The organism is Aquimarina sp. Aq107 (assembly GCF_943733665.1).
GTDB lineage: Bacteria > Bacteroidota > Bacteroidia > Flavobacteriales > Flavobacteriaceae > Aquimarina.
The window spans coordinates 3459898-3517568 of the sequence record NZ_OX030782.1; the positions used below are offsets into that span (position 1 = coordinate 3459898).

Below are 57671 nucleotides of genomic sequence, written 5' to 3' on the forward strand. Positions count from 1 at the left end.
TTGTATAATTCAGCTGCCATATTTTTTGGAAGACCACATTCGAATAATTTCAATTCTGGCCCTACAACAATTACGGAACGAGCAGAATAATCCACACGTTTACCTAACAAGTTCTGACGGAAACGTCCTTGTTTTCCTTTTAAAGAATCTGAAAGCGATTTTAAAGGTCTGTTAGAGTCAGTCTTAACCGCAGAAGCTTTACGAGTATTATCAAACAAAGAATCTACAGATTCTTGTAACATACGTTTTTCATTACGTAAAATTACTTCTGGAGCTTTGATTTCCATCAAACGCTTCAAACGATTGTTACGAATAATTACACGACGATATAAATCATTTAAATCAGATGTAGCAAAACGACCACCATCTAACGGTACTAATGGACGTAATTCTGGTGGAATCACCGGAACCACTTTAAGAATCATCCACTCTGGACGATTTTCTCTATTCTTATTAGCATCACGTAAAGATTCTACAACCTGAAGACGTTTTAAGGCCTCAGTTTTACGCTGCTTAGAAGTTTCATTATTTGCCTTATGTCTTAACTCGTAAGATAACTCATCAAGATCAATTCTTTTTAGAATTTCGATAAGACATTCCGCACCCATCTTAGCGATAAATTTATTAGGATCTGTATCATCTAGATATAAATTCTCTTGAGGAAGACTATCTAAGATATTAAGATACTCTTCTTCTGTAAGAAAGTCCATTTTCTGAACTGGCTCACCTTCTTCATTCTTTGCGATACCTGGTTGTATTACTACATAACGTTCGTAGTAAATTATCATATCCAACTTCTTAGAAGGAAGACCCAATAAATATCCTATTTTATTAGGTAGCGAACGGAAATACCAAATATGTGCAACTGGTACAACTAAATTAATATGACCAACACGATCTCTACGAACTTTCTTTTCAGTTACTTCTACACCACATCGATCACACACGATCCCTTTGTAACGAATTCTTTTATATTTACCACAAGCACACTCAAAGTCCTTAACAGGTCCAAAAATACGCTCACAGAACAAACCATCACGTTCTGGTTTGTGAGTACGATAATTAATAGTTTCAGGCTTAAGAACCTCTCCCTGTGATGCTGCTAAAACAGACTCAGGAGATGCTAAACCTATAGAGATCTTATTAAATCTCTTTACTGCATTCTTATCATTATTTCTTGCCATAATATATGGTTACTTAAGAATTATTGTAATTTAATTTTGAATAACAAATAGTGTAAACGTACCCTTTGATTACTCTCGGGGTACGATTTCCTAATCTATATTATTCTTCTAATCTGATATCTAGACCAAGACCTTTCAATTCGTGCATAAGTACGTTGAATGATTCTGGTAATCCAGGTTCTGGCATAGGCTCACCTTTAACAATACTTTCGTATGTTTTAGCTCTTCCTATAACATCATCAGATTTAACAGTCAATATCTCACGAAGGGTAGCAGAAGCACCATATGCCTCTAATGCCCAAACTTCCATCTCTCCAAAACGCTGACCTCCAAACTGAGCTTTACCACCAAGTGGTTGCTGAGTAATCAATGAATAAGGACCAATAGAACGTGCGTGCATTTTGTCATCAACCATATGACCTAACTTAAGCATGTAAATCACACCTACAGTTGCCGGTTGATCAAAACGATCTCCTGTACCACCATCATATAAATATGTATGACCAAATCTTGGAATACCAGCTTCATCTGTAAATTCATTAATCTGATCTAAAGAAGCTCCATCAAAAATTGGAGTAGCATATTTTCTACCTAATTTCTGACCAGCCCAACCTAGTACAGTTTCATAGATCTGACCAATATTCATACGAGAAGGTACCCCTAGTGGATTCAATACAATATCTACTGGTGTTCCATCTTCTAAGAATGGCATATCTTCTTCTCTTACGATACGGGCAACAATACCTTTGTTACCGTGACGACCTGCCATCTTATCACCTACTTTTAGTTTACGTTTTTTAGCAATGTAAACTTTAGCAAGTTTTATAATTCCAGAAGGTAATTCATCTCCCACAGAGATCGTAAATTTCTCTCTACGCAAGTTACCTTGTAAATCATTTTCTTTAATCTTAAAGTTATGGATAAGATCCGCAACCATCTTATTAAGACTATCATCAGTAGTCCAAGTCCCTTTAGTAAGATGAGCATAATCATCAACACTATTAAGCATTTTTTGAGTAAACTTCTTACCTTTTGGAAGTACTTCTTCTCCTAAATCGTTAATAACTCCTTGCGAAGTTTTACCTCCAACGATTACGAATAATTTATCTACTAACTCTGCCTTTAATAATGCAAATTTAGCGTCATACGATCGCTCTAAGATTGAAATATCTTCTTTATCCTGAGAACGCTTACGCTTATCCTTTATCGCACGAGCAAATAATTTCTTATCTATAACAACACCATGTAAAGATGGTGAAGCTTTTAAAGAAGCATCTTTAACATCTCCAGCTTTATCACCAAAGATAGCTCTTAATAATTTCTCTTCTGGTGTAGGATCACTTTCTCCTTTTGGCGTAATCTTACCGATAAGAATATCTCCTGGCTTAATCTCAGCACCAACACGGATCATTCCGTTTTCATCAAGATCCTTAGTCGCTTCTTCAGAAACATTAGGAATATCGTTAGTTAATTCTTCATTCCCTAACTTAGTATCTCTTACTTCTAAAGAGTACTCATCGATATGAATAGAAGTAAAGATATCATCTCTAACAACCTTCTCAGAAATTACGATTGCATCCTCAAAGTTATATCCTTTCCAAGGCATGAAGGCAACCTTCATATTTCTTCCTAAAGCAAGTTCTCCATTTTCAGTTGCATAACCTTGACATAGAACCTGTCCTTTATTTACTCTATCACCAACTCTTACGATCGGTTTAAGATTAATAGAAGTACCTTGATTCGTTTTACGGAATTTAATAAGATTATAAGTTTTAGAATCACTATCAAAACTTACCATTCTTTGTTCTTCCGTTCTATCATACTTAATAGTTATCTTTTGTGCATCTACATACTCAACAACTCCTGCTCCTTCTGAGTTAATTAATACACGAGAATCTGAAGCTACTTGACGCTCTAGTCCTGTACCAACAATTGGTGCATCAACTCTTAATAATGGTACTGCCTGACGCATCATATTCGATCCCATCAATGCACGGTTCGCATCATCATGTTCTAAGAAAGGAATTAAAGATGCAGAAATAGAGGCAATTTGATTAGGAGCAACATCAGCATAATTTACAGATGCTGGTTCTATCACCGGGAAGTCACCTTCCATACGAGCAATTACCTTATCACTTTGAATCTTACCATCTTCTTCTAACGGCAAGTTCGCTTGCATTATTAATTTTTCTTCCTCTTCCTCCGCACTTAAGTATCTAAACTCACTTAAATCTACTTTTCCATCTTCAACTTTACGGTAAGGAGTTTCTAAGAACCCCATTGAATTCACTTTGGCAAAAACTGCTAGTGAAGATATTAATCCAATATTCGGTCCTTCTGGAGTTTCAATTGGACATAAACGACCATAGTGTGTATAATGTACATCTCGAACCTCGAAACCAGCACGCTCTCTTGATAAACCACCTGGTCCTAAAGCAGAAAGTCGACGCTTGTGCGTAATCTCTGCTAATGGATTCGTTTGATCCATAAACTGAGATAACTGATTCGTCCCGAAGAAAGAATTAATTACAGAAGACAATGTCTTTGCATTAATCAAATCAATAGGTGTAAATACTTCATTATCTCTAACATTCATACGTTCACGAATTGTACGTGCCATACGTGCTAGACCAACTCCAAACTGTTGTGATAATTGTTCTCCTACAGTTCTTACACGACGGTTAGAAAGGTGATCAATATCATCAATCTCAGCTTTTGAATTGATTAACTCAATTAAGTATTTTATAATAGTAATAATATCTTCTTTAGTAAGCACTTGCTTATCCATTTCAATATTAAGACCTAGTTTTTTATTCATTCTATAACGACCTACTTCACCAAGGTTGTAACGTTGATCAGAGAAGAATAACTTGTCAATAATACCCCTTGCAGTCTCCTCATCAGGCGGTTCTGCATTACGTAATTGACGGTATATATGTTCTACGGCTTCCTTTTCAGAATTCGTAGGATCTTTTTGTAATGTATTATGGATTATCGCATAATCACCTTTCTGATTATCTTCTTTATGAAGCAAAATAGTTTTAGCTCCAGAATCCACGATCTCATCTAAGTGATCTTTATCAAGAACAGTATCACGATCTAATACAATTTCGTTACGCTCTATAGAAACAACCTCTCCTGTATCCTCATCTACGAAATCCTCATGCCATGTATTTAATACACGTGCCGCTAACTTACGCCCTAGTACTTTTTTCAATCCAGATTTAGAAACTTTTACTTCTTCTGCAAGATCAAAAATTTCTAAAATATCCTTATCTCTTTCAAACCCTATAGCACGGAAAAGAGTAGTTACTGGTAATTTTTTCTTTCTATCAATATATGCGTACATAACGCTATTGATATCTGTTGCAAATTCTATCCAAGATCCTTTAAAAGGAATTACTCTTGCAGAATATAGCTTAGTTCCATTTGCATGGAATGATTGTCCAAAGAAAACACCTGGTGAACGGTGTAATTGAGATACAACAACACGTTCTGCTCCATTAATACAGAATGTACCACTAGGAGTCATATAAGGAATTGTTCCTAAATATACGTCCTGTACAATCGTCTCAAAATCTTCGTGTTCAGGATCGGTACAGAAAAGTTTTAGACGCGCCTTAAGCGGAACACTATATGTAAGACCTCTCTCTATACATTCTTGCAAATCATATCTTGGTGGGTCTACAAAGTAGTCTAAAAATTCAAGTACAAATTGATTACGTGTGTCCGTAATCGGGAAATTTTCCATGAAGGTATTATAAAGACCTTCATTTCCTCTTTCTTCTGACTTTGTTTCTAATTGAAAAAAGTCTTGAAAGGATTTGATCTGTATATCCAAGAAATCAGGATAATCAGGTCTATTCTTTACGGAAGAAAAATTCAATCTTTCAGTTTGCGTTGCTAACATCAATGGACGGAATTAAATTAAAATTTAAAAAACAGCGTATTTTAATACATCATATTTATATACGCAAAATGGTTTAGACCTTAGAGAAAATTCTCCAGGTCTAAACCTCTATGTCAATATTTGGTAAGCTTACTTAAGCTCAACCTCTGCTCCAGCCTCTTCTAATTGAGCTTTAAGAGCTTCTGCTTCATCTTTTGCTACTCCTTCTTTGATTGCACTTGGAGCACCATCAACTAATCCTTTAGCGTCTTTAAGACCTAGACCAGTTAATTCTTTTACTAATTTTACAACTGCTAACTTAGCACCTCCTGGAGCTTTAAGAATTACATCAAATTCTGATTTTTCTTCTGCAGCTTCACCACCACCAGCACCACCAGCAGCAACAGCTACTGCAGCAGCAGCAGGCTCAATACCATACTCTTCTTTTAGTATATCTGCTAATTCATTAACTTCTTTTACAGTTAAGTTAACTAATTGTTCTGCGAAATCTTTTAAATCTGCCATTTTCTATCGTTTTAAATAATTTTTTTAATTGAAATATAATTTGTTAAAAAGTGCGTACACGCTTAGATTATCCTTCTTTCTCGGATAATGTTTTAAGAATACCAGCTATAGTACCACCACTTGACTTTAATGCCGAAATAACATTCTTAGCAGGTGATTGTAACAAGCCAATAATATCTCCGATAACTTCTTCCTTAGACTTGATATTAACAAGTGCCTCTAAGTTTTCATCACCTACAAAAATAGCTGACTCTACAAAAGCTCCCTTTAATAAAGGTTTTTCAGATTTCTTACGAAATTCCTTAATAACCTTCGCTGGAGCATTTCCTGTTTCAGAAAACATAATAGAAGTATTACCTTTTAATACCTCAGGCAATTCTCCAAACTCCTTATCTGATTTCTCCATTGCCTTAGCAAGGAGCGTATTCTTAATTACTTTTAATGATACGTTAGCTTTAAAACAAGCTCTACGTAAATTTGAAGTTGCTCCTGCATCTAATCCTGAAATATCAGCTAAATAAATATTAGAGTTTTCAGCTAACTGAGCAGTTAAGTCTTCAATTACTTGTGATTTTTCTTCTCTTGTCATAATCGTATATCTTAATTACCCAGCAAAGTGCTTAGAATCAATTTCTAAACTAGGGCTCATAGTAGAAGACATATAAATAGATTTTATATATACACCTTTAGCAGCCACAGGTTTTAACTTCACCAATGTTGTTAATAATTCTTTTGCATTTCCCGCTATCTTATCAGCAGAAAAAGATGACTTCCCAATTGCAGCGTGAACGATTCCTGTCTTATCAACTTTGAAATCTATCTTACCAGCTTTAACATCAGAAACAGCCTTAGCTATATCCATAGTTACAGTACCAGTCTTTGGGTTAGGCATTAAACCACGAGGTCCTAAAACTCGACCTAATGGACCTAATTTACCCATCACACTTGGCATAGTGATAATCACATCTACATCAGTCCATCCACCTTTGATTTTATCAAGATACTCATCAAGACCTACAAAATCAGCACCAGCTTCTTTAGCTTCAGCTTCTTTATCTGGTGTTACCAATGCAAGAACTTTAACATCCTTTCCTGTTCCGTGAGGTAAAGTTACCACACCACGTACCATTTGATTAGCTTTACGAGGATCTACGTTCAAACGAACTGCTAAATCTACAGATGCATCAAAATTTACGTTTGTTATTTCTTTTACTAAAGCAGAAGCTTCGTCTACTGAATATGATTTATTCTTTTCAACTTTAGCTCTAACTTCTTTTTGCTTTTTAGTTACTTTTGCCATTTTCTACACGTTTTTGGATTAAAAAGGAGCTTGTCCTTTTACAGTTACACCCATTGAACGAGCGGTACCGGCTATCATTTTCATAGCAGATTCAACAGTAAATGCATTCAAATCTTGCATTTTATCTTCTGCTATTGCACGAACTTGATCCCAAGTAACACTAGCTACTTTCTTACGATTTGGCTCTCCTGAACCCTTTTTCGTTTTTGCTGCTTCCAGTATTTGAACTGCTGCAGGTGGAGTTTTAATTACAAAATCAAAAGATTTGTCTTTGTAAACATTGATAACAACCGGTAATACTTTACCAGCCTTATCTTGTGTTCTACCATTGAATTGCTTACAGAATTCCATGATATTCACTCCGGCAGCACCTAAAGCAGGTCCAACTGGTGGGGACGGATTAGCCGCTCCTCCACGTACTTGAAGTTTTACAACCTTACTTATCTCTTTAGCCATTTTTCTAATTTTAAATTAGAATTGTTCTATAAAGTGGAAGCAATAAGAACAATTCAGGATATATAATGTAACAATTATTATACTTTTTCAACTTGCATATAGCTTAACTCCAATGGTGTCTTTCTTCCAAAAATCTTTACCATTACTTCCAGCTTACGCTTTTCTTCATTTACTTTCTCTACTGTACCATTGAAACCATTAAATGGGCCATCAATTACTTTAACTGTTTCTCCAACAGTATAAGGAATAGCCACATTATCAGTTTTCACAGCAAGTTCATCTACCTTACCTAACATTCTATTAATTTCTGCTTTTCTTAAAGGAACAGGATCTCCACCCTTTACTTCTCCAAGAAAACCAATAACTCCATTAATAGACTTTATTATATGAGGAATTTCTCCAGACAGGTTAGCTTCTATCATAACATATCCAGGAAAATACACTCTTTCCTTATTTATTTTCTTTCCGTTACGAATCTGTACTACCTTTTCAGTCGGCACCAAGATCTGAGAAACATAATCCTCCATACCCATATGAGCGATTTCTCTCTCAATATAGTCCTTGACCTTATTTTCTTGCCCACTTACAGCACGTACAACGTACCATTTTTTTGTATTACTAACTTCAGCCATAATAATTATGATTTAACTAAAGTGAAATAATACTCTATCAAATTACTAAACACAGTATCCACTCCCCAGATAGCTAGCGAAAAAATAACAGAAAATACAATAGTAACTAAAGTCAATCTTTGTGCTTCTGCCCAAGGAGTCCAAGTAACGTGATTTTTCAACTCGCTATATGATTCCGAAATATAATTTATTAATCCAGCCATCTTTTTATTCTTTTTAACGACAAACCTGTCACTTGAAACTTATCTTAAAATCATTATGCTTTTAAACATATATAATTCCAACTTTCTAAGCACGGGTTGAGAGGCTCGAACTCCCGACACCTGGTTTTGGAGACCAGTGCTCTACCAACTGAGCTAAACCCGTATACATAAGTCAAGGTATTCGTCGTAACGAATACCTTTCCTTATATCATCTATATTATTAGTCTAAAATTTCAGTTACCTGACCGGCACCTACTGTTCTACCACCTTCACGGATCGCAAAACGAAGACCTACATTCATTGCAATTGGCTGAATAAGCTCAACAGTAATAGTTAAGTTATCTCCAGGCATTACCATTTCAACACCATCAGGAAGCGCAATGTTTCCAGTTACATCAGTTGTACGAACGTAGAACTGAGGACGGTAGTTATTATGGAATGGAGTGTGACGTCCACCTTCTTCTTTCTTAAGGATATAAACCTCAGCTTTGAATTTAGCGTGTGGAGTTACAGATCCCGGCTTAGTAATTACCATACCACGAGAAATCTGAGTTTTCTCAATACCTCTTAATAAGATACCTGCGTTATCTCCAGCTTCTCCTCTATCAAGGATCTGACGGAACATCTCGATACCTGTTATAGTAGAGGTTAATTTTTCAGCACCCATACCGATGATCTCAACAGGATCTCCAGTGTTAGCAATACCTGTTTCTATACGTCCAGTTGCTACAGTACCACGACCAGTAATAGAAAATACATCTTCAATCGGCATTAAGAAATCTTTATCGATTTCACGTAATGGCTCCTCGATCCAAGCATCTACTTCTTTCATTAATTCTAAAACCGTATCAACCCACTTCTGTTCTCCATTAAGAGCTCCAAGTGCAGATCCAGCAACTACAGGTCCATTATCTCCATCATACTCATAGAAAGAAAGAAGATCTCTAACCTCCATCTCTACTAATTCTAAAAGCTCCTCATCATCAACCATATCCACTTTATTAAGGAATACAACGATTCTTGGAATACCTACCTGACGTCCTAAAAGGATGTGCTCACGAGTTTGTGGCATAGGTCCATCAGTAGCAGCTACCACTAATATAGCACCATCCATCTGAGCAGCACCAGTTACCATGTTCTTTACATAATCGGCGTGACCTGGACAGTCAACGTGTGCATAGTGACGATTAGCTGTTTGGTATTCTACGTGAGATGTATTAATTGTAATACCTCTTTCTTTTTCTTCTGGAGCGTTATCGATAGTATCGAAATCTCTAGCCTCAGAAAGACCAGCATCTGCCAATACCTTAGTAATAGCAGCCGTTAAAGTTGTTTTACCGTGATCAACGTGTCCAATAGTACCAATATTTAAGTGCGGTTTGGAACGATCAAAAGTTTCCTTTGCCATAATTAATTTATTTAATCTTAGTTATATATTAGTGTTCAATTAATGCTTCTGAACCAAGAGCCAATGACGAGATTTGAACTCGTGACCTCTTCCTTACCAAGGAAACGCTCTACCCCTGAGCTACACCGGCTTTTTAAAGTACACAATGATAAACCAGAGTCCTTTATTTAACATAAAAAGAAAACCGATTCATCACATTCTATTTTAAAAATCCAATGCTAATAATGCATCAAGATTAGCTCTGTATTTTTTAAGAGCGGGAGACCAGGTTCGAACTGGCGACATTCAGCTTGGAAGGCTGACGCTCTACCAACTGAGCTACTCCCGCGATTTACAATTTTGAAATCAAAATTGAAGGTTGTGGGGAGAGCAGGATTCGAACCTGCGAAGTTAAAAAACAACAGATTTACAGTCTGTCCTCGTTGGCCGCTTGAGTATCTCCCCAATTTAAATCATTATTTTAGAATGAACTTCTAAATTTCGAAGCGCAAAAGTAATCAAATATTTTACAATTCAAAATTTTACAAAAAAAAGGTTTATTTTTTTTAAATCTTAACCTTTTTTTGAGCCGATGGAGGGACTCGAACCCACGACCTGCTGATTACAAATCAGCTGCTCTAGCCAGCTGAGCTACATCGGCTTTTGGTTACTTTTTTAAGCATAAAAAAGTCCGCTATTTCTAACGGACTGCAAATGTATAGAATTTATTTCTTACACAAAACATTTTTTAAAAAAAAATCATCAAACATGTGTATTTAATTTTTCCTTACGTTTCCTTAACTGTCTCTCCAACGAACTAACGCACTCATCCACACCTTCTTCGAAACTTTTATTTATTTTTTTGATTATAAACTCATCTCCTGGAACACTCAGCAAAATTTCTGTGATTTTATTTTCCTTACCACTCGTATTCATAACTTTTAGAAAAACATCAGCATAAATAATACGACTAAAATGATTTTCTAACTTATCCAATTTTGCTTGAGTAAAATCTATCAACTTCTGATCTACATTAAAATTTACGGATTGCAAGTTCACTTTCATAGGTGTTATATTAATTGGTTAAACAAATACTTAAAACCTAAAAGAAATTAACAAAGCAGCTTATAGTTTATTTTTTATTCCTTGGATGGGATTGCTTATATACTTTTGCCAACTGTGCTATACTTTGATGCGTATACACCTGAGTAGCTGCTAAACTAGAATGACCTAGTAATTCTTTTACAGCATTTAAGTTCGCGCCTTCATTAAGTAGATGTGTCGCAAATGAATGTCTCAATATATGCGGACTTCTTTTAACTTTTGAAGATACATTACTAAAATAGCCATTTATGACTCGATAAACAAGTGTTTCATATATTTTAACTCCTTTTTCTGTAAGTAGTAATGAAGAATCTCCTAACTCCTTAACTACATCTTTACGCAACTCCATATATTGCTCAATAGTTTTAATAACCGATGGGATTAATGGGACATATCGCTCTTTATTTCGCTTACCCAAGACTTTGATTTGTTTAGACGAGACATCAACATCTTTAATCTTAAGATTCACCAATTCGATCCTACGCATTCCAGTTGCATAAAATAACTCCACGATTAACCTATTTCTAACACTTTTAAAATCCACACCACTAGACAGCTCTTCTAAAACAAGATCAACCTCTACATCAGAAAATGGTATTTGAAGCTTATTAGAAGCTTTTAACGCCTTATGCTTAGCCAATGGATTCTTATCTATCTGTTCTGACTTAAGCAAGAATTTAAAATAAGTCTTAAGAGAAGATACTTTTCTATTAATTGTTCTATTAGAAACTTCTTTATCAACCAAACTAACTATCCAAGAACGGATTTGAGTATAATTCGATTTTGAAATATCTTTTATATCATATTCATCTTCATAAAACTTAACAAAAGACAGCAAATCCGCTTTATACGCAGAAACAGTATGTGTAGAGTATTTTTTCTCTAAAAGTAAATAATCTACAAACTCTTTAATAAACATAAAAAAACCATTAGAAAGCAAAAGTATAAAACTTTTACATCTAATGGTTCAATTTATATATACTGAAAAACGAAGTTTAATTTCTATATAAGAAATCAAAACATACAACGTTTCAACATTTTTTAAATTTCCTCTTGATCTCTTAAGTGCTGAATGTACTGCGCTTTTTGAACTTGAGCTCTGCGCTCTACAGAAGGCTTTGTGAACGCCTGACGCTTACGCAGCTGACGCATAGTTCCTGTTCTGTCGAATTTACGCTTAAAACGTTTTAACGCTCTATCTATATTTTCTCCGTCTTTAACTGGTATAATTAACATAGTGTTACCTCCTTTCTTTAAAAATTAGGGTGCAAAGATAACACAAAAGTATTATCTACAAAGCTTTTTCTTCACGAAGTTAATTATTCTTCGTTTTTTATTTTACACACACAAATATTAATACAAAAAAACAGCTCTTATATCTACAAAATTATTTGTAATCGACACAAGAGCTGTCTCTGATTTATATCGTATATTTTTCACATAAGTGAGAATATATCAAGTTGTTACTTAAGAGACCATACGGTATATCCTTTTGGTGGAGCTTGTATTTTAACCCATTTCCCTCCTTGAGTTACCGGTTCCCAACTCGAATTACCAGTATAATCTTTTATTCTTCGGCTGGACCAGTTTGTTTGAATCCATCTTTCTTTCCAAGAATCGGAATTATTGATATACACAATTAAACCATTTTTTCCTCCACCACCATTTCTTCTGGCAATATACTCATCATTATCCGTCCATAGATTTGAAGTATTACCTCCAGCCAAGTTATTGTGAATCCATATAAGATTGTTCAACTTATTTTTATCCAACCAGTCTTCGTAATCTCTATAAAAAAGTGCAGGATATCCTTCGTGAGTTAAAATGTAAGCGTATGCTAATAACTTATTTGTATAAATCTCATCAGTATCATGATTAGCAACAAAAGTCACAGCCCTACTAGCATTTCTTTTCCAGAGCATATCTCCACTAAGTGCATTAAGATTATTCCCTACAAATGCATCTCTCATTTTGTAGTAACAAGCAAAATCGAATGCTGACATTTCTGCTTGATCTGTCCACCATTTTAATGTATTTACATTTCCATCCCAATACTCTCCTACTCCAAACGCACCTGTAGACTTTCTAAATTCTTTTGCTACCCAAGGAGCAAATCCTTTTACATAGTCAAATCGGTATCCATCAAACCCCATCGTATTCTTATAGTACTTAGCTACAGAATTACTTCTTTTCCAGAGCCAATCTTGCACATAAGCTTTGTTATGACTAAGATCAGGAAATCCACCAAAAATGCCACTATCAGAATTATATGCCTCATTAGGGTGAAAATCATATTTAGTCCTATTAAACTTATTAGACATTGGTTCAAATTTGGTGTAGGTATTTTTACCAGCAAATTCATTCCATTCTAAATCTCCACCACTATTATGATTTATTACGATATCCGCTATCACATTTAATCCTTTATTATGAGCATTAGAGATTAAAGATTCTAATTCTGATTTAGATCCAAATCTTGTCTCTGTACTACCCATTTGATTGTACTGGCCAAAATCATAATAATCAAATGGATCATATCCCATAGAGAATGTTCCATTTTGTGCTTTGCTTACAGGAGGCAACCAAATAGCATCAACACCTGCATTACTCCAAGCATTAACTTTTCCTTTTACAACATTCCACCAAGTACCACCTGCAGGAACATCCCAATAAAAAGCTTGCATCATTACCCCAGATCCAATAGTTTTAAGACCTGCTCTAGTAGAAATTGATTCTTCTGGTTTAATCGATTCAGGCTCTACTGAATCTAAAACCTCGTCTTTACCGCATGAAACGATAAAAAATACCGTCAACAGAAAATAAACGAATTTAATAGTTTTCATAAAAAGTGTTTTTTGTGTTAAATTTCCCACAATGTAATATTTTTACATACACGAAAACGTTTGAAGAATTACTCAAACGTTTTCGTGTTAATAAAATTTTATCATGTATTTAAAAATGAGCTCCGAAAAGTAGCAATTCATCATTTTTTAAGCTCAATAAAAAGAAAATTCTCAGTTCGGACTTAATTTTCATCTCTAGATCAAGGATTTTAAACAGTATAAATAAAAATATTTCGGCGATAATCTCTCTTAAGATTACGGAAGTGCTTCCGTCTATTATTTCATTTTAGTCTTAGGTTATACAATCCAAATCCTATGTTTTACCGTACTATTTATTTTAAAAAGAAAATTCAAACTTTTAAAATAGAAATATATCAGAAACCCCGAGGCAAAGCCATCGGGGAATCATGAAAAGTAAACTTGGGGAAGGGTTTCAGGGCAATTACTATAAATAAGCAGGTAAAGTTTGCAGAGGTATAATACTCACAAAATATTATTGCAGCACTCTAATTCCAGAATAGTTTGCTCTAAAATTACGGTCTGTAATTATTCTAAACACAGAATTACTAGATGAAGTTGTTGCTATTTCGTCTAGATACATCATTAGATCTCCGTCTTTATTAATAAGCAGAAGTTGTTCAGATCCAGCACCAAAACGTACAATAGCAGCCGCATTTATTCTATCAAACATAGGATTTTCTTGCGTACCTAATGCCGTTATATTCTGTACATCAGCATTGTCCATTCTTCCTGCATTATCAAATAGACTTTGCATAAATATCGAAGACCCACTTGCAAAAACCAGTGATGAAGTTCTATTGTTAACACCCATAGATAATGGCAAACCAGCTCCTGCTACAATTCCATCTCCAGGAAAACCGAATGGAGAGTTAGCGTCACTTAAGATGTCTTGAATAAGTTCAGTACTAGAAAAATAAACGCCTATTGGGTTTGTATCATTAATTTCAAAATTACCATTTATAAAGAATCGTTGCGAAACAAGGCCTCCTAAATCTGTCAGCACTACTGTGGTATTGTCAAAGTTTCTTGATTCTTCTGCAATTTTAAAACCAGCACCCACATTATCTAAACCACTCACTCCTAGAGGTCCATTAGGGTCATTGTGATCAAACACACCTAGTACTGTTCCTGATCCTACATCGTAAATAGCATATTTAACACCAGTTCCATTGTATACAGCAATAACAGTATCCTTTATATTAAAAGCAGCTCCTATTTTGTCGTCTTGTCCAAAAATATCTACTAAATTTTGGTATCCTGATAGTGGCAATTGGCCTTTTAATTCACAAGTAGTTCTACCAAACTCTGTTGCTAGATTTACTCCCACGATTTGATCAGGGCGCTCGACACTTCTTACTACATATGAAATAGGTAATGCAAAGCGCAAGTCAGAAGTTTCTCCTAATGCTGAAGCAATATTTTGAATATTGGTTTCGCCAATCAACTCAAAAGCACCACTAGAAGGCCCTCCATATGCAATGACTTTTATTTTTAAGTCATTTAAGCTTTCCACTGAGGAAACATCCAAGCCAGCAGAAGCATTAACTGCCAGACCGCTAAAACTTGCATTAATACTTGCATCCATTTCCTGACGAGAAGAAGTTGATTCTATCAACATATAAAAAACACGTCCAAAAGTCACAGAGGAAATAAAAGTTGCCGGATTATCGGGTTGTACAAATGGTGCTAAATCCTCAGGAGTAACACTTTCGTCAAAAATCTGTCCAATATCTGTAGGCAAATCAAAACTCATAGTATACATACTTTGATCCAATTTAACCAGTGTACGATTGAATTCTTTTTCTGTACTAAAACTAAAATTGCTAGAAACATTTACTCTGAACGCACGTATGCTAACACCTAACTCAATAGCCAGTTGTTCTTCAGACTCTACCTGTTCGATATCTACTGTAAAATTTGCTGGAGCCTCTTCACCAGATGTGCTTATAATTTGGTTAATAGCATCTTGTATAGTACTTCGTTTTACCTCATCTACTTCTGCAGAAGATTGTAGATTTCCGTTATTAATATTTACAGAAATAGTTCCTCCTGCTCGTTCAACCACAATAGGAGAAGGTGTGGGCTCGGACAAGGTTTTTCCTTGTAATAAATTACCAGGAAATATGACTTCTGCATTTGTGTCAAATAAATTGAATTCCCCAGTACCATCCTTTAAATCTATGGTTTCGGTCACACAAACAAATCTCGAAGTAGTTCCGTCTCCATTATCTTCATCTACTGCAGTTTCTTCTACAGATACAATATTCTCTACTCTTTCATCATCAAACGGAGGAATCTCTTCTCCAATAGCAAACACACCCTCATATGTTAAGGGTTGTTCTCCAACAATTGGGTCTTCTTGACCTGATGAATCATCATTACTACATCCAAAAGTGATACACAAAAAAAACAATGTATTGAGTTTAATAAAAAGTGTTATTAGCTTTTTCATAATTGATTAAAATATTTTTAAATAAATGATTTGTGATGCAATACTACAACCACAGTACGCTGAAGAAAAAAGAAGTAAGATGAAGACGAAAAAAAAGTGTTTAGAAGGAAAAAAAACAGTTGAAAGGAACCCTATAACACCTCTACTGATTTGAGATTATCGTATCTATATCAGGGATAAAGTTTACAAGTTGGTGTACATTAATCGAATTTACATTTGGAAGTAAAAAAAATTATCAATCCTTCTTTTGATTAAAAAAGTTGTACTATTTCATATAAACACTAGCTAGACAATAAGAAGAAAAAAGGCTTTTTATATGTCTATAAACTTAAGACATATAAAAAGCCTTTTAAAATTTTATAAGCAAGCGAAACGTCTTCTTATAATTACCTCTGGCAAATTGAAAACAATTTTCGCCAAAAAAGCAACCTATAATTATGCTTTCACAGCTGGTTTGTATTCTTTCTTGTCGATTACCATTTTGGCGAATTGAAAACAATTTTCGCCAAAAAAGCAACCTATAATTATGCTTTCACAGCTGGTTTGTATTCTTTCTTGTCGATTACCATTTTGGCGATAATCTCTCTTAAAATTTCAGAAGTACCTCCTCCTATTGGACCCAATCTACTATCTCTAAAAAGTCTTGCTAAAGGATATTCTTCCATATAGCCATATCCTCCTAATAATTGTAGACATTTATAAATAACCTCATCAGCTATTTTTGTAGACATTAACTTAGACATACTTGCTTCTTTTACTACATACTGTCCATCATTTAATCTTTTAGCTATAGAATAATTAAACTCTTTACACATTTCTAATTCACTAGCCATATCAGCAACTGAGTGACGAAGCGCTTGAAACTTGTCGATTGTTTTTCCAAAAGCTTCTCTCTCACTCATATATTTAATTGCATAATCCAAAGCATATTCTGCTCTAGCATGAGCGTTGATACCCATTATCAATCTTTCCAATGCAAAATGCTGCATAATATAGGAGAAACCTTTATTTTCTTCTCCCATCAAATTATTAGCAGGAATTCGAACATTATCAAAAGCTATCTCACCCGTATCAGACGCTCTCCAACCTAATTTATCTAATTTAGTTGCAGAAATACCAGGAGTTTCTCTATCCATAATAAAAATACTAATCCCTTTATTACCCAGTTCTGGAGTAGTCTTGGCAGCTACTATAAGATAATCGCTATAAACTCCATTGGTAATAAATGTTTTAGAGCCATTAATAACATAAAAATCTCCATCCTTTACCGCAGTAGTTCTCATACCTGCCACATCAGAACCACCAAATGGTTCGGAAATACATAGACATCCTATTTTTTCTCCAGAAATACTCGATCTAAGATATTCTTCTTTAATTCTATGATCGCCCTCTTTATTTACATGAGTCATTGCCAAATAAACATGTGCCCACATAGCTGCAGCAAAACCACCAGAATTTATCTTCTGTAATTCTTCTAAAAATATTACGGTATAAAAAAGATCTAGTCCTAATCCTCCATATTCCTCTGGATAAGCTATCCCGAAATAGCCCATTTCTCCAAACTTTTCCCAAATGAAACGTTCAATATCACCAGTTTTTTCCCACTTCTCTATATGTGGAACTACTTCTTTTTGTAAAAAATCTTTTAGACTTTCTCTAAATAATTCGTGCTCTTCTGTAAAATACATGTTGTTTAAATGATAACTTTGATTTATATAGCTAACATATTACCATAAATAAAAACATAAAAAACTCTTTAAAGAATTTACATATTATCAATAATCACGGTAATTTTTTCCGATTTTTAATTTAATTCCAAATATAATGCTATTCTATCTATTTTTTCTAAAGAAAAACCCTCAATTTTTCCTAATTCTTCAAAATTAGACACCCCTTGATGTGTATCTATAAAATCTTTAATTTCTAACGCAGTCTCAAAATCAAAATAAGGAACTTCCATTAACTCCTTTACTGAAGCATTATTAATATTAATTTTTTCAAAGCTTCTAATTTCTTTAACGGTGTACATAGATAGGATTTTTTCTCGCTGATTATCATATAAACCTTCAACATCTTTAAGTTGTATATCACTTATAAAGCCACCTAATCTATCTCTACATTTTATAATCCTATCTGCAATGAAATCAGGCACACCAATAATCTCTTGAAATTCCTTAGAAGTAACACTATTAAGATCTTCTTTCTGAGCAAAAGATTTTACAGGATATCGTACTTTTTTATAAGGTTTTGACTTTTTAGAATTTTGTACCCAATCCGGAAATTTAAATAAAGGCGAAATTACTGCTAATAATGAATCAGAAACCCCTGTAACTTTTTTAAAATCAGATACAGAATTTATCCACTTCTCTTTTTTTCTATATGCATAAAGTCTATCTAATTCATCCGTTGTCATCCCTAAAACGTACCCTTTATAATCCGTTATGAAGTTTGGATTAAACTGCTTTAATTTATACTCCTTTTTCTTTTTAAGCGCTTCATTTTTCAATGAATCTATCTGTACCTGATATTCTGTATAAGCTACAAAGTTGTCCTCACTACTTATAGTGTTAGGAAAAAAATACAACACTCCTATTAAAAAGAACATTAATAGTACTAAAAGAAGAATCCCATTTCGGAAACGTCTGTGTATCTCGAAATGGGATTCAGTATTTTTCATGTTAAGACGATAAATAAATCTTAATTTTTAGAAGCTTTTATAGCATCTCTATACTTTTTCAATTCTTCTCTTACTCTAGGCAATAATAAAGAAACTCCTATTAAGTTAGGGACAGCCATTGCAAAAATCATTGCGTCAGAAAAATCTGTAACTGCACCAAGACTTATAGAAGCGCCAAGAACTGTAAACAAACAAAATACTATTTTATAAGTCATTATATTTCTTTTTGTTTTTCCAAATAAGAACAACCAAGATTGTAATCCATAATAAGACCAAGAAATCATAGTGGAAAAAGCAAACAATACAACAGCAATAGTTAATACATAAGGAAACCAAGGAATGGCACTTGCAAAGGCATTAGAAGTAAGTTGAACTCCTGAAGCTGCACCTGGATCTAAATAATTACCTGTTATAACAATTACTAATGCAGTAATAGTACAAACAACTACAGTATCAATAAATGGTTCTAACAAAGCTACTATACCTTCACTAGCGGCATAATTTGTTTTTACTGCGCTATGAGCTATTGCTGCACTTCCGACTCCTGCTTCATTAGAAAAAGCCGCTCTTCTAAATCCTTGAATCAAAACTCCAACAAAACCTCCAACAACTCCTTCTGGAGCAAATGCTCCATTAAAAATAGCAGCAAATGCACTACCAATTTCACTGAAGTTCATCCCAATTACTACAAACGCAGCTAACAGATAGATTCCAACCATAAAAGGAACCACTTTTTCTGTAACCGAAGCAATTCTTTTCAACCCTCCAATAATCACTATACCAACAAATATAGCCATTACAATTCCGAATATTAATCCTGAACTACTTCCGTCAAAACCAGCAATCTCATTAAAAATTTGTGCAGCCTGATTACTTTGGAACATATTTCCTCCACCAAAAGAACCACCAATACAAAATATAGCAAAAAGTACTGCCAAAACTTTTCCTAATCCAGCGGCACCTTTTTCTGACAAACCTTTTTTAAGATAGTACATTGGACCACCATATACCGTTCCATCTTCTCCAACGTCTCTATACTTAACCCCTAATGTACATTCTGCAAATTTAGAAGTCATTCCTAATAAACCAGCCACAATCATCCAAAACGTAGCACCTGGTCCACCTATCGTAATAGCTATTGCTACACCTGCTATATTCCCTAAACCAACTGTACCAGACAATGCAGCTGTTAGCGCTTGAAAATGAGAAACTTCTCCTTCTTGACTTTCATCTTTAATAGTATCCACTATATCACCATCAACAACATTAACATTAGTATCTTCTGGTTTACCGTGATCATCAATTTCATCGTACTTACCTCTTACCACATTAATCGCTGTTGCAAATCCTCCAATATTAATAAACTTAAAATAGAATGTAAAAAAAGTTGCAAACCCTAGTAACATTATTACTACCCATGGAATACCAACACCTTCATTTATTGGTATTTGATAAAAAATAGCGTTAACAAACCAACCTGTATAATCCGCAAATACCTCATTTATTGTTTCATCTAAACCTTTTTCTGCAGTCTCCTGCGCAAATGTTAAAAATGGGATTGTGAGTGCTAAAATTGAAAGAAGAATTCTCTTCATAATGTGTGAGTTAATTGAATTTAGTTTTTTAGAAGTGAGCAAGATGCTAAAAAAAACCATTGTTTACAATAATTTAACGATTAAATCTTTTACGCTAATCTAAATATTAAACTCTTTATTCAATTGATTTACCTGCTCAGGTCTTCCTAGGACAACAACTTTAGAACCTGGCTTTAAAATGGTATCAGCTTCTGGGTTTACAATATATTCACCTTCTGCGGACTTATAGCCTATGATAGTACATCCTGTTCTTGATCGCATGGCAATCTCACGAATAGTTCTTTCTTTTTTATCATCAAACAAATCCTCGAAAGAAACCTCTTCTATATTTATGGATCGTTTACCTACTATTGATAAATTATCTAAAAATTCGATTAAATCTGGTACCACTACTAAAGAAGCCATATGATCCCCTCCGATTCTATCCGGCATAATCACATTATCTGCTCCTGCCAATCTTATTTTCTTATAAGAAGCATCTTGTGATGCTCTACTTATAATTTTAAGGTCTCTGTTAATTTGTCTTGCGGATAACACTATAAAAAGATTATCAGCATCTTCTGGCAAGGTGCAGATTAAACAAAAGGCATCTTTAATTTTTGCATCTATTAATACATTATCTTCTGTAGCATTACCTTCTAGAAAAAAAAGTTCATCACTTTGATATTTTTCGATTACTGCCTTATCATTTTCTATAATAATAAAAGGCTTATTATATGCCAACAGTTTATCTGCAGCTTGTTTCCCATTTCGGCCATAGCCGACAATAATGATATGATTTTCTAGTTTGTTCATCATTTTTTGCAGTTTTCGATGTTGTACTCTTTGAGGATCACTTTTACCTACAATATATTCTGTAATTACGGATAAAGAATACCCTAAAATTATTGCACTTGTTGTTATTAAAAAAACCGTAAATAACTTTGCCGTATCATCTAAAGGCTCTACTTCTCCAAACCCTACAGTAGACATTGTAATAACTGTCATATACAAGGCATCGACCCAAGAATAATCGGAAAAAAAACGAAAACCTATTACTCCTACCGCAACTACAGTAATTAGTAAAGCTAAGGCTATATATATTTTAGACCCAAATCGCTTTAACATACTTATAAATCAAAAACTGAAGTTCTTTTAGTATACACCAAATCCTTTAATTTTAACCAAAAGGCCATATTAAGATAAATCACAAAGCCTAATCCAGCTGTAGCAAAGGTTAAATAAATAAAAAACAAGCGTACATTTTTAGCACGCATTCCTAATCTATCTGCAAGCCTACTGGAAACATAAAATCCATTGCGTTCCAAAAAATGTCTTAAATTATAAAGCATAATGCAAAATAATTATATTATCCTAAATTACCTTCTCTATTCAATAAATAATTACCTATAGAACATTTTAAACAAGCTTTTTTATCACAATAATTGTTTTTAAGTTCAATCATAGATTGCGAATGTAATGCATCATCCATACGCACTCCTAAATCAATAAAATGATTCGTAATATTATTCTTTTCACAAGGTAATTGTGACATTAGTCCAAAGATCTCCTCCTCTACATCTTTCCCAATATTCCTAGCATACAAAAATTTCAAAGGAATAATCGTGTTTATTAAAATCAGGTTTGTAAAAGACTTTGTTATTTTTTTACCTCTAGAACTAGATTCTTTATCAAAAGTATAATGTGTTTCCCAGAACTCACTTGCACTTACATCGAATAGTTCATAAAATGCATCCAAATTATTTATTCTCATAACCTCACTAAAGAGTTGGTTGTTTTTAAAATAAAGACTTGCTAATTGAGATATTCGAATTGTTGGAAAATTAGAAGGTCTCAATCTAAAAAATCGAAAAGGGATTACTCCTTTATTTTGTAGTTTAAATTTATTTTTCAAAAAAGTATACCTTTTTAAAAGCTTCTGTACATATGGAACATTAGAGTTTTTATCTAGTAAATTAGCTTGTCCATAAAATAGAGCTTCTAACTGCTCTACATTTGTACTACATTTTCTTAAACAAGAGAATCCAAATGAATTAGCTAGACTTAAAAATGCATCATCATTAACTTTTAATCCAAAATTTTTGGCTAACAACTTAAAAAGTACTTCTTCCCAATCGTTCGATGATTTTTTCAATAATTCTCTAATTTGAGATGATTTATGCTCTAAACGTTCTATATACAATCTTTCTTGCCAATTAGAAATTGTAAAACTAGACACTTCTGGAAGTTGTTTTTCGCACTGAATCCAGTTGGTAGTTTTACTTTGAAAAATTTGTTGATACTTAATAAGTAAAGATGTATCTACATAATCTTTAAGTTGTAAAGTAGCTAGGCGAGAATTATCATTTCTAAAAACTTCCATATCATCTTCCCATACGACATGCAATATAACATTATCGTATGCCGAATCTATCTCATGATGATGTACATACCAATCGCTAGACTTTATATGAATCTCTAAATTTCCCGCCCATTTCTGATCATTAATTATTAATTGTGCATTAAAAAAATCCGGACCAGAATTCAACTGATTATGATCTCCAATCCTAAGAAGCACTAAAGATTGCTCATCAGTGGTTTTTAAATTTGAAAAATTAATTTTTTTGTATTTCCAGATATAATGTAAAAAATCTTCACTCATAAATAAATCATCTATTTTAAAAAATTATCACAGTTGATAAACATTTTAACTTGTTCGTATACTTTTGATGTGTCTTAAAAAGATGAAATGTTACCCCGCTTGGAATTATTTATAAAAAATATTACAAAATTTATTCTTTTATTGTAAGTGAACTAACACTACTAAGACTACATACAAAACAATCTCATGAACGGTATATTAAAATCTATTTTCATTACATTCTTACCTTTATCAGGTCTTTACTTTACCATTCTAAGTGCGATACATATTATTAAACATGGAGTGTCTGTTCCTCAATACTTCGGACAAATTATAATAGCATCAACTATTACGTTATTTTTTGTTTTTCTTTTTCTAAAACCTGTAGCTAGAACCGACAAGAATTTAAAAACTCATACTACATTAATTATTATTGGTCTTTTAATTAATATCGGGTTTGGTATATTTAAAGGAATAAATCTGGATGAAGTATTACCCAGTATAATTTTATTTTTAAGCTGGATTTTATATTTAAAATGGTATTCGGTTTTTAATAATCGTTCTGAAAATCTCATATTACAGAAAGGCGCACAATTTCCAGAACTTAATTTTTTAGATATTAATAAAAATACAATCACTACAAGTACATTTTCAGGAAACCCAACTATATATCTGTTTTATCGCGGTAATTGGTGTCCTCTTTGCATGATGCAGATTAAAGAAATTGCATTACAATATAAAGAACTGGAAAAAAGGAATGTAAACGTTGTATTAATTAGTCCACAGCCCCATACTCATTCTAAATCTTTGGCAGAAAAGTATGGACTAAACTTTCATTTCTTACAAGATTACAAAAACGAAGCCTCCAAAAAACTAAATATTTTAGCAAAAAATGGATTACCAATGGGGCTTCAGGTGTTAGGGTATGATAATGATACAGTTTTACCAACGGTTATTATTACAGACTCTAACCACAAAATCATCTTCGCAGATTTAACCGATAACTATAGAGTACGGCCAGAACCGAATACTTTTATAAATATTATTGATACTATTAGCTAAATAGTGTACTAAAAATAACAAAGAACCTAACACTAATAAACAAAATTATTTCATGAACGTTTCTTGAAATCACTTAAACACTCTTAAGCTCTGATTAAAAACATATTACGGGATATTTCAAACTAAAAAATTGAAGAAATTTCAAAAAAATCACACTATTCACTTATTTATAGTATGGTTTTACCTTTGTTTTTCTTAAAAAAATCATAAAAATAACAAAAATGTACTATTGGTAAGATTTTATGTATTAATGGAAATTATTACAACCTTATCATTTCTTTTCTTTGTTAACGAAATAGGGAAGATAATTTCAAAAAATTATATATAAAGATTTCAAAATCCTAAGCTTAGTTGAGTTTGTGTTAGGTTATAGATGGTTGTCATTTTTTGACGACCATCTTTATTTTATATACTTTTTTTTTCAAAAAAACTTATCGAATTTGTATATCTGGATAAACATCAAATTTATTGAAGAACGCCTTTTTAAATTTTGATGAATTGGAATAATTAAGATTATCCATAACTTCTTTGATAGATAACCCTTCTGTAAATATCATATTATAAGAACTCTCTAATTTTTTATTATTAAAAAATTCCAAAGGTGTTTGATCATGAATCTCTTTAAACATATTAAAGAAATTTGTGCGACTCATATGAGCCATAGAAGCCAAATAATCTACCCCTACAAAAGGTTCATGGAGACTATGTTCTAAATAATTACTTACTTTATAAATATTACCAACCTGAGCACTATTTATATTAAAAGGATTACTTTCCGTCTCCCACATCAGAACATCTTTCCAGAATGTTTCTAGTAGGCGAATTCCTCTTGCAATAAAAAACAGGTAATTTTCAACTTTCTTTATATCAGGGGATACTATCTGGTCAAATAAAAGAGATTGTTTATACGAAAGGTAAAACTTATTAATATGCTGATGAGAGTATCTAATATATTGATCTACTTTATCAGCCATATTACTATTCTTGAGAAAATAAGGTTTTGTATACTTACTTTTCAATACGATCATAATTGATTTCACCTCCGCTCCTTTAGTTATATAAACTCTCTCTCCTTGTTGCGCATCCATACATCTCATATTTCCGGGAGTATATCCATCAGAATATGAGCTTATTATTTCGTTTTGCTCAATCTGATGATCTAATGAGTATTTCCTGAAATGTAAGATAATATCTTTTTCTCCGATAGGTTCTCTTACATATTCTATATCTACATGTGCTTTATAATTATTGATAAAAAGAAAAACCTCTGGAGATATTTTATAATAGCTAAGATATCCTTCTCCAATTTCTGAAGGAAAATAAATTCTATCAGTAGTACCATTAGGATCCAATTGGGATCTAAAATAGCTCCTTAATACATCTATATCAGAAAAGTCAAATGAATATTTTTGCATAAACCCTGGATTTTATACGAATCTTTTCTTTATAGATTGTTTTTTTTCGCATAACGTTGCGCAAAAAAATAAAGAAGTTCAGATTTTAGTATAAAAACAACCCCTAAATCAGTTTAAATACTAATAAAGGGGATACCTTATATGATATAAATATAAATAATTTATTTTATATGACTTATAACATCATATTTTGTAATGATATGATGCTTTCCATCCTCAAGTGCAACTAGAACAGCAGGATTACCATTTTTGATTAAACTTGATATCTCATCAAGTGATGTATTTGCCTCTACAATCGGGAAAGGATCATTCATAATTTCTCTGATTGGAGTATCCGCAGTGTTTTTGTCATCTAAAAATGCAGAAAACAAAGCACTTTCATCTACCGAACCTACAAAACCTTCACTATCTAAAACAGGTATCTGCGAAATTTGAAATTTACGCATACGCTCTATTGCATGAGAAACCAACTCTTCAGTTTTTACTGTAACCAAAGGTTTCTCCTGATGATTTTTTACCAAATCTACTGCCGTCGACACTTCTTCTTCAAGAAAACCACGTTCTCTCATCCAATCATCATTAAACATCTTACCTACATATCTACTACCATGATCATGGAATAATACAACTACTACATCATCCTTTTTAAAATGATCTTTTAATTGTAATAGTCCTTTAATAGCAGCTCCAGCACTATTTCCAAGGAACATTCCTTCTTCTTTTGCAAGACGTTGTGTATATACTGCAGCATCTTTATCAGTCACTTTCGTAAAACCGTCTATAATAGAAAAATTAACGTTTTCTGGTAAAATATCTTCTCCAATACCTTCTGTAATATAGGAGTACACCTCGTTCTCATCAAATATTCCGGTTTCGTGATATTTCTTAAATACTGAACCATATGTATCAATACCCCAAACTTTAACATCTGGATTTTTTTCTTTTAAATATTTACCAACACCAGAAATTGTTCCTCCCGTGCCAACTCCAACAATAAAATGAGTTATTTTTCCTTCTGTCTGCTCCCATATTTCCGGCCCCGTACTTTCGTAATGAGCCTTGGCATTAGATGGATTGTCATATTGATTAACATACCAAGAATTAGGGGTTTCTTCTGCCAACCTTTTAGAAACAGAATAATAAGATCTAGGATCATCTGGTTCTACATTAGTTGGACATACCATCACCTTAGCTCCTACAGCTCTAAGGATATCCATTTTTTCTTTGGACTGTTTATCTGCCATAACGCAAATCAACTTATACCCTTTTACGATTGCAACAAGAGCAAGTCCCATCCCAGTATTTCCAGAGGTTCCCTCAATAATTGTTCCTCCAGGTTTTAATCTTCCATCCGCTTCAGCATCCTCGATCATTTTTAAAGCCATTCGGTCTTTTACAGAATTCCCAGGATTAAATGTCTCGTATTTAGCTAACACTAAGGCATCAACATCTTTTACCAGAGCATTCATTTTTACCATAGGTGTATCCCCAATGGTTTCCAAAATATTATTTGCGTACTTCACAAGCTTACTAATTTATTAGAGTCTCTTTAATTGTTTTTTATGCGGTGCAAAGATACAAATACAAAGCCATTAAGTTAGAGGAAGATGTACTAATTCATGCTACTGGAATCGAATAGCCTTAGAAGGCGATATTTTAGCAATTACATATGATGGAATAAGAAGCATGATTAGGCATAAAACCATGGTCCCCAAATTAAGCAAAATTATATAACCAATATCTATATAAATAGGAGCTGTACTCACATAATATGTAGCAGGATTCAATCCAATTACACCATAATATTTCTGTAGAAACAACAATCCTACACCTATAAGATTACCCCAAAGCAATCCTATCAATATTAAATATCCTGCGTTATATAAAAATACTTTTCGAATACTCCAGTCATTTGTTCCTAGCGATTTTAAGATGCCAATCATAGGAGTTCTTTCTAAAATAAGAACCAATAATGCCGTAATCATATTAATTCCAGCAACTAATATAATTATACTAATAATACCGATGATATTAAGATCAAAGAGTTTTAACCATTCGAAAATACTACCATATTTTAAAGTAATCGTTACGGCTTCTAAGTCCGAAGGAATATTTTCATAAATCTGTCTCCCTTTTTTATCAATATCATCGAAGTCATCAATAAACACCTCAAAACCTCCGACTTGATTCTCTTTCCATTTATTCATTTTCTGAATATGCCGGATATCTGCAAAAATAAATTTCTCATCAAACTCTAGAAAACCAGAATCATAAATACCAACAATCTTAAAAGCTCTAATATTAGCTGGGATATTTGAACTAGAGTTTTTCTTCAAAAAAACAGTATTTGCATTATCTCCAATCCCCAATCCTAATCTAGAGGCTGTATATGCAGATACTAATATTTGATTATTTCTAGGGTCTGTAAAATCTGGTAAGGTACCTTCTATCAAATATTCTTCAAAATATGACCAATTATAATCTTCTCCTACTCCCTTAACTACAATTCCTTCAAAGTCATTCTCTGTTCTAATAAGTCCGCCCTTAGTAGCAAAACCTTGAACATGTTTAATTCCAGATACGTCTGTAAAATTAGGATAGAAATGCTGATCTTTTTTAATAGGGATCATAGATTCTAAGCTGTTATTATTATCATAACTGGTAATAATAACATGACCATTAAATGCCGCAACTTTTTCTCTAATTTTACGTTGTAACCCTATACCAGTAGCTACAGTTATCAACATCATAACCATACCAATGGCTATAGCTAAAATGGCAATTTTTATGATTGCTGATGATATGCTACTTTTATGTTCCTTACCTTTGATAAGGCGTTTGGCAATAAAATATTCGAAATTCAAAGTTACTTATGGTTTTTATAAGAAATGCATTCAAAAATACGTTTTTATTCTTTTTCACACTGCTTATTTCTTGCGGAAGCGGAACAAAAACATCATCACAGACCACTTCTGATCAAGAAAAGCCTGAAATAAATAAGAAAAGTGTTATTTCAGAAAACCAACAACAAGACTCATTAAACGTTTTAGAACCAATTATAGTTGGAGCAAATCAAACTGAATTATACTTACCATTACTGGAAAATAAAAAAATAGCAATTGTAGGGAATCAGACTTCTGTAATTTTCAAATTCCCTAATATTGGTCCATTATTACAAACAGAAAAAGTTGCTACGAACACTTTAGATCAATATACACATCTTGTAGATTCTTTATTATCTAAAAATATTGACATTAAAAAGGTGTTTGCTCCTGAACACGGTTTTAGAGGAAAAGCAGATGCTGGAGAGCTCGTTGCTGATGAAAAAGATATCAAAACAGGATTACCGATCGTATCTTTACATGGTAAGAGCAAAAAACCATCTGCTGCATCCCTTTCTAATATTGATTTGGTTGTTTTTGACATTCAGGACGTGGGTGCTAGATTTTACACCTATATTTCTACACTTCATTATGTGATGCAGGCCTGCGCAGAAAACAAAATTCCTTTATTAATTTTGGATAGACCAAATCCTAACGGGCATTATATAGATGGACCTACCTTAGAAATAGAACACAGCAGTTTTGTTGGGGTACATCCAATTCCATTAGTTCATGGGATGACAATAGGAGAATACGCAAAAATGATAAATGGTGAAGGCTGGTTAGGAAATGATCTAAAATGCGAAATCCAGATTATTCCTGTTAAAAACTACACCCATCAAAGTTATTATAGTTTAGCAATACGACCTTCGCCTAATCTACCAAATGATAGATCGATAAACCTATATCCCAGTTTAGGTTTTTTCGAAGGTACTACAATTAATGCTGGTCGAGGAACAGAAATGCAATTTCAGATTTTCGGATCTCCAGATTTTCCAATAGATCAATACGATTTTGCTTACACTCCACAACCTAATTTTGGTGCTAAATACCCTAAACATAAAGGAGAAGTCTGTTACGGTAAAGATCTTAGAAAAACCAAAAGACTTAACACTATTAATATACAATGGCTCCTTAACACATATAACAATTCTAAAAATAAAGAAGGTTTTTTTAACGACAAATCATTCACAATACATGCTGGAACAAAAAAACTACAACAACAAATAGAACAAGGATATACTGCTCGCGAAATAAAAAAGACATGGAAAAAAGATCTAGAAAAGTTTAAAAAAATAAGAGCCCAATATCTTCTGTATAAATAGCCTTAAAATAGAGATACAAAGTTCCCTGTTTTCAGGGATATTGGTGATTTTTGAAATTAATACCTTTGACTATATAAAATTATAAAACATTGTAAAATAGATATTTCAATATAATTTTAACTTTAAAAGTTATTTGTTATACTGAAACAGAAAAAATATTCTCCCCAGAATAATTAAAGCAAAAATGAAATTAGTCAATTACAATATATTATCTTATCTAAAAAATAGTACTGCATTAATCACGTTACTATTTTCTTTAAATATTCAAGGGCAAATTGACGCTAAAAAAACATTCCCTTATCCTTATAAGGGTGAAAGGGAAATAATAAATGAACTAAAAACTATATCTAATATACCAGATAGACGAAAAGAAAGTTATGTTATAGCTAAAAAACAACTACAGAAAAAGGCTGTTAAGAGTGATCGATTTAAAGCTGACTTGAGTTTAATTATAAGTTCTTATTTTAGAAGTATATCCCAGATTGATTCGGTAAAATATTATGCGCAAAAAATACTTGAACTAAATAATTTTAAAAACGACACTCTTAAAAATAATATTTATGGTCTTGCATATTTCACTTTAGGCCAAGCTAATAGTTTTATTGGCCTGAACGAAAAATCCAAAAAATGGTATTTTAAAGGAATTAATATTTCACAAAAACATAATGATGAACGTATTTATTATGTAAACTCTTTTGGTTTAGCTAATGTCTATATTGCTACCAGTGAGTATGATCTCGCTTTAGAGATCTTAGAAAAATGCCAAGAGTATAAGAAAAATCCAGAAATGGTATTTGGTTCTATTGTAAATATTGCTAACATATATGGGTATAAGGAAGAATTTGATAAAGCAATTGAATATTTCGAAAAGGCCAGAGAAATTTGTATAAAAGCTAATAGAACAAGCTGCATTGGAACAATTTCTGTAAATATGGGTATTACGTATAAAAAACTCGGAGCATTAGATAAATCATTGGTTTCTTTCGACAAGGCCTTAGAAATTGCGAAAGCCAATAATTTTGAACGAATGCAGATTATTGGTAGTGTAGAAAAAGGCCGACTTTTAAATGAACTAAAGAGATACCAAGAAGCAGAAGAAATTACACTTTCTGCGTTAGATATCGCGACAAAAATAGGTTTCTTAAACGAGCAAGAAAAAATCTATTTCCGCTTAAAAGAAATTGCAGTTTCTCAAAATGATTATAAAAAAGCATTAAGCTATTACGAACATTACGATCAAATTTCTGATTCTACCCGAACACTAGATAAAGATAAAGAGATTAACGAACTAGAAGTAAAATACAAAACATTACAAAAAGAAAAAGAAATAAAGTTTTTGCAAATTGAAAACACAAATAAACAACTGGAATTAGCAAATCAACAAGAAGCTATAAGTAATCTTAAACTTTTACAAGAGATAGAAAATAAAGAGTATGAAATTCTTAGAAAAGAGAATGAAAACAAGTTATTGACTTTTCAAAACACTACAGAAAAAGCGTTAAAGGATAATATTATTTTAAAGAAAAATCAAGAACTTAAGGACGCCCAACTAAAAATTCAACAAGACGAAACTGCCAAACAAAAGGTTTTTAAAAATATCATACTATATTCTTTTTTAATATTACTAATTCCAGTTATTGGTTTATTAGTGACTTACTATCAAAAAATTAAAGTACAAAGTGAACTTAATCAAAAACAGAAAGAAATAAACGAAACAAAAATTTCATCCTTATTAAAAGATCAAGAATTAAAAGTAATCAAAGCTTCCGTAGAAGGACAAGACAAAGAAAGAAAACGAATAGCTCAAGAATTGCATGATAGTATCGGTGGAAATCTTGCTGCTATTAAACTTCAATTGAACAACTCTGATCAAAAAAACCAAAGTACATTAAAAGCGGTCAACACTCAAATTGATGACACTTATGAATTAGTTCGTGATCTTTCTCATAACTTAATTCCTAAAAAGTTTAGTAAAAACAATTTTTCTGATGTACTCGAAGAATATTTTAGTAATATTGGAGGAGCAAGCAAGCTAAAAACTGGATTTAGTGTCTACCCAAGAAGAAGGGTTGATCTCCTGGAAGAAACATTACAAGTAGAAACTTTTAAGATCATACAAGAATTAGTTACTAATAGTATAAAGCACGCAAAAGCATCCTCTATTGCGCTTCAAATTAATTTATTAGATAATGAATTGAATATTCTTTTTGAAGATGATGGAGTAGGATTTGATGTAAATAAAAATACCGAGGGTATTGGATTCAGAAATATAAGAAGTAGATTAGATGAAATTGATGGAACGATAGATATCGATTCTAGAATAAAAAGAGGGACAATTATTAATATAGCAATAACCAGCTTAACAACAACCACAGATGAAATACAACCTAATTATAGCTGATGACCATAAAATGTTTTTAGATGGATTATTAAGCATCTTAAATTCTGAAAACGATTATAATATTCTTTTAACAGCTAAAAACGGCAAGCATATTGCTAAATACCTAGAAATCAATCCTGATGAAAAAATAGATTTAATCATCACTGATATTACTATGCCAGAAATGGATGGTATTGCTCTAAACAAGATCGTAAAAGAACGAAGTTCTACTATAAAAACACTTGTCGTAAGTATGCATAACAATCCAGATATGATTGATAACCTAATAGAACATGATGTGGATGGTTATGTTCCTAAAAACGCTGAAAAAGAAGAACTTCTAAAAGCAATACAAACTATATTGAGTGGAGAAAAATATTTTTCTCGTGAGATAAAGGATATTTATATGGAAAATAAGTTTTCCAAAAAGAAAGATGAAGAAATAAAACTTACTCAAAGAGAAATAGATGTTATTACATTAATTGCTCAAGAATTCACTACTCAGGAAATCGCGGATAAATTATTCTTAAGTAAACATACCATAGAAAGCTATAGAAAGAACTTAATCGCTAAGCTTAATGTGAGAAACCTAGCAGGTCTTACCAAATATGCTATAAAAATGAATTACGTAGAGCATTAAAATTCTTAAGAAAAAAAGTTAAGTTACTCTCTTACCAATCTCTATTTATTTAAATATTTCTTCCCCATTAGTACGCTCATGTTATTATTGGTGATACTAGGTGTGTTCCCAAAACTGTACACACTTCTCTTCTATTTTCATACTTAAAAAAGCAATGCATCCCTGTTTTCAGGGTACTCATTTTCACCAGAAACTGTGTTTCTAACTGCTTATATAAATCACATCTTTGTACTGTAGTTATTGATAAAAAAAATATCAAAACGTACAGCATTAAACTAATTACTAACCCTATAAAACCATAAAGACATGATCTGGGGAATCTCATTAATTTTATTAAGCATTTTAGCAGTACCATCATTATTGCTTTCAAAAAAACCAAACGCAAAAGAACTTTTAGAAAAAATAGAGCCTTACCAAGGATGGATTGGTCTTGTATTCTGTTTCTGGGGTGTTTGGGGAATTATTTCTGCAATCTTAAATCTAGGATGGCTTACTACCTATCCTATCTGGTGGGTTACTTTATTAGCTGGTAATATCATCTCTGCAGTACTTGGATTTATGCTAGGTTTCGGACTTATCAATAAATTTTTCTTATCCAAAAATGAAGCAGCAAAGGAAAAAGCAAACGAATTAAGAGCAAAACTTGCTCCTAAACAAGGTAAACTAGGAGTATTTGGATTAATCGTTGGTGGATGGATGATCGTAGCATCATTCCTTTTCTTTACATAAAATGTTAGTTAGTTGAAGAATGGGGAGAGAACATCGTGTTTAGAGATATCATTCTCTCCTCAATTCTGAACAACCTGAAATTCATAAAATAAATATCAAACCTATACTCGTACCATGATAATCTTCGGAACAAGTTCTTCTACAATTCATCCAGCAAAGCTTGATGGAGGTTGTTGTCCTTTTTGCAAAACAGAAAATCAAATGTGGATTCAAGGATATAGAAAATACTTTCACGTATTCTGGATTCCGTTCTTCCCACTATGGAAAAAAGTGTACTCTGTATGTAGTCACTGCAAAGGTGCTTTCGAAAAACAAGAATTCGACAACGAAAAACTAATTAATAGCTTCGAGCATTTTGAAAAAAATCGAATCAAAATTCCGTGGTATCATTTTACAGGTATAATCATCTTTTTATTACTAATTACACTAATAACAGTGTTACCATTATTTACTAATTAAACAAATTTAAATTACACAAATTATTACATTATGAAAACAAAAGTTTTATTTCTATTAAGCCTTATTGTTCTTGGAACTACAACCACTTTACAAGCTCAAAAGTTAAAAAAATTCGGAAGCTCTATTGAGAAAAAAATAGGTCCAAAAACAATTAAAGTACCTTATACAGATGTTGTATCATATCTTGGATATGCTGCTCCAGGAAATGAGGATGAAGTAAAAGATGGAAAAAAGTTCTATTATATTTATGTATGGGTTCCTGCAGTTGCTCCAGAACTTGGAGTAAGAATGATGTCTCCTGTAGGTAAAGCAAAAGTAAAAAAAGCAATCAAATCCGAAGCATATACTAAAAATGCAAAATCCGAAGATTATTTTGACACATACATTACATTAGAAAGATCTGATATCATTAGCACAGCCAATATCAGTCAAGATGCTGTAGATGGTGCCAACTGGACAATTTTAGAAAGAAATGATGATAGCGGTGAAATGCCAAAGCAACCAAGTGGTAGCTCTTACAACTCATTATTGAGATATAAAAGTGACGTTAATGATCCTTTAAAAGCATTAACTGTTGGTTTATACCGTATCGGTTTCACTACATATAAAACTGGAGAAGTAAAAGGTACTTTCTTAGCAGAAGTTGCTGCACCAGTAAAACTACCAGGTGTAGTAATGGCTAAAACCATTAAAGATTTAAAAGCTGGATTAAGCAAATAACATATTGCTATCAGATGATATAAGGAGCAGTTATTCCTACATGGATTTATAACAACCATGTAGGGATAACATCCTGAATTTAATCGCTTACCTATATGGAAGAAGACAACAATAAAGATGAAAAAAAGAAAAAAAATATTCTAGATGACATCTTAGGGAATGCTATTTCTTCTACAAAAAAATATGAAGAAACGAATGCAGGCTTAGAAACAAAAAAATGCATAAGCTGTGGTGCTGCAAGACCAAGTGACACCGATCTCAAATATTGCGATTTCTGCGGAAATCAATTCTATTAAAACCTAACAAATTCAGATAATGTCTTTTATTTCTACGCAAAACAGATGGGATACTTTTCTTTTAAGAATAAAAGATAGATTTCACGAAGTACTTAGTAAAACAGAAGAAGCATTACCATTACTATTTGAAGCTACAGATTTTGAAACTATCACATTTCAAAATGCTTGGCAAGGAATATACTCGCAGGCATCTGATTTGATATCAAAAATAGATAATACCTGGTTTGATAAAGTAGAACAAACATTTTTAGATTCAGATTTAGAATATGGTTCAACTAAATTTATCAATGAACGAAATAAAGGATTTCAACTACAGCACGATTTAAATCAAGAGCTAAAATCATATGAAGTACGAATTTTTGAAAAAGCTGCAAAAAAACTATTGTCATCTGTAAAAGAAACATTATCAGAAGATTTTTCGTGTACTCAATGTCAGGCGAAACTTCCTGTAAAAAGCAATTTTTTCAGATCTTATTATAGCACTTGTGATTATTGTCAAACTGTAAACACCTTCGAACCAGGAACCAAAGCAAGAAACATAGAACATTTTGCTGTTGATGCATTAGGACAATCAGCAGCGCTTAAACATCACCTAACTTACGAAGATCTTAAGTTTCAAAACTACCTAAGCGATCGAGATATAATTAGTAAAGACGAATTAATCACTCAATATCGAAAATACATCGAAACTTTTCTAAAAAAAAGGATAGAAATCATTCCTGATTATCAAGATAGGTATGAAAAAGATCTCACGGCAAAAATGTCATTTCTAATCGATTATATATAATTCAAAAACAAAAAACATGTCAAACTCTTTTAGCAATCAACTACGCTCAGTTATTGAATGGAATAATCCAAAATCTGATATACTTTTTGAAAAGTGGACACAAAGCGGAGATGAGATTAAAAATGCTTCAAAACTTATTGTCGGACCAGGGCAAGGATGTCTTTTTGTATACGAAGGTAAAGTCGAAGGCTTTTTTGAAAAAGAGGGGCTTTATGATCTTAAAACAGGTAATATCCCATTTTGGACTACCATAAAAAATCTTATGTATAAATTTGAATCTGCGCATAAAGTAGGTATCTATTTTTACCGAAAAGCAGAAATGCAAAATATACGTTGGGGTACACCTTCTCCAATAACCTATAAAGATCCTGTATATAATTTCCCTGTTGGTTTGGGCGCATTTGGAAATTTCTCATTTAGAATAACTAAAGCTGTTGATTTTTTCACCAATGTAATAGCAGGTGATGACTACTATCCGGTGAGATCCATACAAAAAGTAATTTTATCAAGGATTACACAACCAATTAGTGATTTTCTTGCCAAAGCATCTTTTAGCTATATCGATATTGATAAACATCGCAACGAGATTGCAGAATTTTCCAAAACAACCAGTAAAGAAATTTTTAATGCATTAGGATTCGAACTACTTGATTTTAGAATTGAGGGAACCAGTTTTGATCAAGAAACAAAAACTAGAATCGGTAGAATTTCGGACATGAGTGCCGAAGCACAAGCAATGAAAGAACTTGGTGTAAGTTATCAAGATTATCAACAGCTAGAGGCTCTTAAAAACATGGCAAAGAACGAAGGTGGTGGAAATTTAGGCATGCAAATGGGAGCTGGACTAGGAATGGGACAAATGATGGGGAATATGATGAACGGTCAAAATCATCATCAACAGTCTTTACAACAGCAACAAAATACTACTCCCGCGCAACCAAACCCAAATGATCCAATGGAAAAACTTGAAAAACTAAAAAAGATGTTTGACGCTGGGTTTATTGACGAACAAGAATACAAGCAAAAAAAACAGGAAATCCTGTCTCAATTTTAATAAAAACCAATCACAAAATTTAATAAAATGAGTAACATACACAAATTCACAGATCACGATAAAACAGAGCAAGGCCAAAAAGCGATCGCCTTAGGAATAAAAAACAAACAATCTTCATCAGAGATTTATTATGATTATACTTCTCAAGAAGCTGCAGATTTTAGCTGGCCTGATATCAATCCAGATCTCATTGGGCATATAGAACCTTGGTTATGTTATGACAAAAAAAATGATGGAACTACCGGAGGATGGATAGATCTCAATCAATTTGCCAATGGACAAGAAAGAAAACTTAACGCTTGTCTACAAACATTAGGTTTTCCAGAGGCTCTAAATACAGATTCTGATAGTGCTAGAAATATATTAACTGAAATTAACAACAGTGAACATTTTGAAACCATCGCGCAGCAATATGGGTTCAAAAACAATCAACACTTTTCGTTAAAAGATCATTTAGCATCTGCTTTTATAAAAATAGAAAAAGCCGAAGGAAGAGCTTTTGACGCTGCTGATGATTTTCTAAAAGAACAAAAGTCAAAACTTGATGCGCAAATGGATGCTCATATAGAAGCTGCTACAGAAGGAGGTTTACTTGATCCAATTAATGGGATCGATATGGAAACTTGGGCAGCCGCAAATGCCAAAATCGCAGGAGGTATGGATCTAGAAGAAATGCTAAAAGTAGTTGGAACCGAAAAACCTATTTGGGATGAAGTTTCCGCAGAATGGACTGCTAGAATGTCTCAAGATACTACATTTGCCATCTCAAAAGTATATGGAGATGCCTTTTTAAATTCTGATATCGGTAAGTTCGCATCGACAGCAACAAATGAAACTACTGAAGTAAACACCTCCAATGGTGGAAGTGCACTTGAAAAAGTTACCGAAGATTTTGAGCTTTATATAAAAATAATGTGCCATCAAAATATGGGAGCTGCACAAGGAAAAGATGCTGCTTCTATATTAAGTGAATACGGACTTAGTGTAACCGATTGGAGTTCAGTTGGAGCGCAATGGAGTACAAAAATGGCAACTGATACGCGTATGGCCTTAAAAATGGGTGAATTAATGGAAAAATACAATGCTGAGTTTGCCACGGCAGGTGCAGGAGATGATATAGATTTCTAAGAATATTGATTTAAACAATGGCCTGGTAACTACCAAGAGGGTTTCTTGACATTAGATATAGTTTATACTTGGTAAAAATCAGGTCATTTGTTTTATGAATTAGCAGTATATTTCTAATCCTTCTAATTAGCATTAGATTTTTTTTTTTAAAACGATCAATACAACAAATTCAAAAAATGAAATCAGTTCTTTTATTAACTTTACTATCTATTCAAATGACATATTCTCAAAATGCTAAACCAAACAAGGAAGTCAAGCGACTAGTTAAGTTAGGAAGAGAATATATTATTGAATCTGCATTGAAGGAAATAAATGAATCAGAAACATCCAAAATTAAAAAAGATGATTTTCATTTTATTACCGTAAAAGCAAGTGATCAAAGAATACTTGTAGAATTTGGATATAACGTACTATACCTACCAAAAAACACCAGCTATTACTCAGACATTATTGTTGAACTACCTTCAAAAAATGTTTCCAAAAGCTCTGAAAGTAACGGAAGTCAAAATACTACATTTTATAATCCAACGACAGAACATCTTAGAGTAATTAATCTTATACTAAATCCGAACGGAAACAATTCTAATATTTTCCATAAAGGAGCACCATATTCTCCAACAATTATTTATGAAGAAGAAAAACATTATAGAGTAGATTTCTCTTCCAGAGACCCTTATCTAGGTGGAAGTTTTTCTACAGAAGAAATAGATAAAGAAACTGGAGAAATACTTTCTACATTAAGTGGGCATTATGCTCCTGCACCGGATATACCAGGAGTAATCGAAGATGAAGAAGTTTTTATTGAAATTCTAAACTAACTAAAAAAGAATCATAGAAATATAAATTATAGGGTAATTCCCTTATTATCAAATTATATAATATTTCAAGAAATGAAAGCAAAAATTCTTACTTATTTAAAAATCAACATACCTTTTCTATGTCTACTCTGTTGTCTTGCTACTCTAGCTTCTTTTAAAACTATGACACAAAATGACAAAATAATGCAGCAAGAAGAACCAGAAAAATTTTTATGTATTGAAATATATGGGAAAAAAGGAAGTAATGTCAAAGTACGGTTAAATGATATTCCTGTTTCTGAACTACTAATTGAAAATGAAAAAGGTTATGGCAACTCTCTAACACTTGTTAATTATTATGCTATTCCTGGTATTAATACACTATCAGTATATCCCTTATCACAAAAAGGAACAGCAACTATACGTCTAGTCAGATATAATAAAGGTGAAATTACAGGAGAAAACAATGGAGAAACACTTCTGAAAATCGAAATTGAAAACGATGATACTCCAATTCATAAAAAGATAGAATTATCTGCAAATAGAAAAAGATGGTCTTGGATAGATACAGATATCATAAATGGCAAAAAAAGCAAAGAAGAAGCTATAACTTTCTCTAAGTCATTTTATAAAATAATGGAACAGAACGATATATCTAAAATGATTGCTGCAGCTGATCCTATACTCAATTATGAAATCCTATCTAAGCCCAAAACTTCAAAAGAAAAACTAATTAAAGAATGGACAAAAGGTCTAAACATGGTATTTACAGAGAAAGAAATATACGATGATATTAATTCAATCTCTATCAAATTGAACCCGATAGCCAATGGGAAATTGTTTGAAGTAACTAGAGAAGATGGAAGTTTTTTATTTCGTACATCTGACAAAAATGAATTTCCTGTAGGTTTTAAAAGTATCATTGGACGTAAAAATGGAGTTTGGAAATTTTATCATTAATACTAATTATCAATAATTATTAAAATAATTAATTACATCAAAACCTAATATTTATGTGGGAACATCTTACCGGCGGACAAGAAAATAAAGACGTAATTCGTGAGCATCTAAGTTTTTTGACAAAAACGGAAGAGGATCATAAGATTCTGGAACGTGTTGTACAACAATTTATAAAAGCTGAAATCAAGAATAACCAATTACTACTTACTTTTCAGCATGCAGAATATGAAGATGAAGAAATTATACTAGAGTGCCAACCGCCATATATTGCAGAAAAAGGTCCTACATCTTGGGTAAACTTTGCGAAAGTACATAATGGAATCATTTGGGAATCTCTTGGTGGAGGATATATCGGATTTAATGGAATACAGAAAAATGGTTGTGCGATAGAACAAAGTTGGGATTATTCTTACCTTGAAGAAGCAGAAGAAGAAAATGAAAAATTCATAAACTCTTTAAAAGAAACTGGTTTTACGCCTGCGGATACAGAAGGAATCATTGATTACGGCCAAAACTGGGTAATTGCTCATCCTGGACATCTGAATATTTTAGGAGAGTCTACACTATACTTTGTGTCACATGGGGATTGTGAAGCAGTCTTAATTGAAGAAGCACAAAACCTAGAAATACAGCAAGTAGTATTAAGAATCTTAGCAGAATACCTGTTGAGTGTAGAATATTTTTCTGAAATCTCTGATTAAAATCATGAATCATGTTTCAAAAAATTTTCGCCATTCATATACTATTCCTTAGCGGTTTTTCGTACACACAGAATCAACCAATGGATACCAAATTAACAAAAATCAAATACGGATCTATTATCGTAATAAAACGCGGAGAGAAAATAATTTTAGAAGATGACCTATCAATAGCTTTAGGGTTTTTCTCCCATAAAAATTCGGTAGATGGTACGCTCACAAAAGCATCTGCATATCTTCTTTTATCCATTCATAATGAAGAAACAGAACAAATTCTATCCGTATACAGTAATGATTATACAAAACCAGAGGAAGAACTAAATTCATTTAAGTATTCTAAAACTGTTAAAGGAGAAGATGGTTTTGAATATAAAGTAACTACCAGAAATCACGATCGGTTTATATTCTGGAAATCATATGAAATCCAACTTAAAGCCTTTGAATATGATGAATTTATTAAAATTTTAGTTAGTAAGAAACATCCATAACCCTTGAAGAAGAATAAGAACTATGAACGTCTGTTAGTTTTATGCTCTAAAGGCATTACTTCTTTCATCTTTTCTACAATATTATACGCTGCTGGGCAAACAGCAATATTTTGCATCGTTAAATCAGAAATTTGATGAAACTTTTTTCGATCTGTATGTGGGAACTCTTTACAAGCTTTAGGCCTTACATCATAAATCAAGCAATAATTATCAGAAGCTAAAAAAGCACAAGGCACTTCTTTAAGAACAAAATCACCATCTTCATCTTTTTTCAGATATTGATCTTCAAACTGAATAGATTTCATTTTTAAATGCTTGGCAATTCGGTCTACATCTATATCTGTAAATAATGGCCCAGTAGTTTTACAACAATTTGCACACTCTAGACAATCGGTTTTCTGAAACTCTTTAGTATGCAAATCTTGCATAAACCTATCCAAATTCTTTGGCGGTTTCTTTTTTAGCTTCGCAAAATACTTTTTATTCTCGTTCTGTGTATCTTTGGCCAGTTTCGGTAATTGATCTATGAATTCTTGCATAGCGCAAAATTACGAATTATGAATCACGAATTTCGAATTGAGAACTATAATGATAAACAAAGATATTTTTGGAGAAGCTATTAAAGATTTTTACAACAAAAAACATCAAGAAGATATTGTAGTCCAAGCTCCAGATTTTGATGATGACATCATACCCGTTTCTTATTTATTTAGAAATTATTCTGAAATGCCTAAAATCGAACAAAAAGCATTGGAACTTGCTTTTGGAGAGGTGTTAGATGTAGGCTGTGGTGCTGGAAGTCATAGCTTATTTTTAATAGAAGAGAAAAAATTAAAAGTACACGCAATTGACATTTCTGAAGGAGCCATAGAGATTTGTAAAAAAAGAGGAATCATAAATGCTAATGTTCAGGATATTTTTGATTTAATAAAGGTACAATATGATACCCTTTTGTTTTTAATGAATGGAAGTGGAATCATAGGAAAATTAGGAAGTATTGATCGTTTTTTTCTACACATTAAAAAATTATTAAAACCAAATGGTCAAATACTTATTGATTCTTCTGACATCTCTTACTTATTTGCAGAAGATGACGGGAGTTTTTGGGTAGATGCTTCTGCAGCATATTACGGAGAAATGCAGTACAAACTAAAATATAAAAATCTAGAATCTGATTGGTTCGATTGGTTATATATCGATTACAATACTTTACAAAATGCTGCTAACTCCAATGGATTTATTTGCGAACTTTTACTAGAAGGAGAAAATAATGATTTTTTGGCTAAATTAACTATGGCATCTGATACCCTTTAGTCTTTAACTGCTTAATAGTTTCGGTATATAAATCTCTACTCCATAGCTCACTAACCTCAGCAACCATTGTTCTTAAAGAATCACCTTGATTCTGAACTTTTTGACCAACTTCGGAACTAAAAAAATCCGATAACGCTACTTTTTGACTATCGCTAAGCTGTGCTCTATCCTTAACCATCTGCTGTCCTGTTTCTGATTCATAAAAAACGATAAGCTCTTTTATATCTTCATGAGAAAAATTACTACGATATGCAGACACTAATAATGATTTGATATTTCTTAATGGCTCCTTTTTATCACCCTTTAATTCTTCCCAAATACTATCAGGAACATTCTGGGAACTATATTGTTGTTTTAACAATGTAAACATTTGATCAATCGCTTGATCATATTGTTGTTCTGTTCCGTTTAAAGAAAAGTATCGCATTGCATCTTCATGGTACGATCTTTGTGCAAAATTTGCAGTAACTGTTAAAAATAACGTTAAAACAAAAACTAAGTTTCTCATAAATTCGTTTATTTACTAACCAACACCCCTGGAAAATCAAATTTTATGCAAATTACAAAATTCTTAAGTATTCTTTTATTCGCTTCTTTCATACTTGTTGGATGTTCTGATGATGATGACAACACACTTATTACAGATGGCGAATCACCTAATACACAACCTTTAGGAACATCTGCAAATGATTTATTAAGTGATACTAATTTTAGAGGATTAACAGTAGAGATTGTTTCTGTAGAGGGATTTGCTCCAACAACTACTGCTGTAAATACTTTTAGAACTTTTTTAGAAGAGCGTCTTTTTAAGCCAGATGGGATTACAATAAACCAACGTACTGTTTCTTCTTCTGGATTATCTCCATTTAATATTGATAAAATAAAAGAAATTGAAACTAATACAAGAACCGAATTTAATGAAGGTGATGAAATTACGGTTTATATCTATTTTGCAGATGGTACTAATGATAATGATGATGGTTCTAGAGTTACCTTGGGTACCGCTTATTTAAATACTTCTATTGTTATTTATGAAAGCACACTTCGTAATCTAAGCAGTAATCCTAACGCTCCTATGTTATCTACTATAGAAGCCGCTACACTAAATCATGAATTTGCACATTTACTAGGGCTTGTTAATATTGGAACACCGTTACAATCTCAACACGAAAACACCGTATCTAGAGGGCATTGTAATGTACAAAACTGCCTTATGGAAGCTGCTATAGAATTTGAAAGTGGTATGATGGATATGATGGGTAATGGAGTACCTGAACTTGATGCACAATGCATAGCAGACCTCCAAGCAAATGGAGGTCGTTAAAAGCTACACTAATTTTATTAATATACTTTTTCACCTCCTACATAGGTCGCATTTACCTTAATATTAGGGATTTTATCCTCATTGATTTCCATAATATTCTCTTCTAGGATCACAAAATCGGCAAATTTACCAGTTGTAATGCTTCCTTTTTCAGATTCTTCAAAATTACTATATGCAGCCCAGATAGTCATTCCTTTTAGGGTTTCTTCTCTAGTCAAAGCGTCTTCTTTTTGAAAACCATCTGCAGGATATTGTTTTAGATCTTTACGAGCTACAGCTGCATAAAATGTATAAAATGGACTTACATTCTCTACAGGATAATCAGTCCCTAATGCTAATTTACCTGTTTTATTAAGTAATTGTTTATACGCATATGCTCCTTTAATACGTTCCTCACCTAATCGTTCATCTGCCCAATACATATCGCTCGTAGCGTGTGTTGGCTGCACACTCATTACTAAATTATCGTTTAAAATTTTAAATTCTTCTGGAGCTACTACCTGTGCATGTTCCACACGCCATCTTCTATCGGACTTATCTTTTAATACATCATAATAGGTATTCATCACTACAGCATTGGCAGAATCTCCAATGGCATGTGTATTCATCTGGAAAGGAGAAGCCGCCAATTTTATTGCTAATTCCTTAAATTCTTTTGTCCCAATAACCATTGCACCATAATGATCATGTTTATCTGAGTATGGTTTCTTCAATACTGCTCCTCGAGATCCCAATGCTCCATCTGCATATACTTTAAAAGAAGACACATTAAGCTTATCTGTTTTGTGCACTCCTTGCTTTAAATAATAATCTACATATGCAGGTACATTACTAACCATAGCATACATCCTTATTTTTAATTCTTCAGCTTTTTGTAAACTGTCAATAACCTTAATAACATCTGGACTTAAACCAGCATCATCTACAGTTGTTAATCCATAACTAAAATTAATTTTTTCGGCATCTTTTAACGCTGCTACTTGTTCTGCCACTGTAGGTTGTGGAAAAATTGCTTCTACCAATTCCATTGGATTATCAATCAATACCCCTGTTAATTTCCCTTCTTTCTGGATAATTTCGCCACCAGCAATTTTTGTATCAATAGTGATTTTTGCTAAATCTAATGCAGCTTGATTAGCGAGCATTGCATGACCATCTACCCTAGTCACTGCCACAGGGATTTCTGGAAATAAACTATCTAGTTTTTCTTTGGTTGGAAATTCTTTAACTTCCCAATCATTTTGATCCCAACCGCGCCCGGTAATAAAAGACACTTTCTTCTTATCCTGAAAATCTATAATACGAGCTAAAACATCATCATAGCTAGTAGTACCTACTAAGTTTACTTTTTGCTGTTGCAGTCCTAACCCGTAAAAATGACAGTGAGCATCTATTAAACCGGGAACCACTGTCTTGCCTTTTGCATCTATAGAATCTGTAAAGGAATATGTTTTACTTACTTCTTCTAGACTCCCTACTGCTATAAATTTATCGTCTTTAATTACAAAGGCTTCTGCTTTAGGTTTTGATTCATCCACCGTATATACATTGGCATTAAAAACGAGTAAATCTGCTGTTTCTTTAGGTTGTTGACAAGAAATAAAAACAAGTGCACTAAGCGTACCTAAAAGTACTTTTTTCATGATATGTTGAGTTTGAAATGTGTTATCGGATAAAAATAAAGATAAAAAAGATGATATTCCTTTTTTTTCAAATTCTTAACTTTTGTAGAGCTATGGAAGTCATTGTTTAGTTAGTAGTACTGTTTATAAATTAACCACTCTTTTATAGATAATCCCTTCTGATCTATACACTATCATCAGAACATTAGTTCCTTGTCTATTATATAGTTCGGGACTACTCGTTGTTTTCCATTCTATTTTTCTTTTCTCAATTATATCATTCATCCAAACTTTATCATCTTTATTAGATAGAATCTTCTCCATTCCATCTGTCCATTTATTAACATCAGATGGATTTATCTTAATTACAAACTTATAATCCCACGAGGATGCTCCTGGCAGTGCAATTCTACTGTCTAAAAATCCATTTACATTAAATAGTTCGAATTCTGCGTCTTCAAAATCACTAAAATATTTAATTTCATTTTTTAGAATTTCTACGCGTTCAATCTTAGATTCATAATCATCGCTATCTAACATAGTAGTATTAGATTTTGAATTTGATGAATCAAAACAACTATTAAATATGAAAGTTATTAGTAAAAGTAGATACGTTATTTTATTCATTTTAATTGACAATAAAATTAATTATGAGTAATCAATTCTTATTAAAAACTATTATTTATGTTCTATATTATTTACTTTTTTCTAATGTAGAAAAAGCACTAGCTTTGGTACCATCGCTATTAACTACATCATTATAAAAATAACTATATAGAACCCGATTTTGATCGATTTTAGAAAGAATAACAACCCCTTTTTCTATACAAACGTCAATGTTATTCTCAATTACTTCGTTAAATGTCGCTTGGTCTTCTGAGTACTTTATCAATTCCCACTTTCCGGTACAATTCAAGCTAGGATATGAGATACTATATGTTTCTCTTTTTGTGTCAATTTTCACTTCAACTGTCCATTGATTGTCCTCACTAAGGTCAATTTGGAATGCAGTTCCAGTCCATGTGCCCTCAAGCCAATTTTTATTTTTGGAAAAAGATGTATTATTGATACCACAACCAGCTATTATAAAGAAGCTAAACACAACTATTAATCTAAATTTTGTCATATGCAAATAATGCTCTTTAGGAAACATTGTGTAATTAACGATATTAAAATCAGCTATGCGTTATATAAGTAACAAAGATATATGCGTATCATTAGTGTTTCAAAATATCGTTACGAAGCGAACGTATTTGAACTTTATCATCCGCAAGATTTAAGAATTGAGTTTTATTCATAATAACTAAATTAATATCTGTTAATCCATTTGGACCATAATTATTTTCTGTAATAAACTTCCCATTGTCTAATTCTAATATTGCACTAGAATCCATTACTTGTTCATTATCTAAGAATCTAAAGTGTATATCTTTTATCTGTTTATTTCTAAACATTAGCCTAGATGTTAAACCATACCTTTGAGCTTTCTCAAAACTAATACGTTTATTGTTTGAATAATCTTCTACTAAATCAATATCATCATTAAGATGCTTAGGCAATAAAACAACTTGACCATTAGATAATCTAATCTGAGACTGAAACTCTTGCATTCCTTGTTCATTTTCGACTGTATAATTAAATCGAATTTTTGAGATTTTTTCATCAATTAAATCAGATAGTTTCATGGCTTAGTGCAGTATTAGTTAATGATTTGTGTTTTAACATAGTAAGCTTAAATATAATAAATTTTCGAGTCAACGCATAACTCAATACTGTGCACCTCTATTTTTATATATTATTCTAAAACATCAAATTAGAAATACTTCTCTAAATAATAGTTACAGATCTAGTAAATACAATCTTATTTTAATCAATTCAGCTTTAACTTCTTGATTTTCATCGTTCTAAATTTCCTTTTTAAAATATACTACCGCTTCATCCTTATCTTTTTCTGTTACATAGAATTTTCCTAATGCCAGATGATTATTCGAATTATCAGGATGAAAATCTAAATTCATTTCATAAGATGTTAAAGCTTTTTTAGGAAGATTATGACCTTCTAACATATAAGAACCTATATCATTTACGAGAGCCCATTCTGGCTTTACTTCACGGTTCATATGCACGCTTATTTTTTTATTATTATGGAAGATGGATTATTAATATTCGTAATATTTGATATATCAAATATTATAAAATTTTAATTGTACTGCTAACACGGGGTAATAGAATCAATTAATGATTCTAGCCTAAACCCTGAACCATTCATAAAACTTCCTTGAACCTAATACTACATTTTTTGAACCATACACAATATCGCGCTACTTGAGTTTCGAGATACTTTTGTAAAAACAAATGATAACATAAATCATTCTTAAGATTTCAATCACATAATTCGGTAATACATAAAAAATTATACCATGAAAAATCAAATAAATAAAGTAAGAATAATCCTAGCATTTGGACTTACATCATTTTACATCGCTTGTAGTGATGATGATAACATATCCCAAGTAGTAGCAATTCCAGATTCAATAACAGTTAAAGAATCAGATTTTTATCCCGAAGGAATTGTTTACAACGAATCCGAAAAAGTTTTTTACACAGGATCAATTCGAAAAGGCAAAATAATCAGTATTGATTTAAACGGGAATCAAGAGGTCTTTGCCGACGATGAAACTTTGACATCAGTTTTAGGCCTTATTATTGACAAAACAAATAATAGATTAATAGTCTGTAATACTGATCCTGGAGTAGGAATCAAAACTGATCCCTCGACAGTAGGACAACTAGCTCAAGTTATTATCTATGATCTATCAAATAGAAGTAAGATTTCTACTATCGACTTAGCAAGTTTACTACCAGGAGGTCATTTAGCAAATGATGTAACTATTGATCCCGACGGTAACATATATGTAACAGATAGTTTTTCGCCTGTAATTTATAAAGTAGATCTTTTAGGTAATCCTTCTATTTTAGTAAACAACCCCTTGTTTAGTGCTCCTGCGGGTGCTTTCGGACTAAACGGTATCGTTTATCATCCAGATGATTACCTTATTGTAGGCAAATACGACGAAGGAAAACTGTATAAAATTTCGCTCTCAGACACAAATAATATAACCGAAATAACGCTGAACGGAGCTGTTAACTCTGTAGATGGTTTATTATTAACAGATAATAACACATTAATATTAGCTAGTAATAATATAACTGGAGCTAATTTTGATGAAGCCATATACCAGATAGTAACCACAGATGATTGGGATACAGGAACTATTGTTAATACGTTTATAACTCCCTTAGGAACTTTTCCCACAACACTAGATGTAATTGAAAATGAACTATACGTTATTTATTCTTCGTTAAGTGCATTATTCGGTGGCGTAACACCACCAGTTGAAGAGTTTCCCATCCAAAAAATATCATTCTAAATTATTTATATCAAAACAAACAGTTATGTCAGAAAAATCAATAATGATTGTGAATGCAGTTTTAAATCCAAATGAAAAAGAAGCATTTACATACTATTCGGAACAATCAGTTCCATTATTTAAAGAAGCTGGCGCTATACCAATAGGAAAGTACAAAATTGCTAAAACTATTATCGGTTCTAAAAAACCACAAGTAGTTGTAATTATGGAATTCCCAAATAGCGAATCCATTATCAATGTTTTTGAGTCAGAAATTTATAAAGAATTACTGCCTTTTAGGGAAAAAGCGTTCCTTGAATTAGATGTTTTTATAGGAAAATAATCGAACAAAAATTATAATAAAATTAAACAATTATAGTATGAATACATCAACTTCAAATTTCGTAATAATATTTTTTGCAATCGCATTCATGTCTCCTTCGGTAGTAAATGCGCAAGAAACAGATTCTAAAGCTAAACAATTATTAAAAGCTATGACCAATGTAAATGGAGGTTGGGAAAAAATAGCTTCTAAAAAAGATGTCGAATTCACCTATATCTATCATGATTTAAAAAAAGGGAAAGACATTTCTACAGAACGCTATATTTTTGATAATGAAGTTTCTTGGGGAGAATACGAACAACACGAAGTTAACATATTACCTGGTCAAGCAGGAGTAGTTAAGCAGAATAAAATAAATGGGATACCTAAAGTTACTTTAAGTGGTAAAAAAATAACTTCCCAAGAAGCCGTAAATGGTACAAATTTCTTTAGATCGGTAAATTATTATTGGTTTACTATGATGTACAAGCTAGAAGATCCAGGTACAATACATAAATATTTAGGTCAAGAGACTGTTAATGGTGTAAAATATGATAAAGTACGTCTTACGTATGATGTTAAACTTGTAGGGAAAAAAGTAAATGATGAGTTCATTCTATTCTTTAATCCTAAAACACATTTAGTAGACAGGTTTATGTTTTCTTTGCCTGCTTGGGGAATAAAAAAACCGATATTAATTATGGTACTTGATTATGAGAAAATTGAAGACATACATATTGCTACTAAGAGAAAAGCTTTCGCTCCAAATGATTCTGGTGAATATTTTACGCTCGTTGAATTTACCACTAAGAATATTAAATTTAATAATGGGTTTACTATAGCAGATTTTAAATTATAAAATGAAACAAAGTAATATTAACTATTTTCATTTATCTAACGGAAGATTAACCTTTGGGATAGTCTTCCGTATATGACTACCTATTGGTTAAGAGTTATTACTAACTTCGGAATAATCATTTCTTATCCCAGAATCGTAAAATAGAAAACAACACAGGATATTTTTTTAATTTAGAAAACCAAATTTGAAAAACAATGACATTAACAATTCCCAGTGATTTTCATAAATCTTCTCAAGAAAATGATATCGTTCATACTCTAAATGAAAATACAGTTGTTTTATTAAACAGAAAAAATGAAACAAGTAGATCTAAAATAAACCTCACACAGCATTTAATTGCTTTTGGAATTGAAGGGAAAAAGTATTTTCATTCCCTTGATGATGATACAGCTCTTTATAAAAACGAAGCTATTTTTCTTAAAAAAGGATTGTTTTTAACAACAGAAAAAATAATGGAAAGTAATAATTATAAGAGTATATTATTTTTTGTTGATGATAATTTGCTGTTAGATTTTTTTAAAAAAAACGGGAAATACTTTCCATATACAAATAACTCAAAAGAAGAGTCACAAACTTATTTTAAATTTGATAACAGTCCTAATTTAGAAGCATATATAAAATCCATACTTATTTATTTTGAAAATAAAAGCCAACTTACTGAACCTCTTTTTAAGGTAAAATTTGAAGAGCTTTTATTAAATCTAGTAATAAATGATAAACAACATGTTTTCAAAGATTTTCTAACCAATTTAAATAAGAAAAACACGTACAATTTAAGTGAATTCATGAAAAATAATTTTACTCGTAATTTACGGATAGAAGACTTTGCATACTTAAATGGAATGAGTACTTCTTCATTTAAAAGAAATTTTGAAAAAACTTTTTATTTATCGCCCGCAAAATGGTTAAAAGAAAAACGAATAGAAAAAGCCGAATTTCTTTTACAGACCTCAGAAAAAAACGTTAACGAGGTCGCTATGGAAGTTGGTTTTGAAAATCCATCTCATTTTATTCAAGTTTTTAAATCACATCACGGACTTACTCCTAAAAAATTTCAACAGAAATTTTTTAGTTAGATCTCATTAAAAATTCTTTTGGACGCTATTAATTGGTTCAATTCTTTATAAAAATCAGATTTATTAATGAAATCCCCATGGTTGCTATAAATTCCTGTCATTGAATTTAATTCCTCCATTTCTTCATTGTAAACATCTATATTATCCACAAAATTAAGATCTTCTTTTACAATTCTTTTAGAAGCAATAGCTATATGAATTCTTTTGTTACACCTACATTTATTAGTAGTATTATAAACACCACAATTAGAATTTAAAAAACTACCAATTAGTTTCCTAGATTTTTGGAGTCGTTTCCTGAAATTTTCAGGAGAAATTTCGATTATCTCACAGGCAACATTACTTTTTATTTTAAGAATACTGCCTAGTATAAAAACTATTCTCAATTCTCTGGATAAACATTGAAGCATCGCTAAAGTGCACCCTGTTTTCATCTCCTTTTCTAACAAATCACTATCAGGCAAGTCATAACTCACAGGGTCATTAATCGAGTTTAATTCTTCTGAGAACTGACTAAATGAGATAGGTCTTTTTTCGAACGAAGTTTTCTTTTGATTAATTAAATAGTTTGTTGCAATTCTATAAACCCAAGTATTAAACTTACTTTTCCCTTGATATTTACTCAAATTAGTAATTACTTTTAATAAAATTTCCTGAGTAGCATCTTCAGCATCAGCCTTATTCCATAAAAACCGTATTGATAGATTATATACTAATTGATCAATGGACTTAATAAGTTTTTCAAGACTCCTTTTATCACCTTCTAAGCAAGATTTTATAAGTTGTTCTTCCATAATATATAATAAAAAGGCTAAGGCTTACCTTAGCCTTTTTTTGTTTTTCTTTAATCCGCTAAAATAGTCTGTAACAATAGTAATTCTTCTTTTAACTGACCAATTTGTGCACTTAATGTACCTTCCACTTCCTCTAATGGGACTGGAGGAGCAATTAATACGAAAGAGTAAATTGCATTATTGTCTGGTCCAGCTGTCACTCTAGAATACGCAACTCCTATACTATTGTCAGGCATTGTCATATACCAATCAATAGTCCCCAACTCTTTATTTATCTTTGTTTCTAAACCAATTTTAAGTTCACCATTAGGGGTTACTAATAATGCTGATTCTTGATCAGCTTCTTTAAATGCGCCAGTCCATTTAGAAAGGTTTAAAGGGTTTGCTATATAATCAAACGCCTTTTCTGTTGATGTTGTTAAATTAATGCTCTGAACATCATGATTCTTTATTACCATCATTCTTATATTTTTTAATAACCAATTTATTTTGGCTACATTATATTAGACAATCAAGAATGCGCACTGTGAAAATTTTTTACGTTTTTTTTCTACAGGTAACAAACTATAGTAAGAATGACTGTATTTTTAAACTAAATCAAGATAATTATGATCTTCTTTAAGCTGAGGTATCTATTATTTTTCAGAAAAGTAGTTCTTCGAATTTTCTTCTATTAGTTTTTTTAGATTTTCTAAATTTTCGTCTTCTTGCGTTTTCATAGAACTTGGCATAAAAGAAAGTAATGATTTTGCCCACATACTATTTCCCTTAATGTTGGATTTAGAAGTAATTATTGTCTTTCCACCTGCTTCTTTAAAAAACATTTCGTAATCTATATCCATAAAATCCATCGTAAAAGTCATTGCCATATGTTCATGAAGTTTCATGGCAGTTATAGTCTCTTCCATAACCATTTCTTCTCCACTATTATCTACATATACATTAGAAACTGCTCCAACCGTATTAGGAGTACCACTAACTAATTCTGTTCTTTTAAATCCCTTAATCCATTTAGGTAAATTAGAAACATCAGACATCACTTCCCAGGATTCATTAGCTGGTTTATTAACTGTTATCTCGTTTTCATAAGAAACGGATGGTGTAAAAAATCCAATCCCAAAAAACACTAATGTTAATACAATAATTAGATACAATAAATATTTTAAATACTTCATAATATGCGTTTTGTGTTCACCATAAATTTATCAAATTAAATTTAAACAGCTTACTCATAAAACCTGTAAATCAACACATTACTTTAATTCGAATAATCACAGGCTTCTGGCACTGAAATGTATTTATTTTCAATTTTATTCACTTCGACAAATTTATATATCCATTCCTTCTTATTATCTTTTATCGAGTATTGCTCTTTAATGATATCGAAATTAAAATTTTCTTTATCTACCAACTGTTCCCAAGATATATGTATGTAATGATTCGCGATAAAAGGCATATCGAATTTTTTATCCTTATAAGTAATAAAATGGAGATCTAGTTTTTTTCTCCGGCTTAGTCGTTTATTTTTTTTAGCTCTTTTTTTCATTACTATATGATTAAAAGCAGTATCATTGATAATAGTATCTTTTAAATTTTCAAAAAAATATTTCCCTGCATATTTCCGATTCCATTTTGGTGTTCTTATTTTTTTCACATAATCACAATCCAAATTAATTCTATTTGCTTTTAAAAAAGCCTCTTTTTCTAAATAAAAAATGGTTTGAAAACCTATTTTATGATCAATAAAATGGAACTTAAATTCTAGACTACCATCATTAACCACTAGAAGATGATAATCATTATTCTTAGAATTAATCAAAGCCACTTCCATATTAATCGGCATATTTAGGGATCTTTGACTTGTAAATCCTATCATGTAATCAAAAGTATACGTACGCTGAGCAGAAATTAATTGTATTGAAAAAATTGTAATTATTAATAGTAATATCTTATTCATTTTAGCTTTTCCAGTTATAAAGTCAAAACTAAGATATTTTAACTTTCTACACAGGTATTAAAATGTATACTCTTCTTTATCTTTATTCCAAGTTAAATCAATTTTAAAACTAATAAGATTTAATATACCTCTTCCTCTCTTCTAATTCTAAGAATTGCTTCCCATTACCAACAAGAAATTTTGTTGGAAGTGTTTCTCTATCATTAAATCGCTGTAGAAATACTATAAAGTGAAGATGTGGTCCTGTAGACCATCCTACATTACCGCTATATCCAATATGCTGTCCTTTTTTGATGACTTCACCTGGAGTCACTTTGGATCCATTTTTTTTGATATGCGTATATTCTGCAAAAGTACCATCAGAATGATACACTAGTATATAATTATTAAACTTAGCACAATCGGCACCTGTACACGTTTTATTATTCCCTTGTTCTACTAAAACCACTTTCCCTTCTCTAGACGCATAAATGGGTGTCCCTACAGGCATTCTAAAATCTAATGCATATTCATTATAATGAGATATCTTGCCATTATAACCTTGGGTTACCATATGCTCCGTACCTTTTTTAAATGGTAAGTGATATGGATAATCAGTATCATAAGATTCTTGTAAATGATTTCCATGATTATAGCGAACACTAAACCCTAAACGAATGGCTTTTTTTCTATCTACCACTGTTAAATCAGCAATATAAAATTTTGTTGTTTGTTCAGGGACTTCTATGATCTTAATATCCCCAATATTTGAAGTAAGATTCTCTATCTTAAAATCTATCTCTACCGAAACTGGGCAAAACTCCCCATTATCTGCATAAATTGTATATCCATTATCTGTTTCTTCGTAATAGACTTTAAAATTATCTTGACCAAAAGTAGTTATCCATAATAAACTAACAATCCAAAATACAGCGCTCCTCATATTCAATTCATTTCCAATTACTAGCAGAAAATAAGCTTTTTATTTTGGAATTACTAATGGATTATATTTTAATAAACCTAAACAAAAGTTAGATTAATAATTAAACTTATACGTTACTCCACCTAACACCTGTACTCCTTGTACAGGAAAGTTCACCCAACGTTCATAGTTTTGACCCGCAAGATTATTGCCTTTTATAAAAACAGAGAGTTTGTCATTAAATCGATATCCAAGGTTCACATTAGCATCAAAATAGCTATCTAATGTTATGGTAGCTTCTGGTGTTGGCGGAGTAAAAGCAACGGCAGTATTGATATCCTTTCGCTCACCGACATAAAAAAGTTGTGCTCCAGCGAACCATTGATCAGTAATCTGATAATCTAATAATACAGATGCTTTTAACTCTGGCAGATTCCAAGCTTCTTGTTCATCTTCGGTATTATAGCTAAAATATTCTCCAGAAACTCCCAATTTAAATTTCTTATTGATATTAAAATTTAACTCTCCATATCCATTCAGTGTTAGAATATCATCATATCGATATGCAAATGAATTACCAAAATCATATCCTTCTAATTGTAATATTTCTGGTCTATTGTTTACAAACAAAGCCTTATCATTTTCTGATATATATCCTCCTCTAAAATTATAACTTACTATATCAGAGATTTTTCCTTTTAACCCTACGTATGCATCAAATTGATTATGAGTAGGCGTTAACACCAATGTTGGAGATATATATGGATTTGCCTGTACCGCATCTCTATACGTGTTTTGTTTTAATCCACCTTCCAATCCTCCATAAGCAATTACTGCTTCATCTAATAATCGATAAGACGCTGTAACTTTAGGATAGATAAAAAAGTCATTGTCATTATTCTGGCTATCAATACTATAAAAAACTGAAGCACCCAAATTTAAAGTTAAATTATCTCTTAGCACTACAAGACTTGGTTGTATTCCTAGATTAAGAATACTAAAATCATTTGGAGTTTGTAATACCTGATCTAATGGTCGATCAAAACTTCCACCCAAATAATCAACGATGAAATCCGTAGTAATTAATTCATCTACAATTTCGAATTCAAATGTGGGTGTAAAAACTGCATGATGTTCTGTAGAGCTTAATGCATCCCCAAAATATCTATAATTTAGCGAAGCTCTTTTAAAATATAAATCATCAAACTGCAATTTGCCCCCCAACTTGGCCCCAAAATAATTTTGTTGAGGGTCAATTGCATCAATTTGTGCCTCTGTTAATGCAGGAGTTTCGGGTAAACCATACCAATTATACAATTGATGCTCTGCTCCTACTTCTATTCCATATGTAAAGTCTTTGGTTCGTGAAGTATAATTAAGATCCAAAAACGTATTATAAAATTTATCGTCTAGCGCTACATCTTCTATTCCTCCCTGAGAAGAATTATGATGTAAGTACAACCCCATATTATCTGTACGATTTATCTGAAAATTGCTATAAAACTCCGCTAATACAGATGTAAAATTACCAAAACCTAAAGTAGCATAATTATCATACAACGGTATTTTCTTTGGTTTATCAATATTAGCCGCTCTTCCTTTTGCAGGAGTAAATGTTGACGCTACCGGAACCGAAAAAATACTATATCGCAGCTGTTTTTTCTTTTGGGTAACAGAATCATTAAGAATCGGTGTAGACTTTATTTTAAATGCATCACTAATCGTAGGTGTATATGTTTTAACAATAACTACACGTTCTGTTTCTATGGTTTCCTCTTCTTCTTTTTCTTGGGCCACTATTGCGGTAACACTAAACGCAAAAACACAAGTAAAGGAAATTAATTTCTTGATATATCTCGACATAAATTGCTAAGAGTTTATAACTGATTATTATTGTTCGGTTTGGATGGATGAATTAGTTTTTGCCTCTTCGGCTTTGATTTTTTTGAGCTCGGATCGTGCTTCGTCAATTACATCTTGATAATCAGTAAAGTTTTTGATAACACTTTCTAAAATATAAGTTGCTTGATATGCATCTTCTAGTCCATAAAAGTTTTTAGCCATTAGCACTAAACCTTTAGCACCATATAATTTATATCCTGAAAAATCTTTTGCTAATTTTTGTACAGTTTCGTTTGACTCTTTATAGTTACCTTCTTTATTTTTAAAATACGCTTCATAATATAAAGCTTCTGCGGCTAACTCACCTGTGGCAATTTTTCTAACTTCGGAATATGCTCTTTTTGCTCGAGTATCATCTGCGGTTTGTAAAGCAGCACGAGCAATAAAAATCTGAGCATCACTTTTTACATCATTCTGTATTTTTGGATTACTCAATACTTTTTCTGCGTATGCAATTGTTTCTTGATAATGTACTAGTTGATAATGCGATTTCATCAAATTAGATTGCGCAAATATAATGTTCTGAGGAAAATCGGCTGATTTTTCTAATCGTTCCAATACAGGAATTGCTTCATTATAATTACGATTCTCTAAATAGATCTGAGAAAGTCTAGCCAATGCTTGCTCCGTAAACTCCGTTCTATCTTTTTCTAACACATATTTATAATGTGGGATGGTTGCTTGTTTATCTCCTTTTTTATAAAACAATTGTGCTATATAAAAGTGACTTTTTAATGCATGTAATCCATTAGGAAACTCGCTTAAATATTTTTGAAAACCGGTAATTGCAGCATTATCATTATTTTCCAAAAACTGTTTTTCTGCTGCCTCATATGATGTATTATCTAGATCTGCATCTGTAACATCCACAAAACTCAATCCTTTTACCCAACTCGAATACTCATCCGTTCTACCTAAATCTACATAAATCAATCTTGCGGTATTAACGGCTTGGATTGCTTCCTCTGTTCCAGGATAATCAGCAACTACACTCTTAAACTTTGTGAGAGCCCTATTTCCCTGATCGCCATTATAATAAATTAATCCTTGTTTTAACAAAGCCTTTGGCACGTAAGAACTTCTCGGAACTTCTCTGATTAATCGATCGTATGCTTCGATACCTCTCTGTGTATTATTCTCTGCCACATATGTATTTCCTAAAGCAAACATTGCATCATCGCGATATGTGGATCGTGTATATTTTTTAATAAAAAGCTCTAGATCACTAATCTTCTTATCATTCTTTTTTACAAAACCATAACTTATTGCTTTCTGATAATGTGCATAATCAGAATCAGCACCACCATTTTTAATTGCCTTATTATAAGCTTCCATTGCTGGCCAATATTTTCGGGAAATAAAATGACTATCTCCTAACCTTAAATAAGTATCCGTTAATTGTGTTTCATCTATACCTCTTTTTTTAGAATAGGTATCAAAAAACTCTGCAGCCTGTGGGTATTGTTTTAGTTTAAAATAGGT

General features: G+C 32.1%; 58 protein-coding genes and 5 tRNA genes (2 of these 63 only partly in view). 21 read left to right on the top strand and 42 right to left on the bottom strand.

Going from position 1 to position 57671, the window contains the following annotated elements; all coding sequences use genetic code 11:
• From rpoC to NMK29_RS14910, 25 genes are all read right to left on the bottom strand, one after another.
• Positions 1-1184: the 5' end (the start) of a DNA-directed RNA polymerase subunit beta' gene (gene rpoC / locus NMK29_RS14790; protein ID WP_108802445.1), read on the bottom strand. 3115 nt of this gene lie to the left of the window's left edge; only the first 1184 of its 4299 coding nucleotides appear in the window; its start codon is at positions 1182-1184; its stop codon lies off the left edge, out of view.
• A gap of 100 nt (positions 1185-1284) precedes the next feature.
• Positions 1285-5094 carry a DNA-directed RNA polymerase subunit beta gene (rpoB, locus tag NMK29_RS14795; RefSeq protein ID WP_108802444.1) on the bottom strand — a complete coding sequence of 1270 codons (3810 nt, stop codon included), beginning with the start codon at positions 5092-5094 and terminating at the stop codon, positions 1285-1287.
• A gap of 129 nt (positions 5095-5223) precedes the next feature.
• Positions 5224-5598: a 50S ribosomal protein L7/L12 gene (gene rplL, locus NMK29_RS14800; protein ID WP_027393800.1), complete on the bottom strand. Its 375-nt coding sequence runs from the start codon at positions 5596-5598 to the stop codon at positions 5224-5226.
• A 67-nt stretch (positions 5599-5665) separates the two neighbouring features.
• On the bottom strand, positions 5666-6187 hold the full coding sequence (rplJ, locus tag NMK29_RS14805; protein ID WP_108802443.1) for a 50S ribosomal protein L10: 522 nt from the start codon (positions 6185-6187) through the stop codon (positions 5666-5668).
• Between the two features lie 15 nt (positions 6188-6202).
• On the bottom strand, positions 6203-6898 hold the full coding sequence (rplA, locus tag NMK29_RS14810; RefSeq protein ID WP_027393798.1) for a 50S ribosomal protein L1: 696 nt from the start codon (positions 6896-6898) through the stop codon (positions 6203-6205).
• Between the two features lie 18 nt (positions 6899-6916).
• Positions 6917-7354 carry a 50S ribosomal protein L11 gene (rplK, locus tag NMK29_RS14815; protein ID WP_027393797.1) on the bottom strand — a complete coding sequence of 146 codons (438 nt, stop codon included), beginning with the start codon at positions 7352-7354 and terminating at the stop codon, positions 6917-6919.
• A 77-nt stretch (positions 7355-7431) separates the two neighbouring features.
• On the bottom strand, positions 7432-7986 hold the full coding sequence (gene nusG / locus NMK29_RS14820; protein ID WP_027393796.1) for a transcription termination/antitermination protein NusG: 555 nt from the start codon (positions 7984-7986) through the stop codon (positions 7432-7434).
• Positions 7987-7991: 5 nt separating this feature from the next.
• The gene (secE, locus tag NMK29_RS14825) at positions 7992-8189 is read right to left on the bottom strand and encodes a preprotein translocase subunit SecE (protein ID WP_027393795.1); all 198 of its coding nucleotides are present in this window, start codon (positions 8187-8189) and stop codon (positions 7992-7994) included.
• Positions 8190-8279: 90 nt separating this feature from the next.
• A tRNA-Trp gene (locus NMK29_RS14830) sits at positions 8280-8352 on the bottom strand.
• Between the two features lie 57 nt (positions 8353-8409).
• Positions 8410-9597, bottom strand: a complete 1188-nt coding sequence (gene tuf / locus NMK29_RS14835) for an elongation factor Tu (RefSeq protein WP_027393794.1) — start codon at positions 9595-9597, stop codon at positions 8410-8412.
• 58 nt (positions 9598-9655) lie between these two features.
• A tRNA-Thr gene (locus NMK29_RS14840) sits at positions 9656-9727 on the bottom strand.
• Between the two features lie 125 nt (positions 9728-9852).
• Positions 9853-9925 (bottom strand) — tRNA-Gly (locus NMK29_RS14845).
• 33 nt (positions 9926-9958) lie between these two features.
• Positions 9959-10041 (bottom strand) — tRNA-Tyr (locus tag NMK29_RS14850).
• A 122-nt stretch (positions 10042-10163) separates the two neighbouring features.
• Positions 10164-10237, bottom strand: a tRNA-Thr gene (locus NMK29_RS14855).
• 101 nt (positions 10238-10338) lie between these two features.
• Positions 10339-10641 (bottom strand): ribosome hibernation-promoting factor, HPF/YfiA family, encoded by a 303-nt coding sequence (gene hpf, locus NMK29_RS14860; RefSeq protein ID WP_108802442.1) that lies wholly within the window; start codon positions 10639-10641, stop codon positions 10339-10341.
• A gap of 67 nt (positions 10642-10708) precedes the next feature.
• On the bottom strand, positions 10709-11599 hold the full coding sequence (locus NMK29_RS14865) for a tyrosine-type recombinase/integrase (RefSeq protein WP_108802441.1): 891 nt from the start codon (positions 11597-11599) through the stop codon (positions 10709-10711).
• Positions 11600-11721: 122 nt separating this feature from the next.
• The gene (gene rpsU / locus NMK29_RS14870) at positions 11722-11916 is read right to left on the bottom strand and encodes a 30S ribosomal protein S21 (protein WP_025743950.1); all 195 of its coding nucleotides are present in this window, start codon (positions 11914-11916) and stop codon (positions 11722-11724) included.
• 227 nt (positions 11917-12143) lie between these two features.
• Positions 12144-13523 (bottom strand): alpha-amylase, encoded by a 1380-nt coding sequence (locus tag NMK29_RS14875; RefSeq protein ID WP_108802440.1) that lies wholly within the window; start codon positions 13521-13523, stop codon positions 12144-12146.
• A 493-nt stretch (positions 13524-14016) separates the two neighbouring features.
• On the bottom strand, positions 14017-15996 hold the full coding sequence (locus tag NMK29_RS14880; RefSeq protein WP_108802439.1) for a thiol-activated cytolysin family protein: 1980 nt from the start codon (positions 15994-15996) through the stop codon (positions 14017-14019).
• Positions 15997-16520: 524 nt separating this feature from the next.
• Positions 16521-17684: an acyl-CoA dehydrogenase family protein gene (locus NMK29_RS14885; RefSeq protein ID WP_108802438.1), complete on the bottom strand. Its 1164-nt coding sequence runs from the start codon at positions 17682-17684 to the stop codon at positions 16521-16523.
• Between the two features lie 116 nt (positions 17685-17800).
• Complete coding sequence (locus NMK29_RS14890) at positions 17801-18673, bottom strand: helix-hairpin-helix domain-containing protein (RefSeq protein ID WP_108802437.1); 873 nt, start codon at positions 18671-18673, stop codon at positions 17801-17803.
• A 20-nt stretch (positions 18674-18693) separates the two neighbouring features.
• Positions 18694-20268: a sodium:alanine symporter family protein gene (locus NMK29_RS14895; RefSeq protein WP_108802436.1), complete on the bottom strand. Its 1575-nt coding sequence runs from the start codon at positions 20266-20268 to the stop codon at positions 18694-18696.
• 99 nt (positions 20269-20367) lie between these two features.
• On the bottom strand, positions 20368-21375 hold the full coding sequence (locus tag NMK29_RS14900; RefSeq protein ID WP_108802435.1) for a TrkA family potassium uptake protein: 1008 nt from the start codon (positions 21373-21375) through the stop codon (positions 20368-20370).
• A gap of 2 nt (positions 21376-21377) precedes the next feature.
• Positions 21378-21599, bottom strand: coding sequence for a PspC family transcriptional regulator (locus tag NMK29_RS14905; protein WP_035085698.1), 222 nt, complete (start codon positions 21597-21599; stop codon positions 21378-21380).
• A gap of 17 nt (positions 21600-21616) precedes the next feature.
• Complete coding sequence (locus NMK29_RS14910; protein WP_108802434.1) at positions 21617-22909, bottom strand: DUF2851 family protein; 1293 nt, start codon at positions 22907-22909, stop codon at positions 21617-21619.
• Between the two features lie 186 nt (positions 22910-23095).
• On the opposite strand from NMK29_RS14910, the gene NMK29_RS14915 reads away from it, so the two are divergent.
• Positions 23096-23950: a peroxiredoxin family protein gene (locus NMK29_RS14915; protein WP_108802433.1), complete on the top strand. Its 855-nt coding sequence runs from the start codon at positions 23096-23098 to the stop codon at positions 23948-23950.
• Between the two features lie 431 nt (positions 23951-24381).
• On the opposite strand, the gene NMK29_RS14920 is transcribed toward NMK29_RS14915, so the two are convergent.
• The 3 genes from NMK29_RS14920 to NMK29_RS14930 form a co-directional block, all read right to left on the bottom strand.
• Positions 24382-25365: an AraC family transcriptional regulator gene (locus NMK29_RS14920; protein ID WP_108802432.1), complete on the bottom strand. Its 984-nt coding sequence runs from the start codon at positions 25363-25365 to the stop codon at positions 24382-24384.
• Positions 25366-25526: 161 nt separating this feature from the next.
• Positions 25527-26888, bottom strand: a complete 1362-nt coding sequence (locus NMK29_RS14925) for a pyridoxal-phosphate dependent enzyme (protein ID WP_108802431.1) — start codon at positions 26886-26888, stop codon at positions 25527-25529.
• Between the two features lie 99 nt (positions 26889-26987).
• Positions 26988-28229 carry an ABC transporter permease gene (locus tag NMK29_RS14930; protein ID WP_108802430.1) on the bottom strand — a complete coding sequence of 414 codons (1242 nt, stop codon included), beginning with the start codon at positions 28227-28229 and terminating at the stop codon, positions 26988-26990.
• Positions 28230-28237: 8 nt separating this feature from the next.
• Here NMK29_RS14930 and NMK29_RS14935 point away from each other — a divergent pair, with 8 nt between their 5' ends.
• The 14 genes from NMK29_RS14935 (at position 28238) to NMK29_RS15000 (ending at position 40708) form a co-directional block, all read left to right on the top strand.
• Positions 28238-29572 carry an exo-beta-N-acetylmuramidase NamZ domain-containing protein gene (locus NMK29_RS14935; RefSeq protein WP_108802429.1) on the top strand — a complete coding sequence of 445 codons (1335 nt, stop codon included), beginning with the start codon at positions 28238-28240 and terminating at the stop codon, positions 29570-29572.
• A 184-nt stretch (positions 29573-29756) separates the two neighbouring features.
• A complete protein-coding gene (locus NMK29_RS14940) occupies positions 29757-31973 on the top strand; it encodes a tetratricopeptide repeat-containing sensor histidine kinase (protein ID WP_108802428.1) in 2217 nt (738 codons plus the stop codon).
• On the top strand, positions 31948-32592 hold the full coding sequence (locus NMK29_RS14945) for a response regulator transcription factor (RefSeq protein ID WP_027393778.1): 645 nt from the start codon (positions 31948-31950) through the stop codon (positions 32590-32592). The genes NMK29_RS14940 and NMK29_RS14945 overlap by 26 nt, the downstream gene beginning before the upstream one ends.
• A gap of 306 nt (positions 32593-32898) precedes the next feature.
• Complete coding sequence (locus tag NMK29_RS14950) at positions 32899-33321, top strand: hypothetical protein (protein WP_027393777.1); 423 nt, start codon at positions 32899-32901, stop codon at positions 33319-33321.
• Positions 33322-33435: 114 nt separating this feature from the next.
• Positions 33436-33780 (top strand): zinc-ribbon domain-containing protein, encoded by a 345-nt coding sequence (locus NMK29_RS14955; protein WP_035085696.1) that lies wholly within the window; start codon positions 33436-33438, stop codon positions 33778-33780.
• A gap of 30 nt (positions 33781-33810) precedes the next feature.
• Positions 33811-34500 (top strand): Lipl32 family lipoprotein, encoded by a 690-nt coding sequence (locus tag NMK29_RS14960; protein ID WP_108802427.1) that lies wholly within the window; start codon positions 33811-33813, stop codon positions 34498-34500.
• Positions 34501-34595: 95 nt separating this feature from the next.
• The gene (locus NMK29_RS14965; RefSeq protein ID WP_027393775.1) at positions 34596-34796 is read left to right on the top strand and encodes a hypothetical protein; all 201 of its coding nucleotides are present in this window, start codon (positions 34596-34598) and stop codon (positions 34794-34796) included.
• A 19-nt stretch (positions 34797-34815) separates the two neighbouring features.
• Complete coding sequence (locus NMK29_RS14970; protein ID WP_108802426.1) at positions 34816-35583, top strand: hypothetical protein; 768 nt, start codon at positions 34816-34818, stop codon at positions 35581-35583.
• 16 nt (positions 35584-35599) lie between these two features.
• A complete protein-coding gene (locus NMK29_RS14975) occupies positions 35600-36637 on the top strand; it encodes an SPFH domain-containing protein (RefSeq protein ID WP_108802425.1) in 1038 nt (345 codons plus the stop codon).
• A gap of 27 nt (positions 36638-36664) precedes the next feature.
• Positions 36665-37765, top strand: coding sequence for a DUF6620 family protein (locus NMK29_RS14980; protein WP_108802424.1), 1101 nt, complete (start codon positions 36665-36667; stop codon positions 37763-37765).
• A 176-nt stretch (positions 37766-37941) separates the two neighbouring features.
• Positions 37942-38583, top strand: coding sequence for a hypothetical protein (locus NMK29_RS14985; RefSeq protein ID WP_108802423.1), 642 nt, complete (start codon positions 37942-37944; stop codon positions 38581-38583).
• 72 nt (positions 38584-38655) lie between these two features.
• Positions 38656-39522 (top strand): hypothetical protein, encoded by an 867-nt coding sequence (locus NMK29_RS14990; protein ID WP_159092136.1) that lies wholly within the window; start codon positions 38656-38658, stop codon positions 39520-39522.
• 53 nt (positions 39523-39575) lie between these two features.
• Positions 39576-40223, top strand: coding sequence for a hypothetical protein (locus NMK29_RS14995; protein WP_108802421.1), 648 nt, complete (start codon positions 39576-39578; stop codon positions 40221-40223).
• 11 nt (positions 40224-40234) lie between these two features.
• Entirely contained in the window at positions 40235-40708 is a 474-nt protein-coding gene (locus NMK29_RS15000) for a hypothetical protein (protein WP_159092135.1), read from the top strand.
• 20 nt (positions 40709-40728) lie between these two features.
• On the opposite strand, the gene NMK29_RS15005 is transcribed toward NMK29_RS15000, so the two are convergent.
• Positions 40729-41247 carry a YkgJ family cysteine cluster protein gene (locus NMK29_RS15005; RefSeq protein ID WP_108802419.1) on the bottom strand — a complete coding sequence of 173 codons (519 nt, stop codon included), beginning with the start codon at positions 41245-41247 and terminating at the stop codon, positions 40729-40731.
• A 49-nt stretch (positions 41248-41296) separates the two neighbouring features.
• On the opposite strand from NMK29_RS15005, the gene NMK29_RS15010 reads away from it, so the two are divergent.
• A complete protein-coding gene (locus NMK29_RS15010; RefSeq protein WP_108802418.1) occupies positions 41297-42022 on the top strand; it encodes a bifunctional 2-polyprenyl-6-hydroxyphenol methylase/3-demethylubiquinol 3-O-methyltransferase UbiG in 726 nt (241 codons plus the stop codon).
• Here NMK29_RS15010 and NMK29_RS15015 read toward each other — a convergent pair.
• Positions 42000-42530, bottom strand: coding sequence for a DUF2059 domain-containing protein (locus NMK29_RS15015; RefSeq protein ID WP_108802417.1), 531 nt, complete (start codon positions 42528-42530; stop codon positions 42000-42002). The two genes, NMK29_RS15010 and NMK29_RS15015, sit on opposite strands and share 23 nt — an antisense overlap.
• A gap of 45 nt (positions 42531-42575) precedes the next feature.
• On the opposite strand from NMK29_RS15015, the gene NMK29_RS15020 reads away from it, so the two are divergent.
• Positions 42576-43346 carry a hypothetical protein gene (locus tag NMK29_RS15020; RefSeq protein WP_108802416.1) on the top strand — a complete coding sequence of 257 codons (771 nt, stop codon included), beginning with the start codon at positions 42576-42578 and terminating at the stop codon, positions 43344-43346.
• 17 nt (positions 43347-43363) lie between these two features.
• Here the strand turns inward: NMK29_RS15020 and NMK29_RS15025 are convergent, their stop codons facing one another.
• The 5 genes from NMK29_RS15025 to NMK29_RS15045 form a co-directional block, all read right to left on the bottom strand.
• The gene (locus tag NMK29_RS15025; RefSeq protein ID WP_108802415.1) at positions 43364-44989 is read right to left on the bottom strand and encodes an amidohydrolase; all 1626 of its coding nucleotides are present in this window, start codon (positions 44987-44989) and stop codon (positions 43364-43366) included.
• Between the two features lie 123 nt (positions 44990-45112).
• On the bottom strand, positions 45113-45508 hold the full coding sequence (locus tag NMK29_RS15030) for a hypothetical protein (protein ID WP_108802414.1): 396 nt from the start codon (positions 45506-45508) through the stop codon (positions 45113-45115).
• 154 nt (positions 45509-45662) lie between these two features.
• Entirely contained in the window at positions 45663-46094 is a 432-nt protein-coding gene (locus tag NMK29_RS15035) for a hypothetical protein (RefSeq protein WP_159092134.1), read from the bottom strand.
• A gap of 91 nt (positions 46095-46185) precedes the next feature.
• Complete coding sequence (locus NMK29_RS15040; protein WP_108802412.1) at positions 46186-46653, bottom strand: hypothetical protein; 468 nt, start codon at positions 46651-46653, stop codon at positions 46186-46188.
• Between the two features lie 219 nt (positions 46654-46872).
• Entirely contained in the window at positions 46873-47088 is a 216-nt protein-coding gene (locus tag NMK29_RS15045; protein WP_108802411.1) for a hypothetical protein, read from the bottom strand.
• A gap of 300 nt (positions 47089-47388) precedes the next feature.
• Between NMK29_RS15045 and NMK29_RS15050 the strand changes: the two genes are divergently transcribed.
• The 4 genes from NMK29_RS15050 (at position 47389) to NMK29_RS15065 (ending at position 50635) form a co-directional block, all read left to right on the top strand.
• Positions 47389-48399 carry an SMP-30/gluconolactonase/LRE family protein gene (locus tag NMK29_RS15050; protein WP_108802410.1) on the top strand — a complete coding sequence of 337 codons (1011 nt, stop codon included), beginning with the start codon at positions 47389-47391 and terminating at the stop codon, positions 48397-48399.
• Between the two features lie 25 nt (positions 48400-48424).
• Positions 48425-48721, top strand: a complete 297-nt coding sequence (locus NMK29_RS15055; protein WP_108802409.1) for a DUF1330 domain-containing protein — start codon at positions 48425-48427, stop codon at positions 48719-48721.
• 37 nt (positions 48722-48758) lie between these two features.
• Positions 48759-49559 (top strand): DUF6503 family protein, encoded by an 801-nt coding sequence (locus tag NMK29_RS15060; protein ID WP_108802408.1) that lies wholly within the window; start codon positions 48759-48761, stop codon positions 49557-49559.
• A 194-nt stretch (positions 49560-49753) separates the two neighbouring features.
• Positions 49754-50635 (top strand): AraC family transcriptional regulator, encoded by an 882-nt coding sequence (locus NMK29_RS15065; RefSeq protein ID WP_108802407.1) that lies wholly within the window; start codon positions 49754-49756, stop codon positions 50633-50635.
• Here the strand turns inward: NMK29_RS15065 and NMK29_RS15070 are convergent.
• The 7 genes from NMK29_RS15070 to NMK29_RS15100 all read right to left on the bottom strand — a co-directional run.
• Complete coding sequence (locus NMK29_RS15070) at positions 50632-51429, bottom strand: RNA polymerase sigma factor (RefSeq protein WP_108802406.1); 798 nt, start codon at positions 51427-51429, stop codon at positions 50632-50634. The genes NMK29_RS15065 and NMK29_RS15070 overlap by 4 nt on opposite strands.
• Before the next feature lie 50 nt (positions 51430-51479).
• Positions 51480-51890 (bottom strand): hypothetical protein, encoded by a 411-nt coding sequence (locus NMK29_RS15075; protein WP_199915030.1) that lies wholly within the window; start codon positions 51888-51890, stop codon positions 51480-51482.
• A gap of 174 nt (positions 51891-52064) precedes the next feature.
• On the bottom strand, positions 52065-52604 hold the full coding sequence (locus NMK29_RS15080; RefSeq protein ID WP_108802405.1) for an SRPBCC family protein: 540 nt from the start codon (positions 52602-52604) through the stop codon (positions 52065-52067).
• Positions 52605-52687: 83 nt separating this feature from the next.
• Positions 52688-53386: a hypothetical protein gene (locus NMK29_RS15085; protein ID WP_108802404.1), complete on the bottom strand. Its 699-nt coding sequence runs from the start codon at positions 53384-53386 to the stop codon at positions 52688-52690.
• Between the two features lie 109 nt (positions 53387-53495).
• Positions 53496-54308 carry a M23 family metallopeptidase gene (locus NMK29_RS15090; RefSeq protein WP_108802403.1) on the bottom strand — a complete coding sequence of 271 codons (813 nt, stop codon included), beginning with the start codon at positions 54306-54308 and terminating at the stop codon, positions 53496-53498.
• A 93-nt stretch (positions 54309-54401) separates the two neighbouring features.
• Entirely contained in the window at positions 54402-56150 is a 1749-nt protein-coding gene (locus NMK29_RS15095) for a TonB-dependent receptor (RefSeq protein WP_108802402.1), read from the bottom strand.
• A 27-nt stretch (positions 56151-56177) separates the two neighbouring features.
• Positions 56178-57671, bottom strand: partial view of a tetratricopeptide repeat protein gene (locus NMK29_RS15100; protein WP_108802401.1) — the 3' portion only. It continues 1524 nt past the right edge of the window; the window shows 1494 of its 3018 coding nt (coding positions 1525-3018); the start codon falls outside the window, past its right edge — the gene reads right to left on this strand; it ends in the stop codon at positions 56178-56180.

Excerpts from the sequence above, each read along its gene's own strand:
- rpoB (WP_108802444.1), bottom strand. The coding sequence starts at position 5,094 with ATGTTAGCAACGCAAACTGAAAGATTGAATTTTTCTTCCGTAAAGAAT.
- rplL (WP_027393800.1), bottom strand. The coding sequence starts at position 5,598 with ATGGCAGATTTAAAAGATTTCGCAGAACAATTAGTTAACTTAACTGTA.
- rplJ (WP_108802443.1), bottom strand. The coding sequence starts at position 6,187 with ATGACAAGAGAAGAAAAATCACAAGTAATTGAAGACTTAACTGCTCAG.
- rplA (WP_027393798.1), bottom strand. The coding sequence starts at position 6,898 with ATGGCAAAAGTAACTAAAAAGCAAAAAGAAGTTAGAGCTAAAGTTGAA.
- rplK (WP_027393797.1), bottom strand. The coding sequence starts at position 7,354 with ATGGCTAAAGAGATAAGTAAGGTTGTAAAACTTCAAGTACGTGGAGGA.
- nusG (WP_027393796.1), bottom strand. The coding sequence starts at position 7,986 with ATGGCTGAAGTTAGTAATACAAAAAAATGGTACGTTGTACGTGCTGTA.
- secE (WP_027393795.1), bottom strand. The coding sequence starts at position 8,189 with ATGGCTGGATTAATAAATTATATTTCGGAATCATATAGCGAGTTGAAA.
- tuf (WP_027393794.1), bottom strand. The coding sequence starts at position 9,597 with ATGGCAAAGGAAACTTTTGATCGTTCCAAACCGCACTTAAATATTGGT.
- hpf (WP_108802442.1), bottom strand. The coding sequence starts at position 10,641 with ATGAAAGTGAACTTGCAATCCGTAAATTTTAATGTAGATCAGAAGTTG.
- NMK29_RS14865 (WP_108802441.1), bottom strand. The coding sequence starts at position 11,599 with ATGTTTATTAAAGAGTTTGTAGATTATTTACTTTTAGAGAAAAAATAC.
- rpsU (WP_025743950.1), bottom strand. The coding sequence starts at position 11,916 with ATGTTAATTATACCAGTTAAAGACGGAGAAAATATAGATAGAGCGTTA.
- NMK29_RS14875 (WP_108802440.1), bottom strand. The coding sequence starts at position 13,523 with ATGAAAACTATTAAATTCGTTTATTTTCTGTTGACGGTATTTTTTATC.
- NMK29_RS14880 (WP_108802439.1), bottom strand. The coding sequence starts at position 15,996 with ATGAAAAAGCTAATAACACTTTTTATTAAACTCAATACATTGTTTTTT.
- NMK29_RS14885 (WP_108802438.1), bottom strand. The coding sequence starts at position 17,684 with ATGTATTTTACAGAAGAGCACGAATTATTTAGAGAAAGTCTAAAAGAT.
- NMK29_RS14890 (WP_108802437.1), bottom strand. The coding sequence starts at position 18,673 with ATGAAAAATACTGAATCCCATTTCGAGATACACAGACGTTTCCGAAAT.
- NMK29_RS14895 (WP_108802436.1), bottom strand. The coding sequence starts at position 20,268 with ATGAAGAGAATTCTTCTTTCAATTTTAGCACTCACAATCCCATTTTTA.
- NMK29_RS14900 (WP_108802435.1), bottom strand. The coding sequence starts at position 21,375 with ATGTTAAAGCGATTTGGGTCTAAAATATATATAGCCTTAGCTTTACTA.
- NMK29_RS14905 (WP_035085698.1), bottom strand. The coding sequence starts at position 21,599 with ATGCTTTATAATTTAAGACATTTTTTGGAACGCAATGGATTTTATGTT.
- NMK29_RS14910 (WP_108802434.1), bottom strand. The coding sequence starts at position 22,909 with ATGAGTGAAGATTTTTTACATTATATCTGGAAATACAAAAAAATTAAT.
- NMK29_RS14915 (WP_108802433.1), top strand. The coding sequence starts at position 23,096 with ATGAACGGTATATTAAAATCTATTTTCATTACATTCTTACCTTTATCA.
- NMK29_RS14920 (WP_108802432.1), bottom strand. The coding sequence starts at position 25,365 with ATGCAAAAATATTCATTTGACTTTTCTGATATAGATGTATTAAGGAGC.
- NMK29_RS14935 (WP_108802429.1), top strand. The coding sequence starts at position 28,238 with ATGGTTTTTATAAGAAATGCATTCAAAAATACGTTTTTATTCTTTTTC.
- NMK29_RS14940 (WP_108802428.1), top strand. The coding sequence starts at position 29,757 with ATGAAATTAGTCAATTACAATATATTATCTTATCTAAAAAATAGTACT.
- NMK29_RS14945 (WP_027393778.1), top strand. The coding sequence starts at position 31,948 with ATGAAATACAACCTAATTATAGCTGATGACCATAAAATGTTTTTAGAT.
- NMK29_RS14950 (WP_027393777.1), top strand. The coding sequence starts at position 32,899 with ATGATCTGGGGAATCTCATTAATTTTATTAAGCATTTTAGCAGTACCA.
- NMK29_RS14955 (WP_035085696.1), top strand. The coding sequence starts at position 33,436 with ATGATAATCTTCGGAACAAGTTCTTCTACAATTCATCCAGCAAAGCTT.
- NMK29_RS14960 (WP_108802427.1), top strand. The coding sequence starts at position 33,811 with ATGAAAACAAAAGTTTTATTTCTATTAAGCCTTATTGTTCTTGGAACT.
- NMK29_RS14965 (WP_027393775.1), top strand. The coding sequence starts at position 34,596 with ATGGAAGAAGACAACAATAAAGATGAAAAAAAGAAAAAAAATATTCTA.
- NMK29_RS14970 (WP_108802426.1), top strand. The coding sequence starts at position 34,816 with ATGTCTTTTATTTCTACGCAAAACAGATGGGATACTTTTCTTTTAAGA.
- NMK29_RS14975 (WP_108802425.1), top strand. The coding sequence starts at position 35,600 with ATGTCAAACTCTTTTAGCAATCAACTACGCTCAGTTATTGAATGGAAT.
- NMK29_RS14980 (WP_108802424.1), top strand. The coding sequence starts at position 36,665 with ATGAGTAACATACACAAATTCACAGATCACGATAAAACAGAGCAAGGC.
- NMK29_RS14985 (WP_108802423.1), top strand. The coding sequence starts at position 37,942 with ATGAAATCAGTTCTTTTATTAACTTTACTATCTATTCAAATGACATAT.
- NMK29_RS14990 (WP_159092136.1), top strand. The coding sequence starts at position 38,656 with ATGAAAGCAAAAATTCTTACTTATTTAAAAATCAACATACCTTTTCTA.
- NMK29_RS14995 (WP_108802421.1), top strand. The coding sequence starts at position 39,576 with ATGTGGGAACATCTTACCGGCGGACAAGAAAATAAAGACGTAATTCGT.
- NMK29_RS15000 (WP_159092135.1), top strand. The coding sequence starts at position 40,235 with ATGTTTCAAAAAATTTTCGCCATTCATATACTATTCCTTAGCGGTTTT.
- NMK29_RS15005 (WP_108802419.1), bottom strand. The coding sequence starts at position 41,247 with ATGCAAGAATTCATAGATCAATTACCGAAACTGGCCAAAGATACACAG.
- NMK29_RS15010 (WP_108802418.1), top strand. The coding sequence starts at position 41,297 with ATGATAAACAAAGATATTTTTGGAGAAGCTATTAAAGATTTTTACAAC.
- NMK29_RS15015 (WP_108802417.1), bottom strand. The coding sequence starts at position 42,530 with ATGAGAAACTTAGTTTTTGTTTTAACGTTATTTTTAACAGTTACTGCA.
- NMK29_RS15020 (WP_108802416.1), top strand. The coding sequence starts at position 42,576 with ATGCAAATTACAAAATTCTTAAGTATTCTTTTATTCGCTTCTTTCATA.
- NMK29_RS15025 (WP_108802415.1), bottom strand. The coding sequence starts at position 44,989 with ATGAAAAAAGTACTTTTAGGTACGCTTAGTGCACTTGTTTTTATTTCT.
- NMK29_RS15030 (WP_108802414.1), bottom strand. The coding sequence starts at position 45,508 with ATGTTAGATAGCGATGATTATGAATCTAAGATTGAACGCGTAGAAATT.
- NMK29_RS15035 (WP_159092134.1), bottom strand. The coding sequence starts at position 46,094 with ATGACAAAATTTAGATTAATAGTTGTGTTTAGCTTCTTTATAATAGCT.
- NMK29_RS15040 (WP_108802412.1), bottom strand. The coding sequence starts at position 46,653 with ATGAAACTATCTGATTTAATTGATGAAAAAATCTCAAAAATTCGATTT.
- NMK29_RS15045 (WP_108802411.1), bottom strand. The coding sequence starts at position 47,088 with ATGAACCGTGAAGTAAAGCCAGAATGGGCTCTCGTAAATGATATAGGT.
- NMK29_RS15050 (WP_108802410.1), top strand. The coding sequence starts at position 47,389 with ATGAAAAATCAAATAAATAAAGTAAGAATAATCCTAGCATTTGGACTT.
- NMK29_RS15055 (WP_108802409.1), top strand. The coding sequence starts at position 48,425 with ATGTCAGAAAAATCAATAATGATTGTGAATGCAGTTTTAAATCCAAAT.
- NMK29_RS15060 (WP_108802408.1), top strand. The coding sequence starts at position 48,759 with ATGAATACATCAACTTCAAATTTCGTAATAATATTTTTTGCAATCGCA.
- NMK29_RS15065 (WP_108802407.1), top strand. The coding sequence starts at position 49,754 with ATGACATTAACAATTCCCAGTGATTTTCATAAATCTTCTCAAGAAAAT.
- NMK29_RS15070 (WP_108802406.1), bottom strand. The coding sequence starts at position 51,429 with ATGGAAGAACAACTTATAAAATCTTGCTTAGAAGGTGATAAAAGGAGT.
- NMK29_RS15075 (WP_199915030.1), bottom strand. The coding sequence starts at position 51,890 with ATGATGGTAATAAAGAATCATGATGTTCAGAGCATTAATTTAACAACA.
- NMK29_RS15080 (WP_108802405.1), bottom strand. The coding sequence starts at position 52,604 with ATGAAGTATTTAAAATATTTATTGTATCTAATTATTGTATTAACATTA.
- NMK29_RS15085 (WP_108802404.1), bottom strand. The coding sequence starts at position 53,386 with ATGAATAAGATATTACTATTAATAATTACAATTTTTTCAATACAATTA.
- NMK29_RS15090 (WP_108802403.1), bottom strand. The coding sequence starts at position 54,308 with ATGAGGAGCGCTGTATTTTGGATTGTTAGTTTATTATGGATAACTACT.
- NMK29_RS15095 (WP_108802402.1), bottom strand. The coding sequence starts at position 56,150 with ATGTCGAGATATATCAAGAAATTAATTTCCTTTACTTGTGTTTTTGCG.